Below are 56795 nucleotides of genomic sequence, written 5' to 3' on the forward strand. Positions count from 1 at the left end.
TGCCGGCGGCGCTCAGCGGAAGAGAGGGAGCCGACGGCTTCGGCTTCGACATCCTCGCCGCCGCCCTCGTCCTGGTGCTCACGGCCGTCCTCGTCGTCGGCACGAAGCTCTCCGCGCGGGTCACCGCCGTCGTGGTCGCCATCAAGGTGGCCGTCGTCCTGACCGTGATCGTCGCGGGCGCCTTCCTCATCGACGGCGACAACTACGACCCGTTCATCCCCAAGGCGCAGACCGTGGAGGCGGGCGGTGGTCTCGACTCCCCGCTCATCCAGCTGATGTTCGGCTGGGCTCCCTCCAACTTCGGTGTGATGGGCATCTTCACCGCCGCCTCGGTCGTCTTCTTCGCGTTCATCGGCTTCGACGTGGTGGCCACCGCCGCGGAGGAGACCCGTCACCCGCAGCGCGACATGCCCCGCGGCATCCTCGGCTCGCTCCTCATCTGCACCACCCTGTACGTCCTCGTGTCGATCGTGGTGACCGGCATGCAGCACTACACCAAGCTGTCCGTGGACGCCCCGCTGGCGGACGCGTTCAAGGCCACCGGGCATCCCTGGTTCGCGGGCTTCATCAGCTTCGGCGCCGCGGTCGGTCTGACGACGGTCTGCATGATCCTGCTGCTCGGTCAGACCCGGGTCTTCTTCGCGATGAGCCGCGACGGGCTGCTGCCCCGTCTGTTCTCCCACGTCCACCCGCGGTTCAAGACCCCGCACCGCCCGACCATCCTGCTCGGCGTGATCATCGCGATCCTCGCCGGCTTCACCAGCCTGAGCGAGCTCGCCGCGCTGGTGAACATCGGCACGCTGTTCGCGTTCATCGTCGTCGCCATCGGGGTGATCATCCTCCGCAGGACCCGCCCCGATCTGCCCCGCACCTTCCGCACCCCGTTGGTGCCCGTCCTGCCGATCGTGTCGGTGGTCGCCTCCCTGTGGCTGATGCTGAACCTGCCGGCCGAGACCTGGCTGCGCTTCGGCATCTGGATGGCCGTCGGCTTCGCCGTGTACTTCCTCTACGGCCGCGGCCACAGCCGTCTCGGACTGCAACAGCGGGCCACCGCCGACCAGGCGGCGAAGCCGCCGCACGGCACCGCGGAGTAGCCGACGCGGAGTGGCCGACGCGGAGTAACCAACCGGCTCCGGCGAAGTGGCGGGCCGGGCCGAGGGCGGTGGTGCCGACGTGCACGGTCAGGACGGCCTGACCGTGCGCGGCCCCGCCACCTCCGCCCCCAACTCGCCCACCCTGCGCCTGAGTTCACGATCCGCCGTGACGACCAGCACGGTGCGCCCGTCGGCCCGCGCCACCAGCTCGACCATGTGGTCGTCCCCGCTGCCGGGCGCCGCCTCGACCCGTACCCCCGGCACCGGCTCCACACCACGCGCCGCGCCCTCGACCACGAGAACGATCTCCACGGGGCCGGAACGCCCCGGTACGCCGTCCGCCGCCAGGCGGTCCCGCAGCCGTTCCGCGGCCCCTCGCCGGTCCCGCCACCAACCGTCGGGCACCGACCCGACGACGTTCGCGGCGTCCACGATCACCAGCAGCGGGGCGTTGTCGTCCATGCGGCCAGGGTGCCACGCGCCGCGCCCCGGGTCCTACGCCCCGGCCAGCGCGGGGCCGCCCCGTCGGCCCCCTCAGGTCTCAGGCTTCCTTCTCGTCGAAACTGGCGAAGTAGGCGGCGACCATGTCCTCGTCGGCGTGCCCCTGCGCGGCGGCCCGCTCCAGCCGCTCCGCGCTCGCGGCGGCCACGTCGAGCCGTACGCCGCTCAGCTCGCCGGCCCGGACGATGAGCCGGGCGTCCTTGGCGGCCGTGGAGACCGCGAACTGGGCGGGCGTGAGCCGGTCGTCGAGCACGAGCTGAGACTTGGCCCGCAGATAGCCCATGTCGAGCGGGCCGCCGGCGATGGCCTCGAAGAAGCTCTGCGGGTCCACGCCGAGTGCCTGGGACAGGGCCAGCACCTCACCGGCGGCCGCGGTGGCGGCGATGACCCAACTGTTGGCCACCAGCTTCAGCCGGGTCGCGCTGCCCTGGGCGCCGTCCTCGCCGGTCCACACAGTGCGGGCGCCGACCGCGTCCAGGACGGGAGCCACCGCGTCGCGGCCTCCGACGGGCCCGGCGGCCAGCACGAGCAGTTGTCCGGCCTCGGCGGGCTCGCGGGTGCCCAGCACCGGCGCGTCGAAGAAGACCAGCCGGTGCGCGCGGGCGAAGTCGGCCAGTTCGCCGATCATCTCGATGCCGGCGGTCGTCGACTGGAGCCAGGCGGCCCCCGGACGCAGGGCGGACGCCGCCTGGCCCATGACGTCGAGGGCGGCGGGACCGTCGTACAGCATGGTGAGGACGACATCGGCGTCCCGGACGGCCTCGGCCGGGGTGTCGGTGACCGTGATGCCGTCGGCGCCGAGCGGCTCGGCCTTGTCGCGGGTGCGGTTCCAGGCCCGGACGGTGTGCCCCGCGCGGGCCAGGTTGCGGGCCATCGCGGCTCCCATGATCCCGGTGCCCAGGACGCTTACGGTGACGCTGTCGGTCATGACGTCGACTTCCTGTTCTCGTACGGCGGTTCTCGTACGGCGGTTCTCGCTGAGGACCAGCCTGCCCGTTCACGGCGACGACAGCCCGCGGGGGCGACGCCTGTCAGGGGGTGGAACGCGCCGGGTCCCCACCTCCGCTTAGAGTGAACCGGTGAACGGCGACTGGCTCATACGCGGCCGTGACGGCCGGCTCAGCGTGTATCTGCCCGCGGATGACGCCGTCCTGTGCCGGGCCGAGCGCGGCCCGGACGGCCCGTGGGACGCTCCCCGCCGGGTGGGCGGCGACCAGCGGCTGCAGCCCGTGCTCGCGGTCGGGCAGGGCGGCGACGGCTACGCCCATCTGGCCGCCTGGCGGACCGTCAAGCCCGGTCAGTCGGCCCTGGTGCACTCGACGCACTTCCGGCCCCGCCTCGCGGCCCTCGACTGGAGTCCGATCGGGCACCCCGACAAGGCGGGCGAGCGCACCGGCGTACCCGCCGTCGCGGTCGACGCCCAGGGCCGCGCCCATGTCTTCGTCCGCAACAAGGGCGGCGGGGTGAGCATGGTCGCGCAGAAGGAGAAGGGCGGCTGGAACCCCTGGCGCGACCTCAAGGGGCGTGACACGCAGGACGAGTTGGCGGCGGTGACGGGGGAGTCCGGACGCGTCGAGCTGTACGCGGCCACGTCCGGCGGGATGTCGCACTGGCGTCAGGAGGAGGCGGGCGCCCAGCCGGTCCTGGGGGAGACGATCGAGACCCCGGTCCGTCCCGGCACCCTGCGCGCCCTGGCCACCTCCCCGGACAGCAGCACGCTCTTCTTCACGGACGTCTCCGGTGACCTGTGCGCCTGGCGTCCGGGCGCCAAGCCCGTCACCCTGCTGGCCTCCGCCGGTCCCGGCCCGGTCGCCGCCGTACGCTGCGAACTCGACGGCCACGACTGCACGTTGCTCGCCCAGCGCTCCGCGAGCGGCCGGATCGCCTTCGCCGCGTACCCCACCGAGCAGGAGTCGGCCGGCGCCTGGTGGACCGAGTCGGGGCCCCAACTCCCCCTGGACTCAGAGGTGTCGCTGGCCGTGGACGAGGACGACCGGGTGGTCGCGGCCACCCTCTCCCCGTCCACCGGACACCTGTTGCTGACCCGGCGCAAGGACGAGCCGGGGCTGGCCCTGGAGGCCTGGCGGCCGGTGTGACGTCCCGGGACAGGGGATTGCACGCCACGAGAGAGGGGGGTGGGACGCATGGATGGTCACCATGCGTCCCACCCCCCTCAGGGGTATCGCGTTACGCCGGGACGCTCGCCACGCCCGGGGCCAGGAAGGCCTTGCCGTTCACGCGCTCGGAGACACCCTCGCGGTCCAGGTACGGCGTGATGCCGCCCAGGTGGAAGGGCCAGCCGGCACCCGTGATCAGGCAGAGGTCGATGTCCTGGGCCTCGGCGACGACGCCCTCGTCGAGCATGAGCCCGATCTCCTGCGCCACGGCGTCGAGGACGCGCTCGCGGACCTGCTCCTCGGTGAGGACACTGTCGCCCTGCTTCAGCAGCGCGGCGACCTCCGGGTCCAACTCCGGCTTGCCGCTGTCGTAGACGTAGAAGCCACGCTTGCCCGCCTTGACGACGGCCGCGAGGTTCTCGGAGACCGTGAAGCGGTCGGGGAAGGCCCGGTTGAGCGTCTCGGAGACGTGCAGGCCGATCGCCGGGCCGACCAACTCCAGGAGCACCAGCGGGGACATCGGCAGTCCGAGCGGCTCGACGGCCTTCTCGGCGACCTCGACCGGGGTGCCCTCGTCGATGACGTTCTGGATCTCGCCCATGAAGCGGGTCAGGATGCGGTTGACCACGAACGCCGGGGCGTCCTTCACCAGAACCGCCGTCTTCTTCAGCTTCTTGGCGACACCGAACGCGGTGGCCAGCGAGGCGTCGTCGGTCTGCTCGCCGCGGACGATCTCGAGCAGCGGGAGGATCGCCACCGGGTTGAAGAAGTGGAAGCCCACGACCCGCTCGGGGTTCTTCAGCTTCGAGGCCATCTCGGTGACCGACAGCGAGGAGGTGTTGGTGGCGAGGATCGCGTGCGCCGGGGCGACCGCCTCGACCTCAGCGAACACCTGCTGCTTGACACCGATCTCCTCGAACACGGCCTCGATGATGAAGTCCGCGTCCGCGAAGCCCTCGGCCTTGTCCAGCACACCGGAGACCAGGGCCTTGAGGCGGTTGGCCTTGTCCTGGTTGATGCGGGCCTTGCCGAGCAGCTTGTCGATCTCGGCGTGGACGTAGCCCACACCCTTGTCGACGCGCTCCTGGTCGATGTCGGTCAGGACGACCGGCACCTCGAGGCGGCGCAGGAACAGCAGCGCGAGCTGCGAGGCCATCAGACCGGCGCCGACGACACCCACCTTGGTGACCGGGCGGGCCAGCGACTTGTCCGGCGCACCGGCCGGGCGCTTGGCGCGCTTCTGCACCAGGTTGAACGCGTAGATGCCGGACCGCAGTTCGCCACCCATGATCAGGTCGGCGAGCGCCTTGTCCTCGGCGTCGTACCCCTGCTGGAGGTCGCCGTTCTTGGCGGCGGCGATGATGTCGAGGGCGCGGTAGGCGGCCGGAGCGGCCCCGTGCACCTTGCTGTCCGCGATGAAGCGGCCCTTGGCGACGGCCTGGTCCCAGGCCTCGCCGCGGTCGATCACCGGGCGCTCGACCTCGACGTCGCCCTTGAGGACCTGGGCGGTCCAGATCAGCGACTGCTCCAGGAAGTCGGCGCCCTCGAAGATCGCGTCGGCGATCCCGAGGTCGAAGACCTGCTGACCCTTGAGCTGCTTGTTCTGGTTGAGCGAGTTCTCGATGATCACCGAGACGGCCTTGTCGGCGCCGATCAGGTTCGGCAGCAGGGTGCAGCCGCCCCAGCCGGGGACCAGACCGAGGAAGACCTCGGGGAGGGAGAACGCCGGAAGCGCCTTGGAGACGGTCCGGTACTCGCAGTGCAGGCCGACCTCGACGCCGCCGCCCATCGCCGCGCCGTTGTAGTACGCGAAGGTCGGCACCGCGATGCCGGCCAGCCGCTTGAAGACCTCGTGGCCGCCCTTGCCGATGGCCAGCGCGTCCTTGTGCTCCTTCAGCAGCTCGACGCCCTTGAGGTCGGCGCCGACGGCGAAGATGAACGGCTTGCCGGTGATGCCGACACCGACGATCTCGCCGGCCGCGGCCTCCTTCTCGACCTGGTCGATGGCGGTGTCGAGGTTCGCCAGCGACGCCGGACCGAAGGTGGTCGGCTTGGTGTGGTCGAAGCCGTTGTCCAGCGTGATGAGCGCGAACCGGCCCGCACCGAACGGCAGGTCGAGGTGGCGTACGTGCGCCGACGTCACGACCTCGTCGGGGAACAGCTCGGCCGCGCCCTTCAGGAGTTCAGTGGTGCTCACTTGTCGCCTCCGGCGTCCTTGTGGTGCGGGTTCTCCCAGATGACCGTCGCGCCCATGCCGAAGCCGACGCACATGGTGGTGAGGCCGTAACGGACCTCCGGCTGCTCCTCGAACTGGCGGGCCAGCTGCGTCATCAGACGGACGCCGGAGGAGGCCAGCGGGTGGCCGTACGCGATGGCTCCGCCGTACTGGTTGACGCGGGCGTCGTCGTCCGCGATGCCGTAGTGCTCCAGGAAGGCCAGGACCTGGACCGCGAAGGCCTCGTTGATCTCGAAGAGGTTGATGTCCTCGATCGACAGACCGGCCTGGGCGAGGGCCTTCTCGGTGGCCGGGATCGGGCCGTAGCCCATGACCTCCGGCTCGACACCCGCGAAGGCGTAGGAGACCAGGCGCATCTTCACCGGCAGGTTGTGCTCGCGGGCGAAGTCCTCGCTGGCGATGATCGACGCGGTGGCGCCGTCGTTCAGACCGGCCGCGTTGCCGGCGGTGACCCGGCCGTGCACGCGGAACGGGGTCTTGAGGCCGGAGAGGTTCTCCAGCGTGGTGCCCGGTCGCATCGGCTCGTCGGCGGTGACCAGACCCCAGCCCGTCTCACCGGCCTCGGCGTTGGTGCGGCGCACCGAGATCGGGACCAGGTCGGCCTGGATCTTGCCGTTGGCGTACGCCTTCGCGGCCTTCTCCTGCGAGCGCACCGCGTACTCGTCGGCGCGCTCCTTGGTGATGGTCGGGTAGCGGTCGTGCAGGTTCTCGGCGGTCATGCCCATGAACAGGGCGGACTCGTCGACCAGCTTCTCGCTGACGAAGCGGGGGTTCGGGTCCACGCCCTCGCCCATCGGGTGGCGGCCCATGTGCTCGACACCACCGGCGATGACGGCGTCGTAGGCGCCGAACGCGATGGAGCCCGCGGTGCTGGTGACGGCCGTGAGCGCACCGGCGCACATGCGGTCGATCGAGTAGCCGGGGACCGACTGGGGGAGACCGGCGAGGATGCCGGCCGTGCGGCCCAGCGTCAGGCCCTGGTCGCCGATCTGCGTGGTCGCGGCGATGGCGACCTCGTCGATCTTCTTCGGGTCGAGGCCGGGGTTGCGGCGCAGCAGCTCCCGGATCGCCTTCACGACGAGGTCGTCGGCCCGGGTCTCGTGGTAGATGCCCTTCGGGCCCGCCTTGCCGAACGGGGTGCGGACGCCGTCGACGAAGACGACGTCCTTGACGGTACGAGGCACGATGGCTCTCCTCCAGGGTGCGGGATCGGCACTGCTGCGATGCGCTGAGCGCGCGCTCAGTACCCATGCTACTTATGAGTAACGTAGCTGCACAGCCCCCCCGCCCCAAGCGGCGAACGTCACACTTTCGGCGGCGCCGTCGAGCCCCGCGGAGTCAGTACCGGAGTGGGCACGGGATGGGACCCCGGGCCCTCTCCCATGATCACCCCGAACAGCGTCCGGGCCGCCTCCGCCCCGAAACCGTGCACGTCATGGCTCATCGCGGAGAGCGTCGGATGCGTGAGCCGGCACAACTGGGAGTCGTCCCAGGCGAGCAGGGAGACGTCGTCCGGCACGCTCAGCCCCATCTCGGCGGCCACCGAGAGCCCCGCCACGGCCATGATGTCGTTGTCGTACACGATGGCGGTCGGCCGGTCCGGGGGCGCCGCCGTCAGCAGCGCCCGCGTCGCCCGCGCCCCCGCCTCCCCGGAGTAGTCCGTGGCCACCTGCCGCGCCCCGGCCAGCTTCAGCGCGCGGGCCGCCTCGTCGAAGGCGGCGGTACGCATGGAGGTGTGCCCGAGGGCCGCCGCGCCCCCGACCCGGGCGATCCGCCGGTGCCCGAGCGCGGCGAGATAGCGCACCGCCTCCGTCACGGCGTCGGCGTCCTCGGTCCACACGGAGGTGAGGCCACCGGTCAGCGAGGGGTGCCCGACGGCGACCGCCGGCATCCCGAGCCGCTCGACCCCGGCCACCCGGGGATCGTCCGCGCGGAAGTCGACGAGGATGGATCCGCCGATCTGCCGCCCCCGCCACCAGGTCTCCTGGAGCCCGACCTCCTCCTCCACGCTCCGCACCAGCCGCAGCAGCAACGAGCAGGAACGCTCGATCAGGACGCTCTCCACCCCCGAGACGAAGTCCATGTAGAAGGGTTCCAGGCCGAGCAGCCGGGCGGGCCGGCAGATCGCCAGCCCCACCACGTCCACCCGCGACCCGGCCAGCGTCCGGGCGGTCGGGCTCGGCGCCCACCCCAGTTCCCGCGCCGCCTCGAAGATCCGGTCCCGGGTCGCCTCCGACAGGCCCGGCTTGTGGTTGAAGGCGAGGGACACGGCCCCCTTGGACACGCCGGCGCGCGCGGCGACGTCCTTGATGGTGACGCGGGAGGCCGACTGGGCTGTCATCGATGGGGCTCCATGCAGTACAAGGCTTCGCGGGCGGCGGCTGCGTCCCGACCGTCCCGAGCCTTCCACCCCCGCACACCGATGGTCACCCGTTCACCGGGCAACAGCGTGAGGCGCCCCCGGTCGGCCCACGCCGCCGGATCCAGCCGGTCGGCCTGGAGCAGCAGATCCCGTACCAGGGTGCGCGCCGTCACCTCGATCCCGCCCGGCACCAGCGCGACGTCGAACTGCGGCCGGGGATAAGGGATCTCGCGGTCCACGGCCGGGAAGTGCAGGGCTCGCAGCGCTTCCCCGGTCTCGGCGTCGCTCGAGCGGGGGGACCCCCATGCGTCCGCGACCAGGAACTCCTTGGGGCCCACGGGCTCCAGCTCCCGCGGCACCCCGAAGTCCGCCACCGACCGCGCCCCGGCCGTGAAGCTCACGCTCGCCGTGCCGATCACCAGCCCCTCGACGGACATCCGCCGCAGGGTCAGGGTGCCGGACCACGCCTGCGCCGACTGGTTGACGGCGGCCGACACCAGGCCCCGCTCCCGCGCCTGAAGGGTGAGCAGCCGGTCCGCGTACAGCCGCCGCAGCTCGTGGTACAGCGGCTTCTCACGGCCGTCCCCGTCGATCGCCGCCCATGACGTCACCGGCCAGCAGTCGTTGAGCTGCCAGACCACCGTTCCCGCGCACACCGGCCAGTGCGACCGCCAGTGCTCGATCCCGGCGGCGACCGCGCGGGCCTGGTTGATCTGCGTGAGGTAGTGCCAGCGGTCGAAGTCCCCCTCGGGCAGGGCGAAATGACGGGCCAGCCCGCGCTCCAGCTTGCCGTTGCCGTCGTCGGCCTTCTGGTGGTGCAGCATCCCGGGGGAGTCGGGGGCGAGCTCCTCACCCGGAAGCGCGCGCCGCAGGGTGGCGTACGCGGGCGGCGCCTGCCATCCGAACTCGGCGACGAAACGCGGCACGTTCGCGCGGTAGTCCGCGTAGTCCTCCCGGTTCCACACCTCCCACGAGTGGTGCGTACCGTGCGCCGGATCGTTCGGATGGTGCTCCCACGACCCGGACCAGGGACTGCCCGCCGCGTACGGCCGTGTCGGATCCAACTCGGCCACCACCCGCGGCAGTACGCCCAGGTAGTACCCCTCGCCCCAGGAGTCCCCGGCCAGCCGCTCCTCCCACCCCCAGTCCCTGAAGCCCCACAGGTTCTCGTTGTTGCCGTTCCACAGGACCAGCGAGGGATGCGGCATCAGCCGTACGACGTTCTCGCGGGCCTCCGCCTCCACCTCGCCGCGCAGCGGCTGCTCCTCCGGGTAGGCCGCACACGCGAACGGGAAGTCCTGCCAGACCAGCAGCCCGAGTTCGTCGCAGGCGTCGTAGAAGTCCTCGCTCTCGTAGATCCCGCCGCCCCACACGCGCACCAGGTCCACACCGGCGTCGGCCGCCTGCCGCAGCCGCTCCCGGTAGCGGTCCCGGCCGATCCGGGACGGGAAGACGTCGTCCGGGATCCAGTTCACGCCCCGCGCGAACAGCCGCTCCCCGTTGACGACGAGGGTGAAACCGGTGCCGTGCGGGTCGGGCCGGCGGTCCAGCTCGACGGTCCTGAAACCGATCCGGCGCCGCCACACGTCCAGCGGGCGGTCCTCGTGAAGGAGCGTCAACTCGACGTCGTACAGCGGCTGTTCACCGTAACCACGCGGCCACCACAGTCGTACGTCAGGCACCTCGATCCGCACGGTCCCGGTCGTCCCGTCGATCTCCGCACGCGCCCGCACCCCGCCGACCGTCGCCTCCAGCGCGAGTTCCGCCTCGACCCGGGAGCGCTCGACGTCCACGCGCACCTCGACCCGCCCCAGACCGTCCTCGACGGTCACCAGCGGGCGCACCCGCGCGATCCTGGCCGTCGACCACCGCTCCAGCCGCACCGGCCGCCAGATCCCGGCCGTCACCAGGGTCGGCCCCCAGTCCCAGCCGAAGGAGCAGGCCATCTTGCGGATGTACTGGTACGGCTCGGCATAGGCGGCGGGCCGCTCGCCCAACTGCCCGCGCACGGCCTCCGTCTCGGCGTACGCGGAGGCGAACCGCACCGACAGCCGCCCGCCGAGGCCGGTCACGTCGAAGCGGTACGAGCGGTGCATGTTCCGGGTCCGGCCGAGGGGCCGGCCGTCGAGCAGAACCTCCGCGACGGTGTCGAGGCCGTCGAAGACAAGGTCGGTCTGCTCGTGCCCGTTCGTCGCCGCCAGGTCCCTCTCGTACGTCCACTCCCGTCGTCCCACCCAAGCGACCTCGGTCTCGCCCTGTCCGAGGAACGGGTCCGGGATCACCCCCGCCGCCAGCAGATCGGTGTGCACGCAACCCGGCACGGTCGCCGGGAGCCGGTCCCCCTCATGCTTCAGGATCCAGTCCTCGGTGAGCGGTGTGGCCTCCAGCATGCGCACTCCCTAAACCGGTCTACCCCAGCATTGAGCGCCACTTCTTCATCGTTGGCGGGAATGGGACTTTACCGGTTGAGAAAGCGCTGTCAGAGTGCCGAATCAGCCATCTCGTACGTGCTCGTCCGTCCCGTGAACGGAGCTGATGCACATGAACCGCCGCCACATCCTCGCCATGGTCGTCGGGGCCGCCCTGCTGATACCCGGCTGCACCGGCACCGGAGGAACGTCGAAGGGCGCCGACGCCAAGGCGCCCGACGATCCGTCGAAGGTCACCGGAACCATCAAGGTCCTCACCGTGCGGACCGACCTCGTGCAGGACGGCACGATGAAGAAGTACGCCGCCGAGTTCAACAAGACCTATCCGAAGGTCAAGGTCGAGTTCGAGGCCCTCACGAACTACGAGTCCGAAGTCAAGATCCGTATGAACACGGAGAACTACGGCGATGTGCTGCTGATCCCCGCGGTGATCAAGAAGAGCGACTACCCGAAGTTCTTCGCCTCGCTGGGGACCCAGCAGGAGCGCGGCAAGAAGTACCGCTTCACCGACTTCACCACCGTCGACGGCAAGGTCTACGGACAGACCCCGGTCGGCGTGAGCCCCGGATTCGTCTACAACAAGCGGGTCTGGAAGGAGGCCGGTGTCACCGACTGGCCCACCACCCCGGCCGAGTTCCTGGACGACCTCAAGGCGATCAAGTCCAAGACCGACGCGATCCCGTACTACACCAACTTCGCGGCCGGCTGGACGCTGACCTCGTGGACGTCCGTCAACGGCTCCGTCCACTGCGACGCCAAGGCGACCGACAAGCTGGCCGAGGGCGACCCGTGGGCGAAGGACGCCGACCTGCGCGTGGGCGACACCCTGCTGTACGACACCGTGAAGTCGGGCCTGATCGAAAAGGACCCGACGACCAGCAACTGGGAGGAGTCCAAGCCCCGGACGGCGAAGGGCGAGATCGCCACCCAGTGGCTCGGCACCTGGGCGCTCGTCCAGTTCCAGGATGCCGCCAAGAAGGCCGGCGTGAACCCCGACGACATCGGCTTCATGCCCTTCCCGTCCCAGGTGGACGGCAAGTTCTGCGCGGTGATCGGCCCCGACTACAACCAGGCCGTCAACGTCCACTCGAAGCACAAGGACGCGGCCCGCGCCTGGATCGACTGGTTCACCGACAAGTCGACCTACGCCCAGGACAACCTGGCCATCTCCCCGCTCAGGGACGCACCGCTGCCCGCCGTGCTGAAGCCGTACGAGGACGCGGGCGTGAAGTTCATCGAGGTGGACGACGGCAAGGGCGCCCAGGTCAAGAGCATCGACAACCAGTCGGAGACCGGCATCTACGCACCCGAGTACCGGCAGAAGCTCGTCGATCTCGCCCGCGGCGCCCGCAAGGGCAGCCTCGACGGCTTCTTCGCCGACCTCAGCGAGCGCTGGACCGAGGCGCAGAAGAACTCGGGCTCCTGATGGCGGACGTCACCGAGAAGGCGGCCTTCCGGGCCGGGGCGGGTGCGGCGCCCGCCGCCTCCGCCCCGGCCCCCGCCCCACGCCGGAGGCGGCTGCGGCGGGGCATCACCCCCTGGCTCTTCCTGATCGCCCCGCTCGCCCTGCTGATCACCTTCACCTACGTGCCGATCGCCAACATGGCCGCGTACAGCCTCACCGACTGGGACGGTGTGAGCCCGGAACTGCACTACACGGGCGTCGGGAACTACACCGAGATCTTCACCCGGGAAGACCTCTTCCGGGTCTTCTTCGTCAGCGGCTACTACCTCGCCGCCTCCGTCGTGCAGATCGTCGCCGCGCTCTACTTCGCGACGATCCTGAGCTTCAACATCCGTTTCCGGAACTTCTTCAAGGGCGTGCTCTTCTTCCCGTACCTGATCAACGGGGTCGCGATCGGCTTCGTGTTCCTCTACTTCTTCCAGGACGGCGGCACCCTCGACTCGGTGCTCGGCCTGTTCGGCTACCACTCCGACCACGCCTGGCTCGGGACCCCGGTCTCCGCGAACACCTCGCTGGCCGGCGTCTCGGTCTGGCGCTACATGGGCGTGAACTTCGTGCTGTTCCTCGGCGCGATCCAGTCCATCCCGGGGGAGTTGTACGAGGCCGCGGAACTGGACGGCGCGAACCGCTGGCACCAGTTCCGCTACATCATCGCGCCCGGCATCAAACCCGTGGTCACCCTCACGGTGATCCTGTCGATCTCCGGCTCGCTGTCCGCCTTCGAGATCCCGTACATCATGACCGGCGGGGCGACGGGGACCGCGACCTTCGTGATCCAGACGCTGAACCTGGCCTTCCGCTTCAACAAGACGGGGCTCGCCTCGGCGGCCGCGATCGTGCTGCTGCTGATCATCCTGCTGGTGACCTGGGTACAGCGGCGCCTCGTCCCCGACGACAGGGTGGACCTCGTATGACACGTCGTGCCGTGGCCCGGACGCTGGTGTATCTCTCGCTGATCTCCGCCACGCTGGTGGTCCTGCTCCCGCTCGGCGTCGTCCTGCTGACCTCCCTCAAGTCCGAGAAGGAGATGGCGGACGGCGGCGGGGCCCTGTCGCTCCCGGACGACCCGCTCAACTTCCACAACTACGTGTCGGCGTTCGAGGGCGGCGAGATGCTGTCGGCGTTCGGCAACACCGCCGTCATCCTGCTGTTCTCCATCGGCGGCACCGTCCTCATCGGCTCGATGACGGCGTACGCCATCGACCGCTTCACGTTCCGCTTCAGGAAACTGGTGGTCGCGCTCTTCCTGGTCGCCGCACTGGTCCCGGGCGTCACCACCCAGGTCGCGACCTTCCAGATCGTGAACAGCTTCGGGATGTTCGACTCGCTGTGGGCGCCGATCGTGCTCTACATGGGCACGGACATCGTCTCGATCTACATCTTCCTGCAGTTCGTACGGTCCATCCCGATCTCCCTGGACGAGGCGGCCCGGCTGGACGGCGCAGGCGCCTTCACGATCTACCGCAAGGTCATCTTCCCCCTGCTCAGGCCGGCGATCGCGACGGTCGTGATCGTGAAGGGGATCACCGTCTACAACGACTTCTACATCCCCTTCCTCTACATGCCCTCGGAGGATCTTGGCGTGATCTCGACGTCGTTGTTCCGCTTCAAGGGCCCCTACGCCGCCCACTGGGAGACGATCTCGGCAGGAGCGGTCCTGGTGATCCTGCCGACCCTGATCGTCTTCCTGAGCCTGCAACGCTTCATCTACAACGGCTTCATGCGAGGAGCGACGAGGTGAGAGCGCCCGCGGCGGCTACGCGGACATCGCGGCCACCAGAACCGGCGTCACCTGCTCCACCTGCCACGGCCGAGCCCCGAACCCCGCCAGCGCGGCGGCCACGGACTCAGCGTCGACGACGGCGGGCGGCTCCCAGCAGACCCGTCGCACGGTGTCGGGCGTGATCAGGTTCTCCTGCGGCATGGTGAGCTGCTCGGCCAGCGCCGAGACGGCCGCCCGGGCCGCCGACAACCGGGCCGCGGCCTCGGGATCCTTGTCGGCCCAGGCCCTCGGCGGAGGCGGCCCCGTCACCGGCTGCCCCGGCTGCGGCAGTTGCGCGTCGGCCAACTCCTTGGCCCGGTCGACGGCCGCCTGCCACTGCTCCAGCTGCCGCCGGCCCATCCGATGCCCGAACCCGTTCAACGCGGCGAGCGCGTGCACATTGGCCGGAACGGCGAGCGCCGCCTCGACGATGGCCGCGTCGGACAGCACCTTGCCCGGCGACACGTCCCGCCGCTGTGCGTTGCGGTCCCGCGTCTGCCACAGCTCGCGCACCACCGCGAGCTGCCGACGCCGCCGCACCTTGTGCATCCCGGAGGTCCGCCGCCAGGGGTCCTTGCGCGGCTCCGGCGGCGGCGCCGACGCGATGGCGTCGAACTCCTGCTGCGCCCACTCCAGCTTGCCCTGCCGGTCCAGCTCCTTCTCCAGCGCGTCCCGCAGGTCGACGAGCAGCTCCACATCCAGTGCCGCGTAGCGCAGCCACGGCTCGGGCAGCGGCCGGGTCGACCAGTCGACGGCGGAGTGGCCCTTCTCCAGTACGAAGCCCAGCACGCCCTCGACCATCGCGCCGAGGCCCACCCGGGGGAACCCGGCGAGCCGGCCGGCCAGCTCGGTGTCGAACAGCCGAGTGGGGACCATGCCTATCTCCCGCAGGCACGGCAGATCCTGGGTGGCGGCATGCAGTACCCACTCCACACCGGAGAGCGCCTCGCCCAGGCCCGAGAGGTCGGGGCAGGCCACGGGGTCGATCAGCGCGGTCCCCGCGCCCTCACGGCGCAGCTGCACCAGATAGGCGCGCTGGCCGTAGCGGTAGCCGGACGCGCGCTCGGCGTCGACGGCGACGGGGCCGGAGCCGGCGGCGAAGGCGGCGATCACCTCCGCGAGCGACTCGTCGTCGGCGATCACCGGCGGAATCCCCTCGCGTGGTTCCAGCAAGGGGATCGCTTCAGGGCCGGGCTCGGAGTTCGGCGCCCCCGTAACAGAAGATCCGCCGTCGTCCGGAGGGGCGCCTCCGGTGGTTCGCAGTGAAACGTCTGCTGCGGTCTCTTGGGCGTCGGTCACCTGTCAAGGGTATCCATGTATGGACAGCGCCCGCCGACGGAACGTTCCGTCGGCGGGCGCCTGGGGGTCGTAAACCAGTCAGCTCGGTGAAAGATCCGGCTCACTGGGGGTGGATACGCGGACGAAGATCGACGGTCGATCGGGTTCACGTCCGTGAAGGGCGGGCGTCAGTGGATGATCCCGGTGCGCAGGGCCACCGCGACCATCCCGGCACGGTCACCCGTACCGAGCTTGCGGGCGATGCGGGCGAGGTGGCTCTTGACGGTCAGGGCGGACAGGCCCATCGAGACGCCGATCGCCTTGTTCGACTGGCCCTCCGCGACCAGTCGCAGCACCTCGACCTCCCGGCCGGACAGTTCGCGGTAGCCGCCCGGGTGACTCGGGGCACCCGGGGGGCGGCGGTGCATACGGGCGGCGGCGGCGCCGATGGGGGCGGCGCCGGGTCGGGTGGGGAGCCCGAGGTTGGTACGGGTGCCGGTGACGACGTAGCCCTTGACTCCGCCGGCGAGCGCGTTGCGTACGGCGCCGATGTCGTCGGCGGCGGACAGGGCGAGCCCGTTGGGCCAGCCCGCGGCGCGGGTCTCGGACAGGAGGGTGAGGCCGGAGCCGTCGGGCAGGTGGACGTCGGCGACGCAGATGTCGCGGGGGTTGCCGATGCGGGGACGAGCCTCCGCGACGGACGAGGCCTCGATGACGTCGCGCACACCGAGCGCCCACAGGTGGCGGGTGACGGTGGAGCGGACGCGCGGGTCGGCCACGACCACCATGGCGGTCGGCTTGTTCGGGCGGTAGGCGACCAGGCTTGCGGGCTGCTCGAGGAGAACGGACACCAGGCCTCCTGGGTGGGGGACGGGGCCGGCTTGTGGGGAGGAAGCCGGGACGAATCGTGCTTTCAAGGTCACAGTCGTCTTCGGCACCAAACCCGTCCGCCTTTAGAGAATGATCACGATCTAGTGAGTAACAATCCGTGCAATTCGGACACGCGATCGATCACCCGAAGATCGAACGGTTTCGCTCTGCGTCCAATACCTGGCCGAAAGTGGCCGTATCGACAAAGAGATCGGAAAAAGAGGTCGACGAGGGTCGACCGTTGGTTCATTGGTTGGTTCAGCGCAGGGCAGAGGGAGTTCAGCGCGACTGCGGGTCCCGGCGCTGCGGCAGTGTGACCACCGACGCGTCACCGGGACCGGCCGGCGGCAGTCCCGCGACCTGGGCCAGCAGATCGCACCAGGCCGCCAGGTGCGCCGCCGCGTCCGGCACCCCGCCCAGGCCCTCCCGGGGTGTCCAGGACGCGCGGATCTCGATCTGCGAGGCGGCCGGACGTTCGGACAGACCACCGAAGTAGTGCGAGCTCGCACGGGTGACCGTGCCGCTCGGCTCGCCGCACGTCAGACCGCGCGCGGTGAGCGCTCCGGTCAGCCACGACCAGCAGACGTCGGGCAGCAGCGGATCGGCGGCCATCTCGGGCTCCAGCTCCGCGCGCACCAGCGTCACCAGCCGGAAGGTGCCCTGCCAGGCCTCGTGCCCGTCCGGGTCGTGCAGCAGCACCAGCCGGCCGTCCGCCAGGTCCTGGTCGCCCTCGACGACCGCCGCTTCCAGCGCGTACGCGTGCGGAGCGAGCCGCTTCGGTGCCGGTGTCGGCTCCACCTCGATCTGCGGCCGCAACCGCGCCGCTCTCAGCGCGTCCACGGCCGCCCGGAAGGGCGGCGGAACCGACCTGCTCGTATGCCCCTCGCCCTCCTCGGTGTCCTTCGCCTCGTCCATCCCGCCAGTGCCGTCCGACAGTCGTCCCTGAGCCGCAGCCATGCGGGGAAGATTAAGGGGAACGGGGGCCTCGCGCAGGGAGGGACACCCAGTTGCCGGGCGTCGGGGTTGCCGTCGGGGCCGGGTCCGGTGGCGTGCGAGACTTGCCCCGTGAGTGCCAACGAGAGCCAGGCGAGCCCGCGCCCGGCGCAGCCGACAGCCACGTCCGACGCCGTCAAGGATTCCGCCTTCCTCAGGGCCTGCAGGCGTGAGCCGGTGCCGCACACGCCCGTGTGGTTCATGCGGCAGGCCGGGCGCTCGCTGCCGGAGTACCGCAAGGTCCGCGAGGGCATCCCGATGCTCGAGTCCTGCATGCGGCCCGAGTTGGTCACCGAGATCACTCTCCAGCCGGTGCGCCGGCACGGCGTCGACGCGGCGATCTACTTCAGCGACATCGTCGTCCCGCTCAAGGCGATCGGCATCGACCTCGACATCAAGCCCGGCGTCGGCCCGGTCGTCGAGCGCCCGATCCGCACCCGCGCGGACCTCGCCCAGCTCCGCGACCTCACCCCCGAGGACGTCTCCTACGTCACCGAGGCCATCGGCCTGCTGACCGCCGAGCTCGGCTCCACCCCTCTGATCGGATTCGCGGGCGCGCCTTTCACCCTCGCGAGCTACCTCGTCGAGGGCGGTCCGTCGCGCACGTACGAGAACGCCAAGGCGATCATGTACGGCGACCCCGAGCTCTGGTCGGACCTGCTCGACCGGCTCGCGGACATCACGGCCGCCTTCCTGAAGGTCCAGATCGAGGCGGGCGCGAGCGCGGTCCAGCTGTTCGACTCCTGGGCCGGCGCGCTGGCTCCGGCGGACTACCGCAGGTCGGTGCTGCCCGCCTCCGCCAAGGTCTTCGAGGCCGTCGCCGGCTACGGCGTACCCCGCATCCACTTCGGCGTCGGCACCGGTGAGCTGCTGAAGCCGATGAGCGAGGCCGGCGCGGACGTCGTCGGCGTCGACTGGCGCGTCCCGCTCGACGAGGCCGTCCGCCGCGTCGGCCCCGGAAAGGCGCTCCAGGGCAACCTCGACCCGACCGTCCTGTTCGCCGGCACCGAGGCCGTCGAGACCAAGACCCGCGAGGTCCTCGACGCGGCCGCCGGCCTCGAGGGCCACATCTTCAACCTGGGCCACGGCGTCATGCCGTCCACCAACCCGGACGCGCTGACCCGGCTCGTCGAGTACGTCCACACCCAGACCGTCCGCTGACGCGCGCGCTCACCAGGTGTGCCGGGGCCTCGCCCGCCTGCCGAACAGCAGGCCGCGTGGCTCCGGCGGCGGGGGCGTCCCCGGCTTCAGCGGCCAGGCGAGCAGCATGCCCGCGAGGAAACCGACGATGTGCGCCGCGTACGCCACGGTGCCCACGCCGGAGACGCCCTCGCCGGACGAGTACACCGCCTGCAGCACGAACCAGAAGCCCAGCACCAGCCAGGCCGGCAGCCGCAGCGGCAGGAAGACCAGGAACGGCACCAGCACCCACACCCTGGCCTTCGGATACAGCACCAGATAGGCGCCCAACACCCCGGCGATGGCTCCCGACGCGCCGATCAGCGGGTCGGCGGAGTCGGCGTTGAACAGCGCGAAGCCGTACGACGCCGCATAGCCGCAGGCGACGTAGAAGAGCGCGTACCGCACATGGCCCATGCGGTCCTCGACGTTGTTGCCGAAGATCAGCAGGAACAGCATGTTGCCCAGCAGATGCAGCCAGCCGCCGTGCAGGAACATCGCCGTGAGGACGCTGAGGGGCGGCGACTTGTCGTACGTCGGAGGGCCCACCACACAGCCCGCGCCCCGCGCCCCCACCCCGACGTCGCCGGTGGGCACGAGCCGCGGCAGCTGATGGTGGATCAGCTCCTGCGGCACGGCAGCGTAGTGGTCCAGGAACGCCTGGAGGTGGCACAGCTGGGCCAGGTTGCTGTCGCCCGCCACGGAACCGGAGAGGCCGGGCATGAGAAGGAAGACGAGGACGTTCGCGGCGATCAGCGCATGCGTCACCCAGGGAGTGCGGCTCACGGGGTTCACGTCATGGACGGGGATGACCACAAGGAAGTAGTGCCCCCGATGCGGGCGGCGAATCGGTGAACGCCACCGTCCGCCTGTGCGTATGTCTCCTCAACCGCCCGCGGCACGGGGAAGGCGGGTCGCGGGGACGACGTGAGGAACAGGCGATGAACGACCGAGTTACTCCTCCGATGCACGCAACGCCCGACGGCGAGGCGGAGCTCTCGCTGGTGGTGCGACTGCCCTGGGAGGACGTGGCACGGCTGGGCCAGGAGGCGGGACGGATGGCCGCGCAGATGCAGCGGCCAGTGACCCTCGACGAGGCGGTGAGCAACCGGCTCCGGTCGGCCCGGTCGGCGGCCCACGCGAAGCCCGCGGGGGAGCAGCCGGCCCCCATGACCAGCAGCGCCTCCGTCTCGTCGCTGCCGCCGAGGCCTCCGGCCGACCAGGCGAGGCAGGCGATAGAGAGGATCAACGGCACCGCGTAGGAGTCCGTTCCCGCGGAAGGGTCCCTTGCCGCGGGAGCGTCCCGTACCCCGGATCTGTCGGTTCAGGAGGTCCGCACTTTCAGAGCTGCCTTGCGGGCCGCCACCAGGACCGGGTCCCAGACCGGGGAGAACGGAGGGGCGTAGCCCAGGTCCAGGGCTGTCATCTGTTCCACCGTCATGCCGGCCGTCAGGGCCACCGCGGCGATGTCGACTCGCTTGCCCGCGCCCTCCCGGCCGACGATCTGCACGCCGAGCAGCCGTCCCGTGCGGCGCTCGGCGAGCATCTTCACCGTCATGGGGGCGGCGTCCGGGTAGTAGCCCGCGCGGCTGGTCGACTCGATGGTGACCGACTCGAAGCGCAGGCCCACCCTGCGGGCGTCCTTCTCCCGCAGGCCCGTACGCGCGATCTCCAGGTCGCACACCTTGCTGACCGCCGTGCCGACCACGCCCGGGAACGTGGCGTACCCGCCGCCCGCGTTCGTGCCGATGACCTGTCCGTGCTTGTTGGCGTGCGTGCCCAGCGCGATGTGCCGCAGCTGGCCCGAGACCAGGTCGAGGACCTCCACGCAGTCGCCGCCGGCCCAGATGTTCTCGTGCCCGCGCACCCGCATCGCCAGGTCGGTCAACAGGCCGCCGTGGGCGCCGAGCGGCAGCCCCGCCGCCGCGGCGAGCCCCGTCTCGGGACGCACGCCGATACCGAGCACGACCACGTCCGCCGGGTACTCGGCGTCCTGCGTGGCCACCGCCCGCACCCGGCCGTCGTCGGTCGTGAGCACCTTGGTGACCTCGGCGTCGTCGACCATGGTGATGCCCAGGCCCGTCATCGCCTCGTGCACCAGCCGGCCCATGTCCGGGTCGAGCGTGGACATCGGCTCCCTGCCCCGGTTGACGACCGTCACCTGGTAGCCGCGGTTGATGAGCGCCTCGGCCATCTCGACGCCGATGTAGCCCGCGCCGACCACGACCGCCCGACGGCCACGTGTGCCTGCCAGTGTGTCGATGAGCGCCTGGCCGTCGTCGAGCGTCTGCACGCCGTGCACGCCGGGCGCGTCCACGCCCGGAAGATCCGGCCGGACGGGGCGGGCACCGGTCGCTATCACGAGTTTGTCGTACGACGTCCAGGACTCGGCACCGGAATCGACGTCACGCGCAAGTACCCGCCCGCCGGCCACGTCGATCTCCGTGACCTCGGTGCGTATCCGCAGGTCGATGTCGCGCGCCCGGTGCTCCTCGGGCGTCCGGGCGATCAGCTGGTCCCGATCGGAGACGTCACCGCCCACCCAGTACGGGATCCCGCACGCCGAGTAGGACGTGAAGTGGCCGCGCTCGAACGCCACGATCTCCAGCTCGTCCGGGCCCTTCAGCCGTCGGGCCTGCGACGCCGCGGACATCCCCGCAGCGTCGCCGCCGATCACGACCAGACGCTCCGGCCCACGCTTCGTACGGCTCATGCTCATACGAACACGCTACGTGCGCAGGGCATTTCAGTCCCACTCATTGCACCGGCAGCGGCTCAGTGCTCCTCGCCGCCCTCCCGCGGACGGGTGGGCTCGGGCGCCTGCCGGGCCGTCGGAAGCGGGCCGAGCGCGGTCGACGCGGGCGCGGCGGCGGGGCGGCGCGGCAGCCGGGGGCGGACGATCCGCAGCCACACCAGGACGATCAGCGCGGCCACCGCCACGAACGGCAGCACCGCCCCGATCGCCACGGCCAGCCAGCGCAGCATCGTCACGAACGCGTCCCAGCCGCCCGCCAGCGCGTCCGTGAACCCGGGGTCGTCGTCCTCCTGGACCGCCTTTTTCACCGGCGTCTCGGACAGGGACAGGGTGATGGTGGCCAGGCTGGTGCGGTCCTTCAGGGACGACTGCTGGGCCAGCAGCGCCTCCAGGTCGGATTCCCGCCTGCTCAGCTCGCCCTCCAGCGTCACCACGTCGCTGAGATCGGTCGCCTGGTCCATCAGTTCGCGCACCCGCGCCACGCTGGCGCGCTGCGACCTGATGCGGCTGTCCACGTCGACGACCTGATCGGTGACGTCCTGCGCCTTCGCCGTGCGTTCGAGGAGCTTGCCGGCGCCCTGGAGCTCGTCGAGGACCGTGTCGTACCGGTCGACGGGCACTCGCAGCACCACCCGGGTGCGCTCGCGGCCGTCCCCGTCCCGGCTGGTGGACTCGTTGCCGACGTAGCCGCCCGCGTTCTCGACGGTGCCGCGCGCCTCGTCGAGGGCCTTCGGTACGTCCTTGACCTGCACGGTCAGGGACGCGGTGCGGATGATGTGGCTGGTGACCTTGGGCGGCGCGGTCGCCTTGACGGCGCCCGCCCCGCCGGCGCCGTCGGCCGCGCCACCGGGTGCGGCCTCCTTCGCGTCGCTCTGCGCGTCGGCCTTGTCGGCCGTCGTGCCGGCGGAATCAGCGCCGTCGGCGCTGCAGCCGGTCAGCGCGAGGGCCGCGGCCAGCAGGAGACCGGCCAGGGCCTGAACGGGTCGTACGGAACGTCGTGCGCGCATGCGGGCTACCCCCGAGGGTTGTGACGACTGACGCTCCTACGACGCCGGAGCGGGCCCGGACGTTGGAGAAAAACGGTCCCGATGCGGTCACGGTCGGGACTCGTGAAGGACACCGGGCCGCCGCGGGGGTGTCAGTGGGGTCTGAGAAAGTGGGGGGATGAGCGCAACGGGTACGGACACCGGGCATGTCGTCGTCGTCGGAGCCGGGATCGCGGGGCTGGCCGCCGCGCACCGGCTGCTGCGGCGGGGGGCCCGGGTGACCGTGCTGGAGGCCTCGGAGCGCGTCGGCGGCAAGCTGCTGCCCGGCGAGATCGCGGGCGCCCGCGTCGACTTCGGCGCCGAGTCGATGCTCGCCCGCCGCCCCGAGGCCGTCACCCTCGCCCGCGAGGTGGGCCTGACCGACCTCCTCCAGCCGCCCGCCACCGCGACCGCCTCGCTGTGGACCCGCGGCGCCCTGCGCCCGATGCCCAAGGGCCATGTGATGGGCGTCCCCGGCACCGCCGACGCCCTCACCGGCGTGCTGTCCGACGAGGGTCTCGCCCGCATCGGACAGGACGCCGACCTGCCACGCACGGAGGTCGGCGACGACGTGGCGGTCGGGGAGTACGTGGCGGCGCGGCTGGGCCGCGAGGTCGTCGACCGCCTCGTGGAGCCGCTCCTCGGCGGGGTCTACGCGGGCGACGCGTACCGCATCTCGATGCGCTCGGCGGTCCCGCAGCTCTTCCAGGCCGCGCGGACACACGACTCTCTGACCGAGGCGGTCCGCGAGATCCAGGCGAAGGCCGCGGCGGGCCAGCAGACCGGCCCGGTGTTCATGGGCATCGCGGGCGGGGTCGGCTCGCTGCCGCTCGCGGTGGCCGAGTCGGTGCGGGAGCGCGGCGGCGAGATCGTGACCGGGGCGCCCGTGACGGAGCTGCGCCGCGAGGCGTCCGGCGGCTGGCGGGTCGTCGCGGGGGACCGGGTCCGGCACGCCGACGCGGTGATCGTCGCCGCCCCCGCTCCCGTCGCCGCCGGTCTGCTGCGCACCGAGTCACCCGCGGCCGCCACCGAGCTCACCGCCGTCGAGTACGCCTCCATGGCCCTGGTCACCCTCGCCTACCACCGCGCTGACGTCACGCTCCCCGAGGGCAGCGGCTTCCTCGTCCCGCCCGTCGAGGGACGCACCATCAAGGCGTCTACGTTCGCCTCCCAGAAGTGGGGCTGGATCGGCGACGAGAACCCGGACCTCCTCGTCCTGCGCACCTCCGTCGGACGGTACGGCGAGACGGAGATCCTCCAGCGCGAGGACGCCGACCTGGTAGCGGTCTCCCGCCACGACCTGCGTGCGGCCACCGGCCTGGACGCCACCCCCGTCGAGACCCGCGTCACCCGCTGGACCGACGGCCTGCCGCAGTACCCCGTCGGCCACCACGCGCGCGTGGCCCGCATCCGCGACCACGTCGGCAAGCTGCCGGGGCTCGCGGTGTGCGGCGCGCAGTACGACGGCGTCGGCATCCCGGCCTGCATCGCGAGCGCGTACGCGGCCGTGGACCAGATCCGGGGCGACCTGGGATCAAAGGTGTAGCGCGAAGCGCTTCGGTTGAGGGTGTGGTGGGCGACGGGCGGGCCTGGAGGAGCTCACCGCCAACCCGGTGCAGAGCCTCCACGGCGGAGCGGGAGAATGAGGTCATGAGTGACGACGCCCCCACCACCGAGTCCGGCAGGGTCCCGAACAAGGGCAAGCTGGCCAAGGACCTCAACGAGACCATCCGCTACACCCTCTGGTCCGTCTTCCAGCTGAAGGACGTGCTCCCCGAGGACCGCGCGGGTTACGCCGACGAGGTCCAGGAGCTGTTCGACCAGCTCGCCGCCAAGGACGTGACGATCCGCGGCACCTACGACGTGTCCGGTCTGCGCGCCGACGCCGACCTCATGATCTGGTGGCACGCGGAGACCAGCGACCAGCTCCAGGAGGCGTACAACCTCTTCCGCCGCACCAGGCTGGGCCGCGCCCTCACGCCGGTGTGGTCGAACATGGCGCTGCACCGCCCCGCCGAGTTCAACCGCGCGCACATCCCGGCGTTCCTCGCCGACGAGACGCCCCGCGACTACGTCAGCGTCTACCCCTTCGTGCGCTCCTACGACTGGTACCTGCTGCCCGACGAGGACCGCCGCCGCATGCTCGCCGACCACGGCAAGATGGCCCGCGGCTACCCGGACGTGCGCGCCAACACCGTCGCCTCGTTCTCCCTCGGCGACTACGAGTGGATCCTCGCCTTCGAGGCCGACGAGCTGTACCGCATCGTCGACCTCATGCGCCATCTGCGTGCCTCCGAGGCCCGGATGCACGTCCGTGAAGAGGTCCCGTTCTACACGGGCCGCCGCAAGTCGGTCGCCGACTTGGTCGCCGGGCTCGCCTGACGCGGTTCCGGTTCCGGGTGCGGCGCACACGCGGCGCGCCGCACCGGAAGCCGCCCTTCCAACAGGTACGCGTCCAGGTACCCGTTGACGCACGGGTTCGGCCCACCCGCGATCCCGTGCGTACCCGCGTCCCGCTCCGTCACCAGCACCGCCCCCGACAACCGCCGACGCAACTCCAGCGCCCCCTCGTAGGGCGCGGCCGCGTCCCGCTCGGCCGCCAGGATCAGCGTCGCCGGCACCTCACCAGGACCGGTACGCACGTCGAGGGGCCGCTGACGCGGCGCGGGCCAGTACGCGCAGGACAGGTTCGTCCACACGTTGTCCCAGGTCTCGAAGGGTGCCACGCGCGCGAGCCGGGTGTTGTCCCGGTCCCACACCTGCCAATCCGTGGGCCAGGGCGCGTCGTTGCACTCGACGGCCGTGTAGACCGCGTGCGCGTTCTCCGCCTCGGCCGCCGTCTCCGGATGCGGCCCGGCCTGCTCGACCAGCGGCTCCGGGTCGCCCTTCAGATACGCCGACAGCGCCTGCGCGCGGTGCGGCCAGTAGTCGTCGTAGTAACCGACCGACAGGAAGGCCTCCTGCAACTGGCCGGGGCCGACCGTCCCGCCCGCCGGCTTCGCGGCCAGCCGTGCCGCGGCCTTCTCGTAACTGCGCAGAACCTCGCCGGCCGTGTCACCCAGTGAGTACACGTCGTCGTGCCGGGCGGCCCACTCCCGGAAGTCCTGCCAGCGTCCCTCGAACGCGGCCGACTGGGCGAGGTTGCTGCGGTACCAGACCTGGTCGGGGTGCGGGTTCACCGCGGCGTCGAACACCATCCGCCGTACGTGCGACGGGAAGAGGGTCGCGTACAGCGCCCCCAGGTAGGTGCCGTACGACGCGCCCACGAACGTCAGCCTCGACTCGCCGAGCGCGGCGCGCAGGACGTCCAGGTCACGGGCGTTGTTGAGGGAGGTGTAGTGCCGCAGGTCGTCGCCGGCGCGCTGCGCGCAGCCGCGCGCGTACGCCTTCGCCTGAGCGATGCGTTCCTTCTTGTACGCCTCCGAGGGGTGCGTCGGCGCCTGTGTCGGAGCCTTGAGGAACGTCTTGGGGTCCTCGCAGGACAGGTGCGCGGACCGGCCCACGCCGCGCGGGGCGTAGCCCACGAGGTCGTACGCCGCCGCGAGCCGTTTCCACTCCGGGAGGGCGCCGATCAGCGGGAAGTACATGCCGGAGCCGCCCGGCCCGCCCGGGTTGAAGACCAGGGAGCCCTGCCCGGGCACCCGGCGCTTGCTGTTGTTCGGGTCCTTGTGGGTGGCCGGCACCCGGCTCACGGTCAGTTCGATCTGCCGGCCGTCGGGCCGGGCGTAGTCGAGCGGCACGGACACGGTGCCGCACCGCACGGTGCCCGGCAGGTCCTCGGTGGCGGGGCAGGCACCGAAGTCGATGCCCCTCGCCCCGGCGCGCGCGGCGGCCACCGCGGTGCCGCGCAGCTCGGCCACGCCCGGCACCCCGGGGGCGCTGCCGGCCGGGGCCGCGGTGAGCGTGGTCAGGAGCAGGGTCCCGGCGGCCGAGTAGAGGGCGGGGGCTCTCATCGCGTATCCCTTCGGTGCATGACAGCAACAAAAGGGATGTTTCGTTCGGCCGTTGTCGAAGGCAAGCACCGCCCGGCCGGTGTCGGCCCCAATGCCCCCGTGCGCCCCCGGGACCGGCCGGACAGCTCCTAGGCGCGCCAGTCCTGCTGCTCCCGGTGGGCGAAGGCCGCACGCAGGTCCGGTTCGCCGATCGCGCGGACGCCGTGGACGGCCACCGAGGTGAGATCCGTACGGTCGTCCCGGCCGCGGCGCCTGGGCAGGGCGCCGAGCAGCCGCTGACCGGCCGGGGACGCCCAGCGCGAGTAGGGGTGGACCTCGATCCGGGCGATGGCGAGACAGCTCAGGATGAGCGCCAAGGGCAGCCCGAACCAGAGGGCGACCAGGCCGCGCGGCACGTCCGACTGGGCCGGCGTCAGCAGCGCGGTCGCGCCCAGCGCCAGCACGGCAAGCGCGGCGAACTGCACCTGGCGGATCCCGGCGGCGACTCCCTCCCGGGCGCCGTCGGACACGGCGAGCCCCGCGCTGACCAGCCGGTCGGAGATGCCGTTCACGGCGTCCGCGGTGGCCGCGGCAGCCCGTACCGGGGCGATGCGCGACTGCCCCTCCGGCCCGATGGCACCTATCACCGACCGCTCCATGTCGTCCCGCCCGCGCGGATCGACGACGGTCGCCCAGCCGGTGCGCGCGAGCAGCAGCCGTCTCTGGCGCGCCATGGAGACGAGGGTCAGATCGGCGACCCGTCGGGGACCGCCGGACAGGAAGGCCGCCTCGTACAGCGTCAGATCGTGTGCCCGGCCCGCGTCCGCGTCTTCCGCGTCCACGGCACCCGCGTGGACGGCGGCCAGGCACAGCCGCGTACACGCCGTGCCGGCGGCGGCCCAGGCCAGCAGCAGGAGAAGGACCCAGAACATAGGCAATTTTCTATGCGACGGGGCCCTGTGACGCCATGCCTTGTTCACAGTCCGGACGGAGTGTTGTCGGTATGTGACGTTCCGGTGAGTGTCCGGGTCAGGAGGTCTCGGGTGCCGGCGGAGGCGGGTTGGAGGCGGCCGGCGGGAGTGGATAGGTCGGGGACGGCGACGGCGTCGTCGGGAGCGGGATCACCGGGCCCGGGTCGGTGATCGTGCCCGGCGGGGCAGGGGAGTTGGCGATCGGGGGAGTGCTGTCGGCCGCCAGGTCCCGGGCCAGGGCGTCGAAGTCGACGTACCCCGTGGCCTCCAGGACCTTGATGTGGTCCAGCACGGTCGTGTTGGCGTCGTCGGCGAGGGCGCGGACGAGCGAGTTGCGGGTGCCGGCCCGTACCTGGGCGACGACCGAGAAGACCTTGCCGTGCGCCAGCCGCAGGATGTTGGCGAACTGGCGGTCGTAGTCGACGCCTTGGGCGGTGTTCAGGGTCGCGAGCCACCCCTGCTGCTGCTCGGTCGGCTCGTTGGGCAGTTCCAGGCCGAGCTGGGCGGCCACGTCCCGGACCCGCTCGTCCAGGAACGTGTGGCCCTCGACCAGGTGCGTGCCCGCCGTTCGTACGGCCTCGGTCGTGCCCTTCTGCTGCGCCTGCTGACCGGCGGGCAGCTCCCACAGGCCGGCCAGCCGGACCTTGGTGACGAAGTCCCGGTCGAGGGCGGACAGCGGCCCGTACTGCGTCGACACGGTCTCGGCGTTCAGCACGTCCAGGCCGGTACCGGACCGGTCGTCGTACGACCAGATCGGGAAGATCAGCGCCACGAGGGTCGCGATCAGGCCGACGATGATGACGCCTGTGCCGGTGAAGATGCCTCTGCCGTTCACGGGGGGACGGGGTCGCATGGTGCCTCCTGTTGCGGCACCGCACGCTAGTGCGTTTGGTGTGCGGGGTTGGCATGTTACTGCGGGGTCTACGCCAACTGCCGTACGGGGGAGGAAGGTTGCATCAGGGGCGAGGTGGGATGAATGGGGGAAGAAGGGCGAGGGGCATATAGGAGCAAACCCGATGGAAGTGGGTGATCGGGCCTGACTCGGTGTCAGGAGTGTTAACCCTGGCACACCTGGGGGCGGACGGCGGGGGGCGCGCGCCTAGTGGGGGAGTCCGGGCCGGCGTAGGTGGCCCGGGCCACGTGGCTGGACGCCCCGGGCCGACGGGCTGCGGATGGCGGTGTCCGGCGGCCCGGCCGGCCGCGGAAGGATGGCGTCGGTCGGCCACCGGCCGGCGGCGCGGGTGGTCAGCGGCGCAGCAGGACCCGGCGTGTGGCGCGAGCCAGCCGTGCCGTGGGGCGCTGCGAGCGCGGTTCCGGTCCCGACCGCTCCAGCCACCATTCCCGTAGGTGACGCCGTGCCGTGGGGTCCTCCAACTGCCCGGCGAGCAGCACCTGCTCGGCGAAGTCCAGGGCGTCGCGGCGGTAGCCGTCCGTCATCGGGTGGCCGTGGGCGTAGGCGAGGAAGGCCGGGCGGTAGGCGGAGCCGAGGATGGCCGGGAGGTCGGGGGCGACCTTCGCCACGACGTCCGCCCGCTTCCCGCCGAGCGCGCGGGCCTGGACGCCCAGACGCACCCGGTCGAACCCCTCCGGGACGGGCGTACCTGCGACCAGCGCGGACAGCAGCGCCGTCTGCGCGAGGGCCAGCCGCTGGCGGGCGAGGGCGTCGGCCCGTGCGGCTGGGGCCGGAACCTGAGCCGGTGTCGGAGCCGAGTCCGGACTCGGAACCGGGGCGGCAGCCGGAGTCGTGACCGGGGCGGGGTCCGCAGCGGGATCCGTGACCGGGGCCGGAGCCGTCAGCGGAGTCGAATCGAGAACCCGCGCAGAGTCTGGGCTCGGAACCGGGTTCGGACTCGGGAGCGTGACTGGAGCCGCAGTCGAAGCCGAAGCCGAAGCCGAAGCCGAAGCCGGAGCCGGAGCCGGAGCCGTCAGCGGAGCCGGAGCCGGATCCGGTGTGGTCGTCACGTCCGCAGGGTGGGTGGTGTCGGACCGGGGCCCGGAGGGCACCGTGACCCTCGCGCCGCCCTTCTCCAGCGCCTCCCGGATCGCCCCCAACTCCCCCTCCAGCTCGGCCGGCTCGGGGAAGTTCTCGTCGCGTTCCAGCAGGACGCCCGGCGGGGAGACCCGGGACGCGAGGTCGGTGAGGATGTCGAGGACCGGGCGGGGGACCGGGTGGGCGTGGCTGTCGTGCCAGACACCGTCGCGTTCGAAGCCGCCCGCGACATGGACGTAGGCGATGGCCTCCAAGGGAAGGTCGGTCAGCGCCTCGGCCGGGTCCTCGCCACGGTTGACGTGGTTGGTGTGCAGGTTCGCCACGTCGATGAGCAGGCGCACTCCGGTGCGGTCGGCCAGCTCGTACAGGAACTGTCCCTCGGTCAGCTCCTCGCCGGGCCAGGAGATCAGCGCGGCGATGTTCTCGACGGCGAGTGGTACCGGCAGCGCGTCCTGCGCGACGCGGACGTTCTCGCACAGCACGTCGAGGGCGTCGCGGGTGCGCGGCACCGGCAGCAGATGGCCCGCCTCCAGACGGGGGGAGGCCGTCAGCGGGCCGCCCGCCCGGACGAACGCGATGTGCTCGGTGACCAGCGGTGAGCCCAACGCCTCCGCCCGCTCGGCGAGGGCGGTCAGCCGTCCCGCCTCGGGGCGGTCGGCGCCGCCGAGACCGAGCGAGACGCCGTGCGGGACAACGGTGATCCCGCGCTCCCGCAGCCGCAGCAGGGACTGCGGGAGGTGTCCGGGGCAGGTGTTCTCCGCCACGACCTCGACCCAGTCGATGCCCGGCATGCGTTCCACGGCGTCCGCGATCTCCGGCCGCCACCCGATGCCCGTCCCCAGTCGCTCCATGGTCTCCTCCTCCGCACGGCCACACGCCTTGAACCCGCTGAGTCGTCTCCCTCGAGTCGTCCCCTTCGACGCTCCTTCGATGTGACGTGGGTATGGCCCGGGCAAGTGGACTCGAACCGCTGGGCGTCCGCGTTCAGAGCAACATTTGAGGTTCGGGTCGGACGGTGCCGAGCCGGCCGTGCCGGGTGCGGCCGGCGTCAGAAGGTACGCGCGGGACGGCCAGGGTGTTCAAACGACCGTCGGCCACCGCTCCGGCGCCCGCCCCAGCAGCCGAAGCGTCTCCGTGGGCGGTGCCGCCCCCTCGGGCACGTCCAGCGCGGTGGCGAACGCGCACCCCGGCCCGCGTACCGCCGGGTCCGTGGGGACCCGCCGGGCCGGCTCCTGCCGGGAGCCGAACAGCGCGCCCCCCGGTCTTGCTCAGCCCCGGGGCACCGGCGAGCCGCCTCAAGCGGGCACGCCTCATGCTCCTCGGCGGAGCCCAGGTCGACCGCTTCGCAGTACCGACTGACGGGTCCGGTTGCCCCGTTCGACCCTGCCGTCCAGGCGGGTCACCGCAACGCCGGGTGGTCCGCGACGACCGTGCAGGACCCGGGCGCGATCTCGGTGAACCCGGCGTCCCGCACCAACGGCAGCCCGCTCGTGGTCAGTTCACCCCAGCGGACGGGGCCGGCGGTACGTACGGCGAGGGGGAAACCCGCGTCGCGCCAGCCGGACCGTTCCTCCTGGGACAGTTCCCACCAGGCGAGTTGAGCGCCGTGACCGGCCTGCGCCATCGCCTTCCCGGCCGACATGTCCAGGTCCGGATTCAGCCAGAGCACGGGCGCCGACGGGTCCGCGGCCACCGGCGGCTCCGGATCGTCGAGGTCGGTGCCCGACACCTGGAGCCGGGCCAGGTCCTTGGGCCACCCGTCCAACGGCACCGGCGGGAAGACGCGCACCTCCGCCGACTTCCCGGCCACGGTGATCCCGGGCAACGCCACGGCCCGCCGCCACTCCGCGCCCCGGGCCCGCCGCACGACCTTGCGTATCCGCGCGTCCTGCCAGTCCCGCATCGCCCGCGCCCACTCGCCCTCGCCGGCGGACCGCTCGTCGCCCAGCATGAGGAGCACGGCTCGGGCGGCCGTCTCCAGGGCGTCGGTGCGGGCCGGGGGAGCGTCCCGCTCGATGCGGACGACCAGGGGCAGCACGAACTGCGGCGCGTGGTCCCGTGCGCTGGGGTCGGATCGGAAGGGGCTGTCGTCGCTCGACGTCGAATCTTCGCTCACAGGGTCAGTCTGCCAATCCCGGGGACGCGACATGATGTCCCCCATGCAGAACGCTCTACGGCTGGAGAACGTGGGCCGCCGCTACGGCCTGAGCGGCTCCTGGGTCCTGCGTGGCGTCGACCTGACCGTCGACCCCGGCGACCTCGTCCGGGTCGAGGGAACCAACGGCACCGGAAAGTCCACCCTCCTCCGCCTCCTGGCGAGGATCGACGCCCCCACCACGGGCCGCATCAGCGGCCGTCCCCGCACGGCCTACGTTCCCGAACGCTTCCCGTCGGCCCTGCCCTTCACCCCGTCCGGCTACCTCGCCCACCTCGGCGCCGTGCACGGTCTGAGCCGCGCCGCCGCCGCACGGGCCGCCGACGAGTGGCTCGACCGTTTCGGCGCGACGGCCCACGCCCGCACCCCGATGGCCCGACTGTCGAAAGGCAGCAGCCAGAAGGTCGCCGTAGCCCAGGCCCTGCTCGCCGAGCCCGAACTGCTCGTCCTCGACGAGGCGTGGACGGGACTGGACACCGACGCTCGGGCCGAACTGGAGCGAGCCGTGGCCGAACGCACCGCCGCCGGCGGGGCCGTGGTGTTCGTCGACCATGACCCGCGCCGACTGGCGGGCGTGCCCGACGCCACCTACCGCGTCCACGACGGCACTCTCGAACGCCGTACGGAACAGGCGACTTCGCCGTCCGGCCCGCAGGTCGTCGTCGAAGCGCAGGGCCCGCCCGGCGGACAGCTCCCCTCCGTCACCGTCACCGTCACCGTCACGGCCGCCGAGGAGACCGTCCCGGGTACGTACCGCCTCAGCGTCCCCGCGTCCCACTCGGACGTCCTCCTCCGGGAACTGCTGACGGCCCGCCCGCCGTGGCACGTACGCAGCGTGACCCGCACCGACACCCCCACCGACGCACCCCACGGCCAGGAAGACCCCAGGTGACTGCCCTCCTCCGCTACCAGGCCGCTCTCCTCGTCCGCTCCCAGCGGTGGCTGCCGCCCGTCATCCTGTACGCGGTGTTCCTGGGCGTCGGGGTGCAGGGCGGCCAGCCGGTGCTCGACTCGCTCGGGTACACGGCCGCCGCGCTGCTGCCCGTCGCCGCCTGGCTGGTACGGATCTGCGTCACGGGTGAGCCGGCGGCGGCCGGCCACTGCGTGGCCGCGGCGACCGGGCCCGGGCGGGCGCACCTGGGCCGGCTGCTGGTGGCGCTGGGCGCGTCGGCGCTGCTCGGCGCGCTCGCGACGGTGATCGTGACGTGGATCAGTGATCCGGCGAGCTCCGACCACCAGACCCGGGTGCCCCTGCTCCCCGCGGGCGCGGCCGGGCTGCTCGCCGTGCTGGCCTGTGCCCTGCTCGGCACGGCCGTCGGCGCGCTCACCAGCTGGCCCTTGCTGCGGTCACCCGGCCGGGCGGTCCCCGCGCTGCTGCTCGCGGCGCTGCTGGCGCTGGTGGTGTCCGGCTCTCCGGCCCGGGCGGCGGTCAGCGGCCTGGTCACCGGCTCCCGCTCCGGCACGGTCGAGCCGCCCCTGCTGCCGCTCGCCGGGGCCGCCCTGCTCGCGGCCGCCGCCACCGCGACGGCCTGCGCGCTCACCTCCCGCAGGTCACCCTGAGGGCGCCGGAGCCCACGGGGTCACCCCGAACAGGCCGTGCGTTGCGCTTCCTGCCATTCGCATACGGGACACAGCGTGATCCCCTTGTACGACTCCGGGTACTCCGTCGGCTTCCGGCACAGCACGCACTCCGCGTACGGCTGCCCGTCCGCCTGCGGCGGCTTCCCGCTCCCGCTGATCGTGCGGTGGTCCTCGCTCATGTCTCCAGCGTAGGACGGCCCGCCCCGGCCAGTTCCGGCCGGACGCGGCTACCGCCCGCTCAGATCTCCCGCTGCTCCAGCGGCCGGACCGCCGGTCCCTCGACCACCTTGCCGTCCGTGTCGAAGCGGGAGCCGTGGCAGGGGCACTCCCAGGCGCGCTCGGCGGCGTTGAACGCGACCAGGCAGCCCAGATGGGTACAGCGCGCGGAGAGGGCGTGCAGATGGCCGCCCTCGTCCCGGTAGACCGCGAGCCGGCCGCCGTCGGTGCGGACGACGGCGCCCTCGCCGGGCGGCAGGGACTCGACCGGCGGCGAGGGCCGCAGCCGGTCACCGACGAAGTGGCGGGCGACCTCCGCCTGCGTCTTGAGGAACGACGGCGCCTCGCGCACCGTCGAGCGCAGTCGGCGCGGGTCGTACAGCTCGCTCCACGCGGACCCCTCGCCGGTGATCAGCGAGGTGAGCAGCCGGCCCGCCATCATCCCGCCGCTCAGTCCCCAGCCGCCGAAGCCGGTGGCCACGTAGGTGTGGTGCGCGCCGGGGTGCATCGGGCCGACCAGCGGGACGGTGTCCGTGGGGTCGTTGTCCTGGGTGGCCCAGGCGTGCGTGAGGGTGACGCCGGCGAAGTGCTCGGCCGCCCAGTCGGCCAGGTGCTGGAAGCGCGCGCGGGTGTTGCCGGTGCCGGGCGTGAAGTGCTCCCCGGTGACCACCAGGAGGCGCTCCCCGGCCCCGCCGGACGGTGCCGTACGGACCGAACGCGTGCCCTCGTCCGGCGTGATGTACATGCCTTCCGGGTCGCGGTCCGCGGCCATCGTCCCGGCGACGACCAGCTCACGACGCGGGGAGAGCCGGGTGAACAGCAGGGACCGGTCGAAGACCGGGTAGTGCGTGGCGACCACCACGTGCCGCGCGGTCACCGTCGCCCCCGCGTCGGTGGTCAGCCGGCACGGCCGGCCCTCGTCCAGCCCGACGACGGTGGTGTGCTCGTAGACGTGCGCCCCCCGCGCCACCAGGTCCTCGGCGAGGGCCAGCAGGAATTTACGCGGATGGAACTGGGCCTGCCCGGTGACCTTCACGGCGCCCGCCACCGGGAACGGCAGCCCGGTCTCCGTCACGAACGACGCCGGTAGCCCGGCCTCGTGCGCCGCCTTCGCCTCGGCCAGCAGCTCCTGCACACGGTCCGGGTCACGGGAGTACGTGAAGGCGCTCCGGCGCTCCCAGTCGCAGTCCACGCCGAGCTCGTCCGCGATCTCCGCGGCCCGCTCGATCGCCTCGGTCTGCGAGCGGGCGTACAGCCGGGCTCCCTCGGGGCCGCGGGTGCGCCGCAGCTTGTCGTAGATCAGGGTGTGCAGGGCGGTGAGCTTGGCGGTGGTGTGCCCGGTGACGCCGGCCGCGACCCGGTCGGCCTCCAGCACCGCCACCTGCCGGCCGGCCCGCGCGAGCTCCCACGCCGTGCTCAGTCCGGCGACCCCGGCGCCGATGACGGCCACGTCCACCGTGAGGTCGTCGGCCAGTGCGGGGCGCTGTGGGCCAGGCGCGGTCTGGAGCCAGTACGAGCCGCTGACGTGCGGGTTCTCGGTCATGCGGGCCGAGTACCCCGTCCAGACCGGTTCACCTCCCGAGCAGTCGCCGACGGTCCGCCCCGACGTCGAGGCGGACCGTCGGACAGGGCTACCTACGCCAGGGTCCCGTCACCGCGAACGTCGTTCCGGGTGTGTAGCAGTTGACGTACATCGTCTCGCCGTCGGGGGAGAAGGTCACTCCGGCGAACTCGCCCCACTCCGGTTTCTCGGGGGTCCCGATGTTCTGGCGGCCCCGTGCCATCGGGTACACCTCGCCGCGCCGGGTGACGCCGAAGACGTGCTGGGCGCCGTTGCCGTCCTCGCAGACCATCAGGCCGCCGCTGGGGGCGAGACAGATGTTGTCCGGGGACTCGCCCGGCAGCTGGACGTCGGTGTCCGGTCCGAAGACGATCACCAGGGTCAGCCGGCGCGCCGACGGGTCGTAACGCCAGATCTGACCGAAGTGGTCGGCCGCCGAACCCTCCGCGCTGTGCGCGAACGACGACACGAAGTAGACGCTCTTCCCGCCCCAGTAGCAGCCCTCCAGCTTCTGCGCGTGCGTGATGCCCTTCGGGCCGAAGTCCTGGAGGCGGACCGGGGTTTCGGCGGCGAGCGGGTCCGGTACGTCGACCCACTCGATGCCCTCGAACGTGGCGCCCGTCTCCTGGATCGAGGACAGGTCGGGTACGCCGGGCACCCGCATCGCCTGGAGCCGGCCGCCCGCGCGCAGCGAACCAGTGCCGCCCAGCGGCTTCTCGGGCAGGAAGCGGTAGAAGAGGCCGAAGGGCTTGAGGAAGGCGTCCTCGGTCTCGTAGACGACGCCCCGTTTCGGGTCGACGGCGATCGCCTCGTGCTGAAAGCGGCCCATCGCGGTCAGCGGGACCGCGCCCGAGCGGTGCGGGTCGACCGGGTCGACCTCGAAGATGAAGCCGTGGTCCTTGGTGTAGCCGTTGGTGCCGGCCTTGTCCTCGGTCTCCTCGCAGGTCAGCCACGTGCCCCAAGGGGTGGGCCCGCCCGCGCAGTTGACGGCCGTACCGGCGATCGCGACCCGCTCCGACAGCACGTCGCCCCGGGAGTCCAGCGTGAGGGCCGTACAGCCGCCCTTGCCCGCCGGGTCGTAGGTGAGGCCCTTGACGGTCGGGACGGGGAGGGCGGCCGTGTTGCGGTTCTCGTGGTTGCGGACCAGGTGGACGCGACCGTGTCTGCCGGGGAAGGCCGACATGCCGTCGTGGTTCGAGGGGACCTTGCCCTCGCCGGAGCGGAGCGGGTCGCCCTCGCGGGAGAGGACCTTGTAGCGGAAACCCTTCGGCAGATCCAGCAGGCCCTTCGGGTCGGGGACCAGGGGACCGTAGCCGGTGTGGCCGAGGGACTGCGCGGCGGCGGTGCCCGCGAAGAGTTCGGGGAGGGCTCCCGTGAAGGCGATGCCCAATCCCAGGGCGCCGGACCGGGCAAGGACGTGACGTCGTGTTGCGGACATGGCGGTGCGACCTTCCTGCTGGCGGACAGGAACTGTGACGCCGCTGTGTCTATCACCTGGGTCGGGCTCGGGGAACCACGCGCGTAGCGTGTCACCGGTCCGCCGGGTGTTCCTGCGCCCTTTCCAGGAAGCGCAACAGTTCCACCGGGAAGGGCAGGACCAGCGTGGAGTTCTTCTCGGCGGCGACCGCCACGATCGTCTGCAGCAGCCGCAACTGGAGGGCCGAGGGGGTGTCCTCCATCTGCTGGGCGGCCTCGGCGAGCTTCTTGGAGGCCTGGAGTTCGGCGTCCGCGTTGATGATCCGGGCCCGCCGCTCGCGGTCCGCCTCGGCCTGCCGGGCCATGGAACGCTTCATCGTGTCCGGCAGCGAGACGTCCTTGATCTCCACACGGTCGATCTGGACGCCCCAGCCGACGGCTGGACTGTCGATCATCAGCTCCAGCCCCTGGTTGAGCTTCTCGCGGTCGGACAGCAGGTCGTCCAGATCGCTCTTGCCGATGATCGAACGCAGCGAGGTCTGCGCCATCTGCGAGACCGCGAACCGGTAGTCCTCGACCTGGACGAGGGCGTTGGCCGCGTCGACCACCTTGAAGTACACGACGGCGTCCACCCGCACGGTCACGTTGTCGCGGGTGATGCCCTCCTGGCCCGGCACCGGCATCGTGACGATCTGCATGTTCACCTTGTACAGCCGCTCGACGAACGGCACCACCGTCGTGAATCCCGGCGACCGTACGTCACCGGCGAGCCGTCCGAGCCGGAAGACCACGCCGCGTTCGTACTGCTTGACGACCCGTGCCGCCGCGGAGATGTACACGATCCCGGCGGCACCGGCGGCCACGGCCGCCGTCACAAGCTCCTGGAGCATCCCGACCTCCTCGGGAAGAGGTCCGCTGTGTCTGCTCCTGCAACGATATGCCCGGTGCCTGGTCCGGGGCCATGACAGGCCCCGGACCAGGCACCGGTGCGACTACGGAGCGGTGGTCCTCACCGGCTCCTCCATCGACTCCTCGACGGACTTCTTGAGGGACTCCTTGAGGAACTACGCCGTGGTGACTTTCACCGGCTCGGGCTCCGGCTCGGTGACCCGGACCGGTTCCGTACCGACCGCGCTGTGCCGTTCGGCCCAGTTCTCCAGTGCCGTACGGCAGGCGTGGTCCAGGTGGTGCAGCCCGGACAGGTCGAGCTCGACCGGGCGGTCCTGGGGCAGCGCCTCCAGGCTGTCGAGGATCTTCGGCAGCCTCAGGAAGGTCGCGTTGCCCGACAGATGCGCCTGGACGGGGCCGGCGCCCTTGTCGACGACCTCCATCTTGAGGTGCGAGGCCTCCCAGGCGGTCTTGACGACGGACAGCGCCAGACCGATCAGCACGCCCTCGAACATGTTCACCGCGACGATGGACACGGCCGTGACCATCAGGATCAGTGCCTCGCCACGGTGGCCCCGCCACAGCGAGACGATCTCGCGGAAGGGGATCAGCTTCCAGCCCGCGTGGACCAGGATGCCGGCGAGCGCGGGCAGCGGGATCAGTGCCAGGGTCGACGGCAGCAGCACCGCGAACAGCACCAGCCACACACCGTGCATCACCCGGGACGCCTTGGTCTTGGCGCCCGCCTGGACGTTGGCGGAGCTGCGCACGATGACCGCGGTCATCGGCAGCGCGCCGAGCGCGCCGCACACCGCGTTGCCCGCGCCCTGGGCCATGAGCTCCTTGTCGTACTGGGTGCGCGGACCGTCGTGCAGGCGGTCCACCGCGGCCGCGCTGAACAGACTCTCGGCGGAGGCGATCAGGGTGAAGGCGATGATCGTGCCGAAGATGGCCGGGTTGGCCAGCTCGCCGAAGGCGTCCATGCCGGGCGGCTGGATGGAGTCCAGCAGGCCGTTCACCTCGACGGTGGCGATCGGCAGACCGAACACCTGCGTGACCGCCGTGGCCAGGACGACCGAGGCGAGCGCGCCGGGGACCGTCCGTACCTGCTTCGGGAGCCGCTTCCACAGCACCATCACCGCGATCGCGCCGGCACCGACCGCGAGCGAGGCGAGCGCCTCGGTGCTGCCGAGCGCGTCGGCCGCGGCCCCGGGCAGCCCCAGGATCTTGTCGAGGCCGGAGGTGGGCGCCTTCAGGCCCGCCGCCGAGTACAGCTGGCCGGCGATGAGCACGAGGCCGATGCCGGCCAGCATGCCCTCGACGACCGAGACGGATATCGCCCGGAACCAGCGCCCCAGCTTCAGGGCGCCCATGATGAGCTGGAGCAGGCCGGCGGCCAGCACGATCACACCGAGCGCGGGTAGTCCGAACTCGTTCACCGCCTCGAAGACGAGGACGGTCAGACCCGCCGCGGGCCCTGAGACCTGGAGGCTGCTGCCCCGCATGAGGCCGGTGACGAGGCCGCCGACGATGCCGGTGACGAGCCCGAGCTCGGCCGGCACCCCGGAGGCGACGGCCACGCCGACGCACAGCGGCAGCGCGACCAGGAAGACGACGAGGGAGGCGGCGAAGTCCTGCCTCAGATAAGGGAACTTGCTTCGGTTCTCCACGGCGGCCCTCACAGTGCGCGGTAGGTGTCGGAGGAAACGTCATGGGTCAGGACCGACCCGGTGTGCACCTCGTAGTACCAGGCGTGCAAGGTCAGTTGATCCTCCGCCAGCTTCTTCTCGATGAACGGGTAGGAGCGCAGCCGCAGTACCTGGGCCAGGACGTGGCTCTGCACTCCCTCGGCCACACACGGGTCCTCGACCGCGCCCGTCGGGCGCGGGGTGGCGTGTGTGAGCCAGTCGCGCACGGCCGGTACGGAGGTCAGGTCGTCGCCGCGGACCAGGGCGCCGACGGCACCGCAGTGCGAGTGGCCGCAGACCACGATGTCGCGGACGCCCAGCACCTCCACGGCGTATTCGATGGTGGCAGCCTCGCTGGTGGGGTGCTCGGAGGCGTACGGGGGGACGATGTTGCCCGCGGTGCGCAGTTCGAAGAGCTCGCCGGGACGGGCGCCCGTGATCAGCGCCGGGACGACCCGGGAATCGGAGCAGGTGATGAACAGGACCTGCGGGGACTGGCCTTGGGCCAGCTGGGCGAACTCCTCAGGGCGCTGTCCGAACGTGCGGGCGTTGTCGATGAGGGGCTGCATATGTGGTGACTCCTCCTGGCGCGCCGAAGGCGCGTCGGGCTTACATGACAGAGGTGGGGGGAATTACTGCTCTGCTGTCAGCAGCGGAAGACCTGGAGTGCGGCCGGAGAGTGCGCTGTCGAGGGTCTCGACAGGTGGAACGCGCCGGCCGGCACTTGTTCGCGCGCGTCCGCCCGGGACTGAGCCGGCGCCGGGCGCGCGGACCCCTCAGGGACCAGGTCGACGGCGCGATGCCGGTCGCGGGTGTGCAGGGGACCGGTCGGGTCTCCCTCGGTACCGCAGTGTCGGTGCGTGGCGATCTCGTCACGCAGCGCCTTCCCCGGGTGTTTGATTCCGGGCTGAGCTTTGGCCACCGCTTGACGGGGCGTATGCGCGGTTGCGAAGGACGCGGCGGGTGCGAAGAACTGGAGGGCGAGGAGGACGGCGGTGAGCAGAGCCAACGCGGTGCGTACCGGTGTACCTCGGAACATGTGCCCCCCTCCAGGCAAGTTGCGTCTCCGGCCCATCTCTAGTCCGGACCAACGGTTGGTCAATTGCAGGTCAAGAAACACATTAACCCGGCAAAGACATTTGCTGGGTTAACTTAACGTTTCGAGCTGAAGAGAGGCTGAAGCGTGCGCGGTGGGTGGCGTGAACCGGCTCTTGATCTTGGGGAGTCGGTGGGGTAAGCGCTGAGGGGACCGATCGGTGAGATCGGTCCCCTCAGTCACGTCTGTCAGGTTTGTCGGGCCGTCAGATCTGTCAGATCTGTCAGGTCTGTCAGGCTGTCAGAAGTTGATCGGCGGGATCAGCTCGACTCGACGAGCCCCTTGGCGTCCCGGGCCAGAGCGGTCAGGCGCGAGATCGCACGGAAGTACTTCTTGCGGTAGCCGCCGTTCAACATCTCCTCGCTGAACAGCCGGTCGAAGGGCGAGCCCGAGGCCAGGACCGGGACTTCACGGTCGTAGAGCCGGTCCGCGAGGACGACGAGCCTGAGGGCCGTCGACTGGTCGGGCACGGCCTGGACGCCGGTGAGGCAGACCGCCCGCAGGTCGTCGGTCAGGGCGCCGTAGCGGCTCGGGTGGACGCGGGCGAGGTGCTCCAGCAACTGCGGGAAGGCGTCCAGTGAGGCGCCCGGCGTGGCCAGCGCGGCCTGGGTGACCTGCTCGTCGCTGTAGGGCGCCGGGGCTTCGGGCAGGCCGCGGTGGCGGTAGTCCTCGCCGTCGATGCGCAGCGCGCGGAAGTGCGCGGACAGGCCCTGGATCTCACGCAGGAAGTCGGCGGACGCGAAGCGGCCCTCGCCGAGCTTGCCCGGCAGGGTGTTGGAGGTGGCGGCGAGGGCGACACCCGCGTCGACCAGCTTGCCGAGCAGGGTCGAGACGAGAACCGTGTCGCCGGGGTCGTCCAGCTCGAACTCGTCGATGCACAGCAGACGGTGACCGGAGAGGGTCTGGACGGTCTTCTGGAAGCCGAGGGCGCCGACGAGGTTGGTGAGCTCGACGAAGGTGCCGAACGCCTTGAGCGCGGGCTCGGCCGGGGTGGCGTGCCAGAGGGAGGCCAGCAAGTGGGTCTTGCCGACGCCGTATCCGCCGTCGAGGTAGACACCGCGGGGGCCGGCGGGGGTCCGGGGCGCCTTGGGCCTGCCGAAGCCGAGGAAGCCGCCGCGCCGGCCGGCGCCGGTGGCGTGCGCGCCGCCGAGTCCGGCGGCGAAGGACTCGAGGACCCCGACCGCTTCCGTCTGGCTCGGCTGGTTCGGGTCCGGGATGTACGTACTGAAACGCACCGAGTCGAACCGCGGCGGCGGCACCATCTCGGCGACCAGCCGATCCGCGGGGACATGCGGCTCACGGGCGCACAGGGACAGCGGGGCGGCGTCGGCTATGGAGCCGAATCCGGACGCGGCGGGGGTGGTAGACACGGTCACCCATGCTAGGCCCTGTGGGAGCGGGCCGGATGGCCGCTTCGGTGGGGCCGGAGGCGCCCGCGGGGCGGCGCCGCACCGGTGGTCCGGCCCCTGGGCCCGCCAGGGTGGCCCGAACGTCCGGGCTTTCGGGACGTGAGGATTCCCCTCCGCGTGGAACACTCCACGGCATGCGACGCCTGTTCCCTGTGACCGACGAGACAGCCGAGACGGCGGCCCGGACCCGCGGTGAGGGTGAGTGGAGCCTTGCCGAGCTGGCCGAGGCCTATGCCTACCCCGAGCCGGAACCCGAGGCCGGCGCCGGCGGGCCGGGGGTCTGGTTGCGGGCCAACATGGTGTCCACCCTCGACGGGGCCGGCCAGCACGACGGACGTTCGCAGCCCATCTCCAGCGCGGCCGACATGCGGATCTTCGGCACCCTGCGGGCCCTCGCGGACGTGGTCGTCGTCGGTGCGGAAACGGTACGTCTGGAGGGGTACCGTCCGGCACGCGCGCGGGACGAGTTCACCGAGGCCCGACAGTCCGCCGGGCAGGGTCCCGCACCGGCGATCGCGGTGGTCAGCGCGAGCCTGGAGCTGGACTTCTCGCTCCCGCTGTTCACCTCGCCCCTGGTGCCCACCCTGATCCTCACGGGCGCCGCTGCCGCCCCGGACCGGATCGCCACCGCCGAGAAGGCGGGCGCCCGGGTGGTGACCGCCGGGGACGGCGTCGGCGTGGAGCCCGCCCGTGCCGTCCGGGCGCTGGCCGAGCTCGGTCACACCCGGCTGCTCACCGAGGGCGGTCCACGGCTGCTCGGTCAGCTGGTGACCGCCGGGGTGCTCGACGAGCTGTGTCTGACCGTGTCCCCGATGCTCACCGCGGGAGACGCGCAGCGCATCGCCGGGGGGCCCTCGGTCGGGGTGCCGCAGCGGTTCGCCCTGGTGTCACTGCTGGAGGAGGAGGGTTTCCTGTTCAGCCGGTACCGGCGGACCTGAGCCCGGTCGGGCGAACAGTGTCGTTTGTTCTGAAATGGGACGACCAATGCTGCTGGGCCCCGACATCGCCGGAATGTTTTCGTTCGGTTCGGTTTCCGGCGGGCACACTGAATCCGGCAGTACCCGTGCGATCACGGGGCAGGATGGTTTCCGCAGGGTCTGGCAGGCCGACGCGGAAGAGAAGACCCGCCCGGGTCTTCGAAGGAGAAGGGGCGTTTGGTGTTCACAAGCGTTTTGATGATCGAGAAGGCCCTGACGTCCGCCGATGTGGAGTTCGTCACCACCTTGCACGGTGACGAGCAGGTCGGGTTCCATGTGCTGCTGCAGCCGCGCGGCGACCAGGCGGACCGGCTGCTGCGGGCCATCGACGACGTCGCGCTCGGCGAGCTCGACGATGCGGCGCGGGAGCGGGAGACACCGGAGGGCCAGGAGGCGAGGGGGCCCGCGGAGCAGGCGCTCGACGTGTCCCTGAGGGCCCTGCGGGCGGCCGGCAGCGAGGCGGACGGACGGCTGATCGAGGACCACCCGCTGGACGCACTGAAGTCCCTCGTGGAGGAGATCGGCGCGGACGAGGTCATCGTGCTGACCGACCCCCACTACGTCGAGGAGTTCTTCCACCGGGACTGGGCGTCGCGGGCGCGTCACAAGGTGGGGGTGCCTGTGCTGAAGCTGTTCTCCCACAGCAAGACGTAGCCGTCACGGCAAGACGTAGTCGTCCACAGCAAGACGTAGTCGTCAGCAAGGCGTAGCCGTGCGGGTGCGGGTCCGTCGTGGCTGGTCGTGCGGTTTCCCCGCGCCCCTGAGTCTGCCGCGACCGCCCCGCGCAATAAGGTGGGGCCTCACCGTCGTATCGCACCCCTGGGAGAAACACACATGGCACCCGGCCTCCCCACCGCCATGGACCGACCGCACTTCATCGGCATCGGCGGCGCCGGGATGTCGGGCATCGCGAAGATCCTCGCGCAGCGCGGGGCCCGGGTGGCGGGAAGTGACGCCAAGGAGACCGAAACCGCCCAGGCGCTGCGGGCACTGGGCGCGACCGTGCACATCGGGCACGCGGCGGAGCATCTGGCCGACGACGCCACCTGTGTTGTCGTCTCGTCGGCGATCCGGGCCGACAACCCGGAGCTGGCGCGGGCGGCCGAGCTGGGCATCCCGGTGGTCCACCGTGCGGACGCCCTCGCCAGGCTGATGGACGGCCTGCGTCCGATCGCGGTCGCCGGCACCCACGGCAAGACCACGACCACGTCGATGCTCGCCGTGTCGCTGAGCGAGCTGGGCCTTCAGCCGTCGTACGCGATCGGCGGGGACCTCGACGTCCCGGGCTCCAACGCCCGGCACGGCGACGGCGAGATCTTCGTCGCAGAGGCGGACGAATCGGACCGCAGCTTCCACAAGTACGCCCCCGAGGTCGCGATCGTCCTCAACGTCGAGCTCGACCACCACGCGAACTACGCGTCGATGGACGAGATCTACGAGTCCTTCGAGACGTTCGCCGGTCGGGTCACCCCGGGGGGCACGCTGGTGATCGCGGCGGACCAGGACGGCGCGCGCGAGCTGACGCGTCGGGTGGCGGCCGGTGACCTGCGCGTGGTGACGTACGGCGAGTCCGAGGACGCGGACGTACGGATCCTGTCCGTGACGGCCCAGGGGCTGAAGAGCGAGGTCACCGTCCTCCTGGACGACGAGGAGCGCACCTTCGCGGTCTCCGTGCCCGGCCGGCACTACGCGCACAACGCGGTGGCCGCGCTGGCCGCCGGTGTGGCGCTGGGCGTCCCGGCCGCCGAACTGGCGCCGGCGCTGGCCGCGTACACGGGCGTCAAGCGGCGCCTCCAGCTGAAGGGCGAGGAGGCGGGTGTGCAGGTCATCGACTCCTACGCCCACCACCCGACCGAGATGACGGCGGACCTGGAGGCCATGCGCGCGGCGGCCGGGGACGCGCGCATCCTGGTCGTCTACCAGCCGCACCTGTTCTCCCGCACCCAGGAGCTGGGCAAGGAGATGGGCGAGGCCCTGGCCCTGGCCGACGCCTCGGTCGTCCTGGACATCTACCCGGCCCGCGAGGACCCGATCCCCGGGGTGACGAGCGAGCTGATCATGGCGGCGGCCAGGGCGGCGGGCGCGGACGTGACCGCGGTCCACGACAAGGGCGAGGTGCCGGAGCTCGTCGCGGGAATGGCGAAGCCCGGTGATCTCGTTCTCACCATGGGCGCGGGAGATGTGACGGACCTCGGCCCGCGCATCCTGGACCGTCTCGCACAGAAGTGACTCGCACAGAAGTAAAGGGGTTGGCCAACATGTCGTACGACGTCGAGAAGCCGGACGAGCAGTGGCGCGCGGAGCTGACCCCGTCCGAGTACGCCGTGCTGCGTCAGGCGGGGACCGAGCCCGCCTTCACGGGTGAGTACACCGACACCAAGACCCAGGGCGTCTACTCCTGCCGTGCCTGCGGTGCCGAACTGTTCACCTCCACGACGAAGTTCGAGTCGCACTGTGGCTGGCCGAGCTTCTTCGATCCACGCGATTCGGACGCCGTGGAACTTGTGGCCGACGGTTCGCACGGGATGGTGCGTACCGAAGTGCGGTGTGCGCGGTGCGGTTCGCATCTCGGGCATGTTTTCGAGGGTGAGGGTTATCCCACTCCGACCGATCAGCGGTACTGCATCAACTCGATTTCGCTGCGTTTGGTGCCGGGCGAGGTCTGAGGGCGGGGGCGTTACCGCCCCTGTGAATGCGTCGACTCGCGAAGTCGTCGGGTTCCGCCAGGTCACAACGGGGTCGACCCCGATTCGGGTCGACCCCGTTCGCGTTCCCAGGGCTTCGGTGGAGAACGGCACTCCAGTGACCTCCGATACCGCGAGTTCCCGCGCTGTATGAGGGGCGGATGCTCGAGTGGCACATCCGCCCACCGCATAAGGTCAACTGAATTCTCGGACCTCGCCGAAATCGCGGGACTGTCCGGTGACGCTTTACCGGCTGGAGATTTCAGGTATTTCCGGTGGGCGTCGATGGGCCCACGTTGATTTTTGAAATGCTTTCCATTCTTCTCCGGCCTTTTCCGGTAGGGTGACGCCACCATTCAAAGGGGTCGACGATGCAGCGATATGCGGCGCGGGCGGCGGCGGTGCTCGGCCTGGTGGCGGTCTTCTGCACGGGGTGCGGCGGTTCCGGAGGCGAGGCGCGTTCGGCCCGGCCGTCGGGCAGTTCCGTGCCGCCGTCGAGCGAGCCGCCCGCACCGACCAAGGCGGAGATCGCCGAGAAGGTGAAGAACGCTCTGGAGGAGCGCATCTCGGCGGACGAGGAGAAGCTCGGGTCAGGTGTGGATTCCTCGTGTTCGCCGTCGTCACCCCAGCTCTTCACCGCCAAGTGCCAGGCGGCGGCCGATGTCACATCCGACGCTGCCGCTCTGGCTTTGCGTGAAATCGACGGGCGTACGGGATTCGCGACGCTGGACGCCAGTGCGCGGAAAGTCCAGGCGGCCGTACGCAGGTACGAATCCATGGGGTGCGCGACCGAGCCCGCAGCAGCGGACATCCGCCGGGCCTGCCTTGATCCGGCGGCCGTGATAGCGCAGGGATTCTCGGACCTGCGCGACGGGGCCAACCTGGGCCTGGCGGGCAAGTAGGCAGGAGGAACGGTCAGCTCCCGTTCGCCGCGCCCTGACCTCGTCGGGGACTGAGCCGCCCGCGCAGCCGGTCGAAGCGGAACGGGGCCAGTTCCTCGGGGCGGCGGCCGGTGCGGACGAACTCGGCCAGCCGGTGGCCGGTGGCCGGGCCCAGGGTGACGCCCAGCATGCCGTGACCGGTCGCCGCATAGACGTTGTCGTGGCCCGGTACGCGGTCGATGACCGGAAGCCCGTCCGGGAGGAAGGGCCGGCCGCCCACCCAGGGATCGCGGATCAGGCCGACCAGGTCGTCCGGGTCGTCGAACCAGGGGCCCAGGTAGTGCCGGCTGGCGAGAGCCACGGCGACCACCCGACGCCAGTCGAGGCGGTTGTTGTTGCCGCTGAGTTCCATCGTCCCGCCGATCCGCGTGGTCGCGCCGATCGGTGAGGCGACGGCCCGGCGTTCCCCGAAGTACAGGGTGTGCCGGGGTGCCGGGGTCAGGTCGACCGAGAAGCTGTAGCCCTTGCCCGCCTGCAGCGGCAGCGGGGCGCCGAGGTCGCTCAGCAGCCGCGCGGAGCGCATCCCGGCCGCGACGACGACGGCGGCACAGGGGATCTCACCCTGGGTGGTCCGCACGGCGGCGACGCGTCCGGCCGAGGAGCGGAACCCGGTCACGTCCGCCTGCTCGTGGATCTTCACCCCGGCCGCGGCGAGGGACTCTCCTAGTCCTCGGGCGAACGCCTCCGGGTCCACCACGCCCTCGCCCTCGACGAGGTACGCCGCGCGCACCCCGCTCGACAGGGCGTCGTCCAGCAGCCGGGCCCGGTCGCCGGTGACGACGTCGTCGGGGATCGGGTAGCGGCCCTCGGCCATCTCCCGCTGGACGGCGAGATGATGGCGGGCCTCGGCCGGGGACAGGAAGGCGTGCACCATCCCGGGACGCGTCAGGGTCGTCTCGACGCCGGCCTCGCGCAGGCCGTCGAAGAGGTCGAACGTGGTGCGGTTCAGCTCGGCGATCGCCGCGTAGCCCCGCCGGAAGGTGTCCGGTGTGCTGCTGCGCCAGAACCGCCACAGCCAGCCTACGAAGGCCGGGTCGGGGAGCGGACGCAGATACAGCGGCGAGTCCGGGCGCCCCAGTGAGCGCAGCGCGTAGCGGACGACACCCGGGGCGGGGACGGGAGTCGAGTGGCTGAGGCAGATCCAGCCCGCGTTGCCCCGGGACACCCCGGAGCCCAGTCCACGCCGCTCGACGATCTCGACCGGCAGCCCGGCCGCCGCCAGGTAGTACGCCGTGCACAGGCCGACGACACCGCCCCCCACGACCACGACGGGTCCGGCGCCGGCCGGGCCGGGTGCCGCGTTCATGACGTGGATCCGAACGCGGCGAGGAACTCCCGGGTGCGGGCCTGGGCGGGGTTGTCGATGACGTCCTGCGGCCTGCCCTCCTCCACGATCCGGCCGCCGTCGACGAAGACGACGTGGTCGGACACCTCCCGGGCGAAGGGGAGTTCGTGGGTGACCAGCAGCATCGTCATTCCGTCGGCGGCCAGTTCGCGCATCACGCTCAGCACCTCCCGGGTGGCCTCCGGGTCCAGGGAGGAGGTGGGTTCGTCGAAGAGCAGCACCTCGGGCCTCAGCGCCAGCGCCCTGGCGATGGCGACGCGCTGCTGTTCTCCGCCGGAGAGCTGCTCGGGCTGGGCGAGGCCGCGGTGGGCCACGCCGACCCGGCGCAGCAGCGCCACGGCGCGCTCCAGCGCCTCCTGCTCCGGGATGCCCGCCCTGCGCTGGGCGAGGACGACGTTCTCCACCGCCGTGAGGTGCGGGAACAGATGGAAGCGCTGGAACACCATGCCGACGGTGCGGCGCAGCCGCGGCAGGTCACGGCAGACCGTCCGGCCGCCCTGGTGCACCACTTCGCCGGCCACCTCGACCGTGCCCTGGTCCGGGCGTTCCAGCAGGTTGACGCAGCGCATCAGGGTCGTCTTGCCGCCGCCGCTCTGTCCGATGACGCTCACGATGCGGCCCCGGCCGACCTCCAGGTCCACGTCGTCGAGGACCACCCGGCCGTCGAAGGACTTGCGCAGGCCCTCGATGCGGACGACCGCGTCGGTGCGGGCCGGTGGAACGGCTTCCGCCGTGGTGAGGGGCTCGGTCATGCCGCCGCCTCCTTCCGTGCGATGTCCGTGCCGAGGTCGGCCGCGAGCAGCACGCGGGCCGCGCGCACCCTGCGTCGTCGCCACGGGGACAGGGGGACGCCCGCCCGCACCTTCCGCTCCAGGAGCAGCAGGAGCTGGGAGAGCGGATAGCACAGGGCGAAGTAGAGGCCGGAGATGACCAGATACACCTCCAGGGCCCGGAACGTGGCCGAGGTGATCAGCCGTCCCTCGGACATCAGCTCGGCCGCCGAGACGGTGACCAGCAGGGAGGTGGACTTCAGCAGGTCGACCAGCATGGTGTTGGTGCCGGGCAGCGCCTGGCGGACGGCCTGCGGCAGCACCACATGGCCGAAGATGCCCGCCCTGCCGAGCCCCAGTGCCTCGCCCGCCTCGGTCTGTCCGGCGTGCACCCCGCCGATCGCGGAGCGGAAGATCTCGGAGAGGTAGGCGGCGTAGAAGACGACGAGGCTGACGCAGCCGGCCGTGAACACGTCCAGCCGGACGCCGGCCGACGCCAGGCCGAAGTACGTCAGGAAGATGATGGCCAGCAGCGGGATGTTCTTGAACACCTCGGTGTACACGGCGGCCAGAGCCCGCGCGGGCCAGGCGCGGCTCAGGCGGAGCAGGGCCACCGCGAGGCCGAGCAGTACCGCGCCGACGAAGCTGACCACCGTGTACGAGACGGTACGGCCGAGGGCGTCGAGCAGGTCGGGCCGGTAGTCGGACCACGGGACCTGGAAGAGACCGGACATGTCATCCCCTCACTGACCGGCGGGTGCGACGGACGGCGGTGTCCAGTCGGCGGGCCGGTCCACTCCGCGGCGCACGGTGGCGACATCGGCGGCCGGCTTCAGGAACTGCTCGGGATCACCGCCGTACTTCTTGACGAGCTTCGCCAGCTCACCGTTGGTGTACATGGCGTCGATCTGCGCGGAGATCGCCTTCTCCAGCCGCGTGGCCTTCTTGGGGAGGTAGAAGCCGGTCTGGTACGGCTGGAAGTACTCGTAGGCGGGCTGGGCCTTGACCTGCGCCGCGGTCGGCGGTGTCAGGTACTCCGTGGCGATCTTCAGGTCCGGGCGCTGTTTCTGCGCCGCGATGATGATCAGCGGGTCGAGGAAGCCGACGTCGACACGGCCCGCGCCGAGGTCGTCGAAGACCCCGTTGGCGTCCGGGTAGGCGTGCAGCTTCGCACCGGGTACGGCCTGGATCGACTTGACCCAGACATAGCCCTCGACGGTGCCCAGGTTCCGGCCCTTCAGGTCGTCGACGGTCTTGTACGTCTTTCCGTCGCGCACCGCCATCGCCGGGGGAGAGTAGTAGGGCGGGTCGGTGAACAGGCCCTGTTTCTGCCGGTCGGCGGTCCAGGCGACACCGCCGATGGTGATGTCCACCCGGCGGGACTGGACCCCGGCGAGCATGCCGGCGAAGTCCGTGACCTGGGGTTCGACCTGCAGACCCAGCTTTTTGGCCACATAGCCGAGGATGTCGCCGTCCAGGCCGACGATCTTGTCGTGCTGGACGCTGGTGTAGGGCGCGTACGGCTGCACGGCGACCTTGATGACGCCGGGGGTGAGCGTGCCCAGCGCGGCGGTCTTCGCCGAGACTTCCTTCGGGGCGTCGCTGTCCGAACCGCACGCGGCGACCGTGGACAGCGACAGCAGGGTGGACAGGGCGAGAGCGAGCGAGCGCACACGGATCATCGGCACGGGCCTTCCGTATCGGCACTGAAGGAACCCGCCGTTCACTGCGCTGTGCCCCCGGCGGGGAGGTGGTGGGGCCATACGTTATGGAGCGGCCCCGTCGCGAGTCACCGTTCACTCCGTACGAAGTTGTGGCCGGAATCGATCGTTCCCCTGTACGTTGCGACCAGTCCGGCCGGCCCGGCTCGCCCCAGGACGGGAGGAACGCTCGTGCTGAGCCCGTCACTCGCGCAGGAGATCGCCGGGGACACCTCCGCCGTCATCGGTTTCAACGTGCTGATCACCGACGCGGAGGGCATGGTCATCGGCAGCGGTGACAGCAGCCGGGTCGGCAGCTTCCACGAGGCGTCCGTCGAGGTCATCCGCACCAAGGAGCCCGCCACGCACAACGCCTCGCAGGCCCAGCTACTGCGCGGCGTGCGCCCCGGCGTCACCCTGCCGCTGGTCACCGACGGGCAGGCGGTGGGGACCGTCGGCATCACCGGTACGCCCGCCCAGGTCCGGCGCTTCGGACTGCTGGTGAAGCGCCAGACGGAGATCCTGCTGCGGGAGTCGGTCATGCTGCGCTCCCGGCTGCTGGCGGAACGGGCGACCGAGAAACTGCTCGCCGACATCGCCTCCTACGACCCCCAGGTCGTCGAGGGGGACTTCCTGGTGTACCGGGCCGCCGAACTCGGCGTCGACCTGCGGCTGCGACGGGTCGCGGTGGCGTTCGAGGTGGCCGTGCCCGCGACGGCCCTCCGTCGGCCGGGCGCGCCCGGCCGGGACATGGCGCTGGTCCGCTCGGAACTGCTGCGCACCGTCCGCGACGTCTTCGCCGACCCCCAGGACATCGTGGCCGGCACCGCTCCCGGCTGGATCGGCGTCCTGCACCGGCTCCCCGCCCGGCGTTCCACGGCCGCCCTGGTCGCCGACTGCCGCCGGGTCGTCGACGTCATCGCGGCGCAGGACGGTCTGACCGCCCGGGCAGGCATCGGCGAGCCGGCCACCTCCGTGGGCGGACTGCACGACTCCTACCAGGACGCGTGCGACGCGCTGCGCCTCGGCGCCCGGCTGACCGGCGGCTCCCCCGTCCAGCTCGTCAGCGACCTGCGGGTCCACCAGGTCCTGGCGGGAGTGAACCAGTCCGCCCGCAACCGCCTGATCGAGCTCACCACGGCCGGACTGCGGACCCAGCCGGACTGGCCGGCGCTCCGCGACACCATCACCGCCTGGTGCGAGAGCGGCTTCAACCTGGTCCGGGCCTCAGCGGCCCTGCACATCCACCGCAACACCGTGGTCTACCGCATGCACAAGATCGAGCAGCTCACCGGCCGCCCGCTGCGCGAACACCGGACCACCATGGCCCTCTACCTCGCCTGCCTGGCGGATCAACTGGGCGGTGGCGGCCCGGCTCACCCGGCGGGAGACGCGCACAGGTCCTCCGGCGGGCGGAACGAGCGGTCGGCGGGCGACTCCTCGGCCACCTGAGCCCGTACCGTCTCCAACTGCCGTAGCAGCAAGTCGAGTTGCTCCTTGGCAGGGGTCCCGAAGAACTCCAGGACCGCGCGGTGGAAGGCGTCCCGCAGCTCGGGCGGCATGACGTCGGAGGCGTCGAAGCACAGGGTCCGGGCGCCCGAGGTGAGCAGGGTGTCGATCTTCCGCTCGGTCGGGTTCGCGGGCGGCGGCCCGGGGGCGTCCGGGAACAGCGGGCGCGCCTCCGGGGCCGCCGCCGCCCGCCAGCGGGCCCGCCCGGTCGCGCTCGACAGCCGTTCCACCAGCTGCTGGGCCGCCGGGTCGGCACTGAAGACCGCGGCCATGTCGCCGGACACCTCGTAGGTGTCGCGGTACGCGGCCCGGCCGTCCAGGAAGCCGGCCGACGGCTCCATACGGAGGTCGTCGCCCGCGTACACGTATCGGATGAAGGCGCTCTGGTGCTCGTGCGTGCAGTCGAAATCGGGGGAGTTCAGCAGGCCGAGGGGCGCTCCCGGGCCGTCCGGGCCGTCCGGTCCGGAAGCGCCCTCGTACGAGGTGATGAGGGAGTTTTTGATCGACGCGTTGGTGCGCTTGCCGAGCAGCCGGGCCCAGGTCGTCCAAGCCCGCCGGACGGCCGGGTCCTGCCAGCTGAGCCTGCCGGCGGCCCATTTCGTGTAGAGCGTCGGGCCCGCCTGGTGGAGCAGGATGTCCTCGACCCAGTCCGTGCCGGGCCAGCCCGAGGTGGCCTGCGAGGCCAGGCCCACGCACCAGGTCGGGGCCGCGTCCGAGGCGCCTTGCTTGCTCCACACCAGGCTCTTCAGGTCGACCTTGAGCGGCACCCAGTACGTACCGCGCTTGCCGTCCACGAGCAGTGTCGGCGCCCACGGCGGGTACGCGCGCCCGGCCATCGTTTCGGGCAGGGGATTCAGCAGGCCGCGACGGGCGTACTCGGTGAGTTCGCCGATGCTGTTGAGGATCGCCACGTCCGGAGGGTCGTCGGCCTCCAGCTGTGAGACCAGCGTCTCGCGCAGCGATCGGGTGCCCTCGTAGGTGTACGTCCGTCCCGTCCCGTCGTCGAGCCGCTTCAGGGCCGCCTCGAAGGCGTCGCCCTCCACGCCCGTCCACGGGCCCAGGACCACGAGGGGGACGGGGGTCTTCGAGGCGCAGCCGGGCACGAGGGCCACGGTGAGCAGACAGAGCGCGGCGAGCAGGGTGCGCAGGACGCGGTTCGGGACGGCTCTCATACGGCGCCTCCCGGGCGGGCCACCACGAGGTACTCGCGGCGGTACGTGTGCAGGGCGCCGCCGACGAGGCAGGCCGTGGCCAGGCCCGCCGGGATCACGAACGGGCCCACCCCGTCCAGGAAGGCGAGCCGTCCGTCGGCGAGACCGTCGTCGATCCGGTCGGCCAGGACCTCGACGGCCTGCGGGTCGGGGGCGGCGAAGGGGTGCTCCTCGGCGACCGCCTCCGTGTCGGGCGAGGTCCGCTCGGCGAGCGTGTCCGCCACGGGGAGGGCGTCGTTCTGCGCTCGCTGGGCGAGCAGCGCGTCGACGGTCAGCAGGGGTAACGCGAGCAGGGGCAGGGCGGCGGCCGCCAGCGGGACGCTCAGCCGGATCCGGAAGCGGTGGTGCAGGAAGTCCAGCGTCCGCCAGAGCCCGACGGCGAACAGGGCGAGGGCGAGTGCGGAGACCACGGCGGCGGCGAGCACGCGCCCGCCCCAGACCGCCCTGTCCGCGAGCCGCTCGCGCAGTGTCCGCTCCAGAGCGGACACCCGGTCCACGATCGCGGTCGCGCTCGAACCGGTCGTGGCCTCGCACGACCGGTAGTGCCCGCCGCCGGCCGTGGGGGCGAGCCGGGTCGAGCAGAGCATGCTGCGCGCGTAGGCCAGCACGGCCTCCCGCAGCATCTCGTCCCCGATCTCGTCCCCGATCTTGTCCCCAACGGGCTCCTGGGCCTGGCCGATATAGCCCGTGTAGCCCACCAGCAGCGCGGACACCACGCGCAGCTCCTGCTCCTCGGCCACGGTCAGGGCTCCGCTGCTGATGACCTGGTTCAGGCTCTGCGTGGCCCGCGTCACCCGGGTCCGGTACCGGTCGCCGAGCCCGCCGATCCCCGCGGCCCGGCCCTCGCCGATGTTCTTCTCCGCGGCACCCTGCGCGATGAACAGCGAGGTCCTGGCGTCGGCGAGGCCGACCAGCGCGGGCGTCAGCCGGTCCCGCACGAACGCCGAGTCGTCGCGTACTTCCGCGTGCGCCCAGCCGAACGCGGAGAAGCCCACGACGGCGAGCAGCGGCAGCGCGACCAGCCGGTCCCGCAGGAACGCGCGGTTACGGACACCGTCCGCCGTCGGCCACAGATACCGCCGCACGAGGCGGCCGATCTGCACGGCCACCGCCCAGACGGCCCGGGCTCCGCGGGGGAGGCGTGCGGGCAGCGGGACGCGGGAGCCCGCGTGAGGCAGGCTCACTCGCCGTCCTCCCGGGTGCTCTTCGTGGTCCGTGCGGACGACGGCGGGCGGGCGACCGTCCGCAGCCAGTCGCCGGCCCGCTTTCCGAGCCATGGGCTGTCCCTGTGGTGCCGGAAGGCGAGCGGGCGTACCTCGTAGGCGCGGTCCAGCAGGGTCTCCGCGACGGCCGCGTCCTCGGGGACGGCGGACCGGGCCGCCTGCCGGGCGAGGGCGAGGTAGAGACGGGACAGGTCCCTGCGCAGTCCGGCGTCGTCGGACGGCAGCCCGAGCCGTACGTCGGCGCCCGCCGCCAGCGCGACCAGGCCCGGCGCGTCGAGGACACCCCGGGTGAGCGCGTCCCGTACGGCCTCCCACACCTCCGCCGTCATCCGGACCCGGGCCTCCTCGTCCGTCAGCCCGTGCGCGTGGAAGAGCCGGGCCAGCCGCGCCAGCACCTCCTGGAGCCGCTCGGTCACCTCGCCGGGGTGTTCGGAGGTCCGCACGTGTTCCACTCCGACGCGTACGGCGGCGGTGCGCGCGGCGGTCCGGTGCCGCGAGTGCTGCGGCACCGCGTCCAGCGCCTGGACGGCGTCGTCCCGGGCCCGCTCGCCGCCGAGCGCGAGGCGGGCCCGCACCGCGCCGAACGTCGCGCTGCCCAGGGACGGGTTGCGCAGCCGCACCGCCTCGTAGAAGGTCAGCGCCTCGTGCCGTTGGCCGAGGCGTTCGGCGCAGTGCCCGAGCGCGAGCTTGGGCGCGTACTCGCCCGGGATCGCCGCGTAGACCCGGTCGAAGTGCCACCAGGCCGCGTCCACCTGGTCCCGGCCGAGGGCGAGCAGCCCGCGGTGCCAGTCGAGCCGCCAGTCGTACGGGGCGCGCTCGGGCCCGATCAGTGCCTCGGCGGCCCTCAGTTCGAGCTCGGCGTCCTCGGTCGCGGCGCCGGGAACCCGCAGCTGTACGCGGCAGCGCAGCAGATGGACCTCCGGGGACTCCCGCCAGTCCACGGTGTGCTGGAGCAGCGCCTCGGGTGCCGCGTCGGCGAGTCTGCTCAACTCCGCGTGGTGGGCGTCGTCCGGATCGGGCCGCGGGACGGGCAGCCGCTGCGCGACCACGGCGGGCGTCGGCGGCGCGTACGCGTCGGGGCCGTCCGGTACGGGGGTGTCCGGCGCTGCCCAGCGGGCCAAGGGCGGTGCGGACCCGAGTTCACCGTCGAGGGCGTACGGCGACTGGAGGAACAGCGGTGACGGCTCGAAGGTCTCCGTCCCGGTGCGCAGCGAGCGTAACTCCCGGAACACGCCCCGCAGTTGCTGTTCCATCTCGTGCGCGGTGGCGAACCGCTCGGCGCCCTCGCCGCGGGTCGCGCGGTGCAGGACCCGGGCGAGCGAGAGGAGGCCGAGTCCCCGGGGCGCGGGTGCCGTCATTCCGTACGTCTGAGGGACCGTGCCCGACGCGTCCAGCTCCCTGAGCATGTCCAGGGCGCCCAGCTCCGCCAGGTGCTGCGGCGACTGGCCGAGTCCGCTGAGCCGTCGCAGCGTCTCGCCCAGGCTGAACAGGTCGTCCTGACCGGTGGATTCACCGTCCGGGCCGACCGTCGGGGCGCGAAAGCCCTCCGTGGTGAGGCCGCGCATACCGGCCGCGCGGACGCTCCCCACGTCGACGATCTTCGTCGTGGTGCCGTCGTGCATGACGTTGTCCGGCTTCAGGTCGCCGTAGACCTTGCCCACCCGGTCGCTGTGCAGATAGCCCAGCGCGGCGAGGATGCGCACTCCGTAGGCGAGCACGAACTCGTGGAAGCGGCTGCCGCCGAACTCGGCCGGGTTCGCCTGGGCCCGGGCGCGCACCTCCTCCAGCGTGAGCCCGTCCACGTACTGCAGCACGAGGAAGTCGCCGATCTCGGGATGATGCCCGTAGTTGAAGACCCGGATGATGTCGTCGTGGCTGAGATCGACCAGCGCCCGCCGCTCCCGGACCAGGGCGACTGCCGCCCGCTCGGGGTGCAGGATCTTGATGGCGACCTCGCGGTGGTCGACCTTGGTGTCGAGGGCGAGGTGGACCTCGCCCATCCCGCCGTAGCCGAGCTTGCGGATCAGCTTGTACTGCCCGGCCAGCAGCTCGCCCGCCGGCAGCGGCAGGCCGTCCGGGTCGGCACCCCGGGACGCCGCGCGCTCCCGCAGCGTGATCGTGGGCAGCAGGCTCGGGTCGGGACTCTCCTCGGGCAGTTCCACCTGCGCGTCCCGTGGAGAGGGTGGCGGCGCGACGATCAGCGGCCCGAACGATCCGTCGGAGGACGGTGGTTCACTGAACGCGCCCGTGCCCGAAGCCCCCTCCATGCGTCCTCAGAATAGCCGCGCGGGCCCGGAATGGCTCCGGTGTCGCATGAGGAGGTGGTGTGTCCAAGTCGCACACGGTGCGGTGCCGGCCGCTGCCTCGACGACGCGGGCGCCTCGGAATCGTCCTCCTCGCCCCGCTCTTTGTGAATCAATGAATCACCGATCTGTTGACTTTCGGCTGGTCGAGCCAGAGTATGTGCGGGATGACCCATGTCGAGCACCTGTCCCTGAGTGCCGCTCTCCCCGTCGACCTCGACGAGGCCGCCCACCGCTGTCTCGTCGCCGGGTTCGAGGGGACCACGGTGGTTCCCGACACGCTGAAGCGGCTCGTCGACCGCGGTCTCGGCGGGGTCATCCTGTTCACCCGGAACGTGCGGGACGCCGAGCAGGTGCGACGCCTCACCGACACCCTGCGGGCCATGCGTCCCGACCTGCTGGTGGGAATCGACAACGAGGGTGGCGGCATCGGCCACCTGGTCGGCGCCGGCGCCCCCGACGTCCCCGGCAACTTCGCCCTCGGCGTCGTCGACGATCCCCGGCTCACCGCCCGCTGCGCCGACGCGCTCGCCGGGCATCTGGCCGTGCTCGGTATCACCGCCTCCTACGCACCCGTCGCCGACGTCCAGCGACAGCCGGACAACCCGATCGTGCGCACCCGCGCCTTCGGCACCGACCCCGAGCTGGTCTCCCGCCATCTGCGGGCCTGGATCGAGGCCACCGAGGCACGCGGCATCGCCTCCTGCGCCAAGCACTTCCCCGGGCACGGCGGCACCCTCACCGACAGCCACCACGACGTCGCCCTCGACCCGCGCCCGTACGACGACCTCGACCTCGCTCCCTTCCGGGCCGCCATCACCGCGGGCGTGCCGATGCTGATGAGCGCCCACGTGGTGTTCCCGCAGCTGGACGCCAACCGGCCTGCCACCCTCAGCCGCCGCATCCTGAACGATCTGCTTCGAATCGACCTCGGCTTCGAGGGCGTGCTGGTCAGCGACGCCCTGGAGATGAAGGCGATCGCGGACCTCTACGGCGAGGCGGCCGGGGCCCGGATCGCGCTCGCCGCGGGAGCGGACCAGGTGATCGTGGCCGTCCCGGATCTGGAGGTCACCCTGTCCTGCCGGGACGCGCTGCTGGGCGCGCTGAACTCCGGACTGCTGTCCGAGGAGCGCGTGCTGGAGGCCGCCGGGCGGGTGCGGCGG

The 56795-nt window shown here is 71.6% G+C and carries 49 protein-coding genes and 1 pseudogene (2 of these 50 cut by a window edge); 18 read left to right on the forward strand and 32 right to left on the reverse strand.

Annotation, left to right across the window (positions count from 1 at the left end; genetic code table 11):
• A protein-coding gene (locus OHA64_RS36220; protein ID WP_405620474.1) for an amino acid permease crosses the window boundary here: on the forward strand, nucleotides 1-1094 show its 3' portion. It extends 430 nt beyond the left edge of the window; the window shows 1094 of its 1524 coding nt (coding positions 431-1524); the start codon falls outside the window, past its left edge; its stop codon occupies nucleotides 1092-1094.
• 87 nt (nucleotides 1095-1181) lie between these two features.
• Here OHA64_RS36220 and OHA64_RS36225 read toward each other — a convergent pair whose 3' ends face one another.
• On the reverse strand, nucleotides 1182-1556 hold the full coding sequence (locus tag OHA64_RS36225) for an NTP pyrophosphohydrolase (RefSeq protein WP_405620476.1): 375 nt from the start codon (nucleotides 1554-1556) through the stop codon (nucleotides 1182-1184).
• Nucleotides 1557-1635: 79 nt separating this feature from the next.
• A complete protein-coding gene (locus OHA64_RS36230; protein ID WP_405620478.1) occupies nucleotides 1636-2523 on the reverse strand; it encodes an NAD(P)-dependent oxidoreductase in 888 nt (295 codons plus the stop codon).
• A gap of 151 nt (nucleotides 2524-2674) precedes the next feature.
• On the opposite strand from OHA64_RS36230, the gene OHA64_RS36235 reads away from it, so the two are divergent.
• Entirely contained in the window at nucleotides 2675-3691 is a 1017-nt protein-coding gene (locus OHA64_RS36235; protein WP_405620480.1) for a hypothetical protein, read from the forward strand.
• A gap of 91 nt (nucleotides 3692-3782) precedes the next feature.
• On the opposite strand, the gene OHA64_RS36240 is transcribed toward OHA64_RS36235, so the two are convergent.
• From OHA64_RS36240 to OHA64_RS36255, 4 genes are all read right to left on the reverse strand, one after another.
• Nucleotides 3783-5909, reverse strand: a complete 2127-nt coding sequence (locus tag OHA64_RS36240; RefSeq protein WP_405620482.1) for a 3-hydroxyacyl-CoA dehydrogenase NAD-binding domain-containing protein — start codon at nucleotides 5907-5909, stop codon at nucleotides 3783-3785.
• A complete protein-coding gene (locus OHA64_RS36245) occupies nucleotides 5906-7132 on the reverse strand; it encodes a thiolase family protein (protein WP_405620484.1) in 1227 nt (408 codons plus the stop codon). The genes OHA64_RS36240 and OHA64_RS36245 overlap by 4 nt, the downstream gene beginning before the upstream one ends.
• 119 nt (nucleotides 7133-7251) lie before the next feature.
• Nucleotides 7252-8289 carry a LacI family DNA-binding transcriptional regulator gene (locus OHA64_RS36250; RefSeq protein WP_405620486.1) on the reverse strand — a complete coding sequence of 346 codons (1038 nt, stop codon included), beginning with the start codon at nucleotides 8287-8289 and terminating at the stop codon, nucleotides 7252-7254.
• Nucleotides 8286-10700 carry a glycoside hydrolase family 2 protein gene (locus tag OHA64_RS36255; RefSeq protein WP_405620488.1) on the reverse strand — a complete coding sequence of 805 codons (2415 nt, stop codon included), beginning with the start codon at nucleotides 10698-10700 and terminating at the stop codon, nucleotides 8286-8288. Before OHA64_RS36255 ends, OHA64_RS36250 begins: the two co-directional genes overlap by 4 nt.
• 151 nt (nucleotides 10701-10851) lie before the next feature.
• On the opposite strand from OHA64_RS36255, the gene OHA64_RS36260 reads away from it, so the two are divergent.
• The 3 genes from OHA64_RS36260 to OHA64_RS36270 are packed head-to-tail and all read left to right on the forward strand — an operon-like array spanning nucleotide 10852 to nucleotide 13945.
• Complete coding sequence (locus OHA64_RS36260) at nucleotides 10852-12165, forward strand: extracellular solute-binding protein (protein ID WP_405620490.1); 1314 nt, start codon at nucleotides 10852-10854, stop codon at nucleotides 12163-12165.
• The gene (locus OHA64_RS36265; RefSeq protein ID WP_405620492.1) at nucleotides 12165-13118 is read left to right on the forward strand and encodes a carbohydrate ABC transporter permease; all 954 of its coding nucleotides are present in this window, start codon (nucleotides 12165-12167) and stop codon (nucleotides 13116-13118) included. The genes OHA64_RS36260 and OHA64_RS36265 overlap by 1 nt, the downstream gene beginning before the upstream one ends.
• Nucleotides 13115-13945 carry a carbohydrate ABC transporter permease gene (locus OHA64_RS36270; RefSeq protein WP_405620494.1) on the forward strand — a complete coding sequence of 277 codons (831 nt, stop codon included), beginning with the start codon at nucleotides 13115-13117 and terminating at the stop codon, nucleotides 13943-13945. The genes OHA64_RS36265 and OHA64_RS36270 overlap by 4 nt, the downstream gene beginning before the upstream one ends.
• A gap of 15 nt (nucleotides 13946-13960) precedes the next feature.
• Here OHA64_RS36270 and OHA64_RS36275 read toward each other — a convergent pair whose 3' ends face one another.
• The 3 genes from OHA64_RS36275 to OHA64_RS36285 all read right to left on the reverse strand — a co-directional run bounded on the left by OHA64_RS36275 (nucleotide 13961) and on the right by OHA64_RS36285 (nucleotide 17071).
• Entirely contained in the window at nucleotides 13961-15265 is a 1305-nt protein-coding gene (locus OHA64_RS36275; RefSeq protein WP_405620496.1) for an HRDC domain-containing protein, read from the reverse strand.
• Nucleotides 15266-15432: 167 nt separating this feature from the next.
• Nucleotides 15433-16095 (reverse strand): response regulator transcription factor, encoded by a 663-nt coding sequence (locus tag OHA64_RS36280; protein WP_123992183.1) that lies wholly within the window; start codon nucleotides 16093-16095, stop codon nucleotides 15433-15435.
• Nucleotides 16096-16393: 298 nt separating this feature from the next.
• Nucleotides 16394-17071, reverse strand: a complete 678-nt coding sequence (locus tag OHA64_RS36285) for a DUF3000 domain-containing protein (RefSeq protein ID WP_405620499.1) — start codon at nucleotides 17069-17071, stop codon at nucleotides 16394-16396.
• Nucleotides 17072-17179: 108 nt separating this feature from the next.
• Between OHA64_RS36285 and hemE the strand changes: the two genes are divergently transcribed.
• A complete protein-coding gene (hemE, locus tag OHA64_RS36290) occupies nucleotides 17180-18268 on the forward strand; it encodes a uroporphyrinogen decarboxylase (protein ID WP_405620501.1) in 1089 nt (362 codons plus the stop codon).
• Nucleotides 18269-18277: 9 nt separating this feature from the next.
• Here hemE and OHA64_RS36295 read toward each other — a convergent pair whose 3' ends face one another.
• Nucleotides 18278-19102, reverse strand: coding sequence for a rhomboid family intramembrane serine protease (locus OHA64_RS36295; protein ID WP_405620503.1), 825 nt, complete (start codon nucleotides 19100-19102; stop codon nucleotides 18278-18280).
• Nucleotides 19103-19227: 125 nt separating this feature from the next.
• Between OHA64_RS36295 and OHA64_RS36300 the strand changes: the two genes are divergently transcribed.
• Complete coding sequence (locus tag OHA64_RS36300) at nucleotides 19228-19548, forward strand: hypothetical protein (RefSeq protein WP_405620505.1); 321 nt, start codon at nucleotides 19228-19230, stop codon at nucleotides 19546-19548.
• A gap of 62 nt (nucleotides 19549-19610) precedes the next feature.
• Here OHA64_RS36300 and OHA64_RS36305 read toward each other — a convergent pair whose 3' ends face one another.
• On the reverse strand, nucleotides 19611-21005 hold the full coding sequence (locus OHA64_RS36305; protein WP_405620507.1) for an FAD-dependent oxidoreductase: 1395 nt from the start codon (nucleotides 21003-21005) through the stop codon (nucleotides 19611-19613).
• 56 nt (nucleotides 21006-21061) lie between these two features.
• Nucleotides 21062-22048, reverse strand: coding sequence for a DUF4349 domain-containing protein (locus OHA64_RS36310; RefSeq protein ID WP_405620509.1), 987 nt, complete (start codon nucleotides 22046-22048; stop codon nucleotides 21062-21064).
• A gap of 157 nt (nucleotides 22049-22205) precedes the next feature.
• Here OHA64_RS36310 and hemG point away from each other — a divergent pair.
• Together hemG and hemQ are read left to right on the forward strand one after the other, a co-directional pair.
• Nucleotides 22206-23712: pseudogene (hemG, locus tag OHA64_RS36315) on the forward strand (protoporphyrinogen oxidase).
• Between the two features lie 4 nt (nucleotides 23713-23716).
• On the forward strand, nucleotides 23717-24448 hold the full coding sequence (gene hemQ / locus OHA64_RS36320; protein ID WP_405620511.1) for a hydrogen peroxide-dependent heme synthase: 732 nt from the start codon (nucleotides 23717-23719) through the stop codon (nucleotides 24446-24448).
• Here the strand turns inward: hemQ and OHA64_RS36325 are convergent.
• From OHA64_RS36325 to OHA64_RS36345, 5 genes are all read right to left on the reverse strand, one after another.
• On the reverse strand, nucleotides 24397-26019 hold the full coding sequence (locus OHA64_RS36325; RefSeq protein ID WP_405620513.1) for an alpha/beta hydrolase: 1623 nt from the start codon (nucleotides 26017-26019) through the stop codon (nucleotides 24397-24399). The genes hemQ and OHA64_RS36325 overlap by 52 nt on opposite strands.
• Nucleotides 26020-26147: 128 nt before the next feature.
• Nucleotides 26148-26930 carry a TIGR04222 domain-containing membrane protein gene (locus OHA64_RS36330; protein ID WP_405620515.1) on the reverse strand — a complete coding sequence of 261 codons (783 nt, stop codon included), beginning with the start codon at nucleotides 26928-26930 and terminating at the stop codon, nucleotides 26148-26150.
• Between the two features lie 97 nt (nucleotides 26931-27027).
• Nucleotides 27028-27822 (reverse strand): DUF4142 domain-containing protein, encoded by a 795-nt coding sequence (locus OHA64_RS36335; protein ID WP_405620517.1) that lies wholly within the window; start codon nucleotides 27820-27822, stop codon nucleotides 27028-27030.
• Between the two features lie 392 nt (nucleotides 27823-28214).
• Complete coding sequence (locus OHA64_RS36340; protein WP_405620519.1) at nucleotides 28215-29810, reverse strand: DUF692 family multinuclear iron-containing protein; 1596 nt, start codon at nucleotides 29808-29810, stop codon at nucleotides 28215-28217.
• A 548-nt stretch (nucleotides 29811-30358) separates the two neighbouring features.
• Nucleotides 30359-31108: an aminoacyl-tRNA hydrolase gene (locus OHA64_RS36345; protein ID WP_405620521.1), complete on the reverse strand. Its 750-nt coding sequence runs from the start codon at nucleotides 31106-31108 to the stop codon at nucleotides 30359-30361.
• A gap of 10 nt (nucleotides 31109-31118) precedes the next feature.
• On the opposite strand from OHA64_RS36345, the gene OHA64_RS36350 reads away from it, so the two are divergent.
• Together OHA64_RS36350 and OHA64_RS36355 are read left to right on the forward strand one after the other, a co-directional pair.
• Entirely contained in the window at nucleotides 31119-32006 is an 888-nt protein-coding gene (locus OHA64_RS36350; RefSeq protein ID WP_405620523.1) for an ATP-binding cassette domain-containing protein, read from the forward strand.
• Nucleotides 32003-32674, forward strand: a complete 672-nt coding sequence (locus tag OHA64_RS36355) for an ABC transporter (RefSeq protein WP_405620525.1) — start codon at nucleotides 32003-32005, stop codon at nucleotides 32672-32674. Before OHA64_RS36350 ends, OHA64_RS36355 begins: the two co-directional genes overlap by 4 nt.
• A 20-nt stretch (nucleotides 32675-32694) precedes the next feature.
• Here the strand turns inward: OHA64_RS36355 and OHA64_RS36360 are convergent, their stop codons facing one another.
• The 8 genes from OHA64_RS36360 to zapE form a co-directional block, all read right to left on the reverse strand.
• Complete coding sequence (locus tag OHA64_RS36360) at nucleotides 32695-32874, reverse strand: hypothetical protein (RefSeq protein WP_405620527.1); 180 nt, start codon at nucleotides 32872-32874, stop codon at nucleotides 32695-32697.
• 59 nt (nucleotides 32875-32933) lie between these two features.
• Nucleotides 32934-34454, reverse strand: coding sequence for an FAD-dependent oxidoreductase (locus OHA64_RS36365; RefSeq protein WP_405620529.1), 1521 nt, complete (start codon nucleotides 34452-34454; stop codon nucleotides 32934-32936).
• An 88-nt stretch (nucleotides 34455-34542) separates the two neighbouring features.
• Nucleotides 34543-35910, reverse strand: coding sequence for a PhoX family protein (locus tag OHA64_RS36370; protein WP_405620531.1), 1368 nt, complete (start codon nucleotides 35908-35910; stop codon nucleotides 34543-34545).
• 91 nt (nucleotides 35911-36001) lie between these two features.
• Nucleotides 36002-36778, reverse strand: coding sequence for a slipin family protein (locus tag OHA64_RS36375; protein WP_405620533.1), 777 nt, complete (start codon nucleotides 36776-36778; stop codon nucleotides 36002-36004).
• A 174-nt stretch (nucleotides 36779-36952) separates the two neighbouring features.
• Complete coding sequence (locus tag OHA64_RS36380; RefSeq protein ID WP_405620535.1) at nucleotides 36953-38446, reverse strand: SulP family inorganic anion transporter; 1494 nt, start codon at nucleotides 38444-38446, stop codon at nucleotides 36953-36955.
• A gap of 8 nt (nucleotides 38447-38454) precedes the next feature.
• Entirely contained in the window at nucleotides 38455-39033 is a 579-nt protein-coding gene (locus OHA64_RS36385) for a carbonic anhydrase (protein ID WP_405620537.1), read from the reverse strand.
• A gap of 77 nt (nucleotides 39034-39110) precedes the next feature.
• Entirely contained in the window at nucleotides 39111-39503 is a 393-nt protein-coding gene (locus OHA64_RS36390; RefSeq protein ID WP_405620539.1) for a hypothetical protein, read from the reverse strand.
• Nucleotides 39504-39820: 317 nt separating this feature from the next.
• The gene (zapE, locus tag OHA64_RS36395; RefSeq protein ID WP_405620541.1) at nucleotides 39821-40930 is read right to left on the reverse strand and encodes a cell division protein ZapE; all 1110 of its coding nucleotides are present in this window, start codon (nucleotides 40928-40930) and stop codon (nucleotides 39821-39823) included.
• 173 nt (nucleotides 40931-41103) lie between these two features.
• On the opposite strand from zapE, the gene OHA64_RS36400 reads away from it, so the two are divergent.
• From OHA64_RS36400 to OHA64_RS36420, 5 genes are all read left to right on the forward strand, one after another.
• A complete protein-coding gene (locus OHA64_RS36400) occupies nucleotides 41104-41907 on the forward strand; it encodes a pyrimidine reductase family protein (protein ID WP_405620543.1) in 804 nt (267 codons plus the stop codon).
• 219 nt (nucleotides 41908-42126) lie between these two features.
• Nucleotides 42127-42600, forward strand: a complete 474-nt coding sequence (locus tag OHA64_RS36405) for an indole-3-glycerol phosphate synthase (protein ID WP_405624261.1) — start codon at nucleotides 42127-42129, stop codon at nucleotides 42598-42600.
• A 180-nt stretch (nucleotides 42601-42780) separates the two neighbouring features.
• On the forward strand, nucleotides 42781-44175 hold the full coding sequence (gene murC, locus OHA64_RS36410) for a UDP-N-acetylmuramate--L-alanine ligase (RefSeq protein ID WP_405620545.1): 1395 nt from the start codon (nucleotides 42781-42783) through the stop codon (nucleotides 44173-44175).
• A gap of 29 nt (nucleotides 44176-44204) precedes the next feature.
• The gene (gene msrB, locus OHA64_RS36415; RefSeq protein ID WP_405620547.1) at nucleotides 44205-44612 is read left to right on the forward strand and encodes a peptide-methionine (R)-S-oxide reductase MsrB; all 408 of its coding nucleotides are present in this window, start codon (nucleotides 44205-44207) and stop codon (nucleotides 44610-44612) included.
• 389 nt (nucleotides 44613-45001) lie between these two features.
• Nucleotides 45002-45532, forward strand: a complete 531-nt coding sequence (locus OHA64_RS36420; RefSeq protein WP_405620549.1) for a hypothetical protein — start codon at nucleotides 45002-45004, stop codon at nucleotides 45530-45532.
• A 13-nt stretch (nucleotides 45533-45545) separates the two neighbouring features.
• Here the strand turns inward: OHA64_RS36420 and OHA64_RS36425 are convergent, their stop codons facing one another.
• From OHA64_RS36425 to OHA64_RS36440, 4 genes are read right to left on the reverse strand one after another with little or no spacing between them, the layout of a single operon-like run.
• Complete coding sequence (locus OHA64_RS36425) at nucleotides 45546-46877, reverse strand: NAD(P)/FAD-dependent oxidoreductase (protein WP_405620551.1); 1332 nt, start codon at nucleotides 46875-46877, stop codon at nucleotides 45546-45548.
• Nucleotides 46874-47668 carry an amino acid ABC transporter ATP-binding protein gene (locus OHA64_RS36430; RefSeq protein WP_405620553.1) on the reverse strand — a complete coding sequence of 265 codons (795 nt, stop codon included), beginning with the start codon at nucleotides 47666-47668 and terminating at the stop codon, nucleotides 46874-46876. Before OHA64_RS36430 ends, OHA64_RS36425 begins: the two co-directional genes overlap by 4 nt.
• Nucleotides 47665-48420: an amino acid ABC transporter permease gene (locus tag OHA64_RS36435; protein WP_405620555.1), complete on the reverse strand. Its 756-nt coding sequence runs from the start codon at nucleotides 48418-48420 to the stop codon at nucleotides 47665-47667. Before OHA64_RS36435 ends, OHA64_RS36430 begins: the two co-directional genes overlap by 4 nt.
• Before the next feature lie 9 nt (nucleotides 48421-48429).
• Complete coding sequence (locus tag OHA64_RS36440) at nucleotides 48430-49368, reverse strand: substrate-binding periplasmic protein (protein WP_405624263.1); 939 nt, start codon at nucleotides 49366-49368, stop codon at nucleotides 48430-48432.
• A gap of 210 nt (nucleotides 49369-49578) precedes the next feature.
• Here OHA64_RS36440 and OHA64_RS36445 point away from each other — a divergent pair, with 210 nt between their 5' ends.
• The gene (locus tag OHA64_RS36445; RefSeq protein ID WP_405620557.1) at nucleotides 49579-50838 is read left to right on the forward strand and encodes a CdaR family transcriptional regulator; all 1260 of its coding nucleotides are present in this window, start codon (nucleotides 49579-49581) and stop codon (nucleotides 50836-50838) included.
• Here the strand turns inward: OHA64_RS36445 and OHA64_RS36450 are convergent.
• From OHA64_RS36450 to OHA64_RS36460, 3 genes are read right to left on the reverse strand one after another with little or no spacing between them, the layout of a single operon-like run.
• Entirely contained in the window at nucleotides 50763-52067 is a 1305-nt protein-coding gene (locus OHA64_RS36450) for an extracellular solute-binding protein (protein WP_405620559.1), read from the reverse strand. The two genes, OHA64_RS36445 and OHA64_RS36450, sit on opposite strands and share 76 nt — an antisense overlap.
• On the reverse strand, nucleotides 52064-53290 hold the full coding sequence (locus OHA64_RS36455; protein ID WP_405620561.1) for a hypothetical protein: 1227 nt from the start codon (nucleotides 53288-53290) through the stop codon (nucleotides 52064-52066). Before OHA64_RS36455 ends, OHA64_RS36450 begins: the two co-directional genes overlap by 4 nt.
• Nucleotides 53287-55596 carry a tetratricopeptide repeat protein gene (locus tag OHA64_RS36460; RefSeq protein ID WP_405620563.1) on the reverse strand — a complete coding sequence of 770 codons (2310 nt, stop codon included), beginning with the start codon at nucleotides 55594-55596 and terminating at the stop codon, nucleotides 53287-53289. Before OHA64_RS36460 ends, OHA64_RS36455 begins: the two co-directional genes overlap by 4 nt.
• A 203-nt stretch (nucleotides 55597-55799) precedes the next feature.
• On the opposite strand from OHA64_RS36460, the gene OHA64_RS36465 reads away from it, so the two are divergent.
• Nucleotides 55800-56795, forward strand: partial view of a glycoside hydrolase family 3 N-terminal domain-containing protein gene (locus tag OHA64_RS36465; protein ID WP_405620565.1) — the 5' portion only. Its footprint extends 513 nt past the window's final position; only the first 996 of its 1509 coding nucleotides appear in the window; the start codon lies at nucleotides 55800-55802; its stop codon lies beyond the right edge, outside the window.

It is taken from the genome of Streptomyces sp. NBC_00076, from assembly GCF_045041235.1.
GTDB lineage: Bacteria > Actinomycetota > Actinomycetes > Streptomycetales > Streptomycetaceae > Streptomyces.

Excerpts from the sequence above, each read along its gene's own strand:
- OHA64_RS36225 (WP_405620476.1), bottom strand. The coding sequence starts at position 1,556 with ATGGACGACAACGCCCCGCTGCTGGTGATCGTGGACGCCGCGAACGTC.
- OHA64_RS36230 (WP_405620478.1), bottom strand. The coding sequence starts at position 2,523 with ATGACCGACAGCGTCACCGTAAGCGTCCTGGGCACCGGGATCATGGGA.
- OHA64_RS36250 (WP_405620486.1), bottom strand. The coding sequence starts at position 8,289 with ATGACAGCCCAGTCGGCCTCCCGCGTCACCATCAAGGACGTCGCCGCG.
- OHA64_RS36255 (WP_405620488.1), bottom strand. The coding sequence starts at position 10,700 with ATGCTGGAGGCCACACCGCTCACCGAGGACTGGATCCTGAAGCATGAG.
- OHA64_RS36260 (WP_405620490.1), top strand. The coding sequence starts at position 10,852 with ATGAACCGCCGCCACATCCTCGCCATGGTCGTCGGGGCCGCCCTGCTG.
- OHA64_RS36265 (WP_405620492.1), top strand. The coding sequence starts at position 12,165 with ATGGCGGACGTCACCGAGAAGGCGGCCTTCCGGGCCGGGGCGGGTGCG.
- OHA64_RS36270 (WP_405620494.1), top strand. The coding sequence starts at position 13,115 with ATGACACGTCGTGCCGTGGCCCGGACGCTGGTGTATCTCTCGCTGATC.
- OHA64_RS36285 (WP_405620499.1), bottom strand. The coding sequence starts at position 17,071 with ATGGCTGCGGCTCAGGGACGACTGTCGGACGGCACTGGCGGGATGGAC.
- OHA64_RS36300 (WP_405620505.1), top strand. The coding sequence starts at position 19,228 with ATGAACGACCGAGTTACTCCTCCGATGCACGCAACGCCCGACGGCGAG.
- OHA64_RS36305 (WP_405620507.1), bottom strand. The coding sequence starts at position 21,005 with ATGAGCATGAGCCGTACGAAGCGTGGGCCGGAGCGTCTGGTCGTGATC.
- OHA64_RS36310 (WP_405620509.1), bottom strand. The coding sequence starts at position 22,048 with ATGCGCGCACGACGTTCCGTACGACCCGTTCAGGCCCTGGCCGGTCTC.
- hemQ (WP_405620511.1), top strand. The coding sequence starts at position 23,717 with ATGAGTGACGACGCCCCCACCACCGAGTCCGGCAGGGTCCCGAACAAG.
- OHA64_RS36325 (WP_405620513.1), bottom strand. The coding sequence starts at position 26,019 with ATGAGAGCCCCCGCCCTCTACTCGGCCGCCGGGACCCTGCTCCTGACC.
- OHA64_RS36330 (WP_405620515.1), bottom strand. The coding sequence starts at position 26,930 with ATGTTCTGGGTCCTTCTCCTGCTGCTGGCCTGGGCCGCCGCCGGCACG.
- OHA64_RS36335 (WP_405620517.1), bottom strand. The coding sequence starts at position 27,822 with ATGCGACCCCGTCCCCCCGTGAACGGCAGAGGCATCTTCACCGGCACA.
- OHA64_RS36340 (WP_405620519.1), bottom strand. The coding sequence starts at position 29,810 with ATGGAGCGACTGGGGACGGGCATCGGGTGGCGGCCGGAGATCGCGGAC.
- OHA64_RS36345 (WP_405620521.1), bottom strand. The coding sequence starts at position 31,108 with ATGTCGCGTCCCCGGGATTGGCAGACTGACCCTGTGAGCGAAGATTCG.
- OHA64_RS36350 (WP_405620523.1), top strand. The coding sequence starts at position 31,119 with ATGCAGAACGCTCTACGGCTGGAGAACGTGGGCCGCCGCTACGGCCTG.
- OHA64_RS36360 (WP_405620527.1), bottom strand. The coding sequence starts at position 32,874 with ATGAGCGAGGACCACCGCACGATCAGCGGGAGCGGGAAGCCGCCGCAG.
- OHA64_RS36365 (WP_405620529.1), bottom strand. The coding sequence starts at position 34,454 with ATGACCGAGAACCCGCACGTCAGCGGCTCGTACTGGCTCCAGACCGCG.
- OHA64_RS36370 (WP_405620531.1), bottom strand. The coding sequence starts at position 35,910 with ATGTCCGCAACACGACGTCACGTCCTTGCCCGGTCCGGCGCCCTGGGA.
- OHA64_RS36375 (WP_405620533.1), bottom strand. The coding sequence starts at position 36,778 with ATGCTCCAGGAGCTTGTGACGGCGGCCGTGGCCGCCGGTGCCGCCGGG.
- OHA64_RS36385 (WP_405620537.1), bottom strand. The coding sequence starts at position 39,033 with ATGCAGCCCCTCATCGACAACGCCCGCACGTTCGGACAGCGCCCTGAG.
- OHA64_RS36390 (WP_405620539.1), bottom strand. The coding sequence starts at position 39,503 with ATGTTCCGAGGTACACCGGTACGCACCGCGTTGGCTCTGCTCACCGCC.
- OHA64_RS36400 (WP_405620543.1), top strand. The coding sequence starts at position 41,104 with ATGCGACGCCTGTTCCCTGTGACCGACGAGACAGCCGAGACGGCGGCC.
- murC (WP_405620545.1), top strand. The coding sequence starts at position 42,781 with ATGGCACCCGGCCTCCCCACCGCCATGGACCGACCGCACTTCATCGGC.
- msrB (WP_405620547.1), top strand. The coding sequence starts at position 44,205 with ATGTCGTACGACGTCGAGAAGCCGGACGAGCAGTGGCGCGCGGAGCTG.
- OHA64_RS36420 (WP_405620549.1), top strand. The coding sequence starts at position 45,002 with ATGCAGCGATATGCGGCGCGGGCGGCGGCGGTGCTCGGCCTGGTGGCG.
- OHA64_RS36425 (WP_405620551.1), bottom strand. The coding sequence starts at position 46,877 with ATGAACGCGGCACCCGGCCCGGCCGGCGCCGGACCCGTCGTGGTCGTG.
- OHA64_RS36430 (WP_405620553.1), bottom strand. The coding sequence starts at position 47,668 with ATGACCGAGCCCCTCACCACGGCGGAAGCCGTTCCACCGGCCCGCACC.
- OHA64_RS36435 (WP_405620555.1), bottom strand. The coding sequence starts at position 48,420 with ATGTCCGGTCTCTTCCAGGTCCCGTGGTCCGACTACCGGCCCGACCTG.
- OHA64_RS36440 (WP_405624263.1), bottom strand. The coding sequence starts at position 49,368 with ATGATCCGTGTGCGCTCGCTCGCTCTCGCCCTGTCCACCCTGCTGTCG.
- OHA64_RS36450 (WP_405620559.1), bottom strand. The coding sequence starts at position 52,067 with ATGAGAGCCGTCCCGAACCGCGTCCTGCGCACCCTGCTCGCCGCGCTC.
- OHA64_RS36460 (WP_405620563.1), bottom strand. The coding sequence starts at position 55,596 with ATGGAGGGGGCTTCGGGCACGGGCGCGTTCAGTGAACCACCGTCCTCC.